The sequence below is a fragment of the Novosphingobium sp. SG919 genome, assembly GCF_012932495.1.
GTDB lineage: Bacteria > Pseudomonadota > Alphaproteobacteria > Sphingomonadales > Sphingomonadaceae > Novosphingobium > Novosphingobium rhizosphaerae.
Map to the genome: position 1 here is coordinate 55,731 of NZ_JABCNG010000006.1, position 56,577 is coordinate 112,307.

Sequence of the window (56,577 nt, forward strand, 5' to 3'; positions counted from 1 at the left end):
CGATATAGTGCGCGTGTTCCCAATCGCCGGTCAGGTTCCACAAGGACTGGCCATCACCGGGCAGGAACGCATCGACATAGACCAGCGTGTCGATCCGCGAGCCCAGCCGCGCGGCAAGGCCGGTGATCACCATGCCGCCATAGCTGTGCCCGACCAGCACGAAGCGATCGAACCCGGCACGCGCCACTTCGGCTTCGACATGGGCGATATGGTCGCTCAGGGTAATGCCGGGGTGCAAGTGCGCCGCATCGGCGCCCAGGCCGGGCAGATCGACCGCCACCACGCGATGGCCGGCAGCGCGCAATTCGCCCGCCAGTTGTTCGAAGCACCATGCGCCGCACCAGGCGCCATGGACCAGGACGTAATCAGCCATGTCAGGCTCCTTCAGGCAGGATGGCGACGGCGATAGTCCTCGATCCATTCCACGGTCTTCTTGAGCCCGCCGAACGGATAGAAATGCAGCCGCACGCGGCCATGCTGCGGCCCCAGGCCACGGGCAAAGGCATCGACCAGCTTGTCCGGCCCCGCACTGCCGATCAGGTTGCCCAGCGAAATGCCGTACTTCTTCATCACGCTGGCCGAAGCGCCCACGCCGCAGCGCGCGGCGAACGAGAGCAGGCGCTTGATCCCGGCCGGGCCAGGCACGCCGATCCGCACCGGCGCATCGATGCCGCGCGCGCGCAGCTTTTCCAGCCAGACGAGGAACGAATCCGCATCGAAACCGAACTGGGTGACGATCAGCGGGGCCATGCCGCGCGCGGTGATTTCCGCCACTTTCTTGTCCAGCACGGCCCAGCATTCCGCTTCGCTCATGTTGGGGTGGCCATCGGGGTGGCCGCCAATGCCGATCGCGGTAATCCCCGCGCGCTCGAACGCGCCGGTGGCGATCAGGGCAGAGCTATCGAAGAACGGGCCCTGCGGCTCGGGCGGATCGCCCGCCACGATGAAGCAGCGGCGCACGCCAGCCCGCTCCACCACGGCCTGAAGGTAAGCCTCGAATTCGGGCACGTCGATGATCCGCCGCGCCGAAAAGTGCGGCATCGGCTCGAAACCCAGCTCGCGCACGGCAATGGTGGCGGCAATGCGGGCCTCGGCTTCCTCGCCGGGCAGGAACGTGACGGCCACGGGCGTTTCGGGCGGGATCAGGGGGGCGGCTTCGCGCAAGGACTCGATGTCCTTCGCGGTCATTTCCAGCGAATAGCCGTCGGTGATGCCGGCCGGTTCCTTGTCCCAATTGGGATGAATCTGTGCGTATGCCATCCTCTGATCCCTCGCCCACGTGTGTTGTTATCGTTTGGGGTAGTGGCCCCTCCCCGCCCGGAGGCAGGGAGGGGAAAGGTCATCAACGACCGGTGCGCCAGCCTTCGGCGTAGGCTTCGCGGGCCACGCGGCTGTAGGGCACGGGCGAAACGATCGCGCGCACTTCCAGCTGCTTGTGCGGTTCCACGGTGGTCTTCTTGGTCCCGCCGTTTTCTTCGCCCCACACCACGCGCACTTCGGTGCCGACCGGAATTTCCGGATCGATCGTGGCGAGCGAAAGCGCCTGCTTTTCGTTGTACGAATAGCCGGTGAACATCGAGAGGCCCACGGTCTTGCCGCCGGCATCGACCACGCGGTCATAGTTCGACGAAGCATAGTTCGCGAGCGGGGTATCGAAGAACTTGTACTGGTCACCATCGGGGTTGAACAGCGAGGCCATTATCTTGGCCATGTCTTCGGGATGCCAGGCCAGCGTCACCTTCTTGCGCTGATCGGCCGGGTTGAGCGCTTGGAGCGCTTCACGGCCATGGAACTCGTGGTCGAACTTCACGAACGAGCCATAGCCCAGTTCCCACGGGTTGAGGTAGTAGTCCTCGATGTTGTCGGACACGAACGAACCGCCGATCGAGCCGGTCGCTTCATAGCTGTCGGCACCCAGCCACTCGCGGAAGCCCTTGAGCTTTTCGCCGGTGTAGATCGCCGGCAGCGGCGACGGAATCCAGCCCGATTCCAGCGTGTTGGACGGGTAGGCGCGGCTGCCGCAAGCGATCAGGCCGAATTCCTTGCCGGCTTCCAGAATGGCGGCGCGGATTTCTTCCTGCTCGGCATAGGGGCCCCAGATTTCCAGGCCCGGCGCACCCGACATGCCGTGGCGCAGCGTGCGCACGGTCTTGCCGGCAATGTTCATGGTGCTCATGTTGAAGAACTTGAGCTGTTCCAGCGGGCCGCCATGCAGCTTTTCGATCACCGCCCAGGCATTGGGGCCCTGGATCTGGAAGCGCCATTCCTTGCGGCTGACCGGCTTGCCCATCGGGCGCATCGGCGAACGGTCGTCCAGCTCGATTTCGCAATCATAGCCACCGGTGGCGGCGTGATAACGCAGCCAGTTGGAAGCCGGAGCGCGGCCGACGTACGTGAAGCTTTCCTCTTCTTCCCAGAAGATGATACCGTCGCCGATCACGTGGCCATAGGGGGTGGTGGGCACATACTGCTTGGCCTTGTTCACCGCCCAGCCCTTGGAGCTGTTGATCATGGTGTCGGACAGCAGCTTGAGCGCGTCCTTGCCGCGAATGTAGAGGTTCACCATGTGGTGCGATTGGTCGAACAGCACGGCGGAATGCTGCCAGGCCCACTGTTCGGAACGCCAGTTGGAAAATTCCGGTGCCACCACCGGATAGACATAGGCACCCAGCTGCGAGTTGCGCAGCATGCCGACGATATCGCCGTTTTGCTGCAGCAGCTGGTCAAGGTTGGTCGCGGCCATGCAATCTTCTCCCGACTAAAAATGCTTGGTTGAAATTTGTATGCAACACATACAATATCGAAACAGATTCGCAATGGCAAAATCGACAGGCCGGCGCGAGACAACGACGGGAGAGACACTGATCATGGCCGCACCGCTGATTCTCACCATTTCGTGCACCGATGTGCCCGGAATCGTCGCCCGCGTATCGGGCACGCTCTACGAACAGGGCGCCAACGTGCTGGAGGCGCAACAGTTCGACGATCAGGAATCCGGCCGCTTTTTCATGCGCGTGGTGTTCGATCCGGGCGAAAAGAGCGCAGAAATGCTGCACGCCGCGCTCGAACCGGTGGCGCAGCAATATGGCATGGCGTGGAACCTGCGCGATACCACCAAAAAGCGCCGCGTGGTGATGATGGTGAGCAAGTTCGACCACTGCCTGGGCGACCTGCTCTATCGCGCCCGCATCGGCGAACTGCCGATGGACGTGGTGGCGATTCTGGGCAACCACCCCAAGGAAGCGCTGTCGATCTCGTTGATCGGCGACATTCCCTATTACCACCTGCCAATCACCAAGGACACCAAGCCGCAGCAGGAAGCCGAAGTGAAGCGCATCGTCACCGAAACCGGCGCGGAACTGGTGGTGCTGGCGCGCTACATGCAGATCCTGTCAGACGATCTCGCCAAGTTCCTCTCGGGCCGCTGCATCAACATCCACCACTCGTTCCTGCCCAGCTTCAAGGGGGCCAAGCCCTATCACCAGGCGCACGCGCGCGGGGTGAAGATGATCGGCGCCACCGGGCACTATGTGACGGCAGACCTCGACGAAGGGCCGATCATCCATCAGGATGTGGAAACGGTGACTCATGCCGACCGGGCCGACGACCTGGTGCGCAAGGGCCGCGATATCGAACGCCGCGTGCTGGCCGAAGCGGTGCGCCTGCACCTGGAAGACCGCGCGCTGCTCAACGGCAACAAGACGGTCGTATTCAAGAGCTGACGGGAAAGGAAACGCCATGCAGGTCAATGCCCTCGATCACGTGAACATCATCACCGACCGACTGGGGGAAACCTGCGCGTTCTATGTCGCGCTGCTGGGCCTTGAGCAGCGCGACGCCCCGCCCCCGCTGACCCCGCAAAACGCGCAGTGGCTTTACGACAAGGGCGGCCGCGCGGTGCTGCACATCAACAGCACCGATTGCCCGCGCACCTATGACCGGCCGGTGGAGCCCGGCACCGTCACCGGCGCGATCCACCACGTGGCGCTCAATTGTTCGGGGCATGACATCGTGATGCAGCGGATCGCCGCCATGGGGCTTGATGCAAAGCACAACTTCGTCGCCGCGATCGGCTTGCGCCAGATCTTCGTGGCCGATCCCAACAACGTGCTGCTGGAATTGAACTTCTTTGCCGATTGATCCTCCCCCGAGGGGGAGGATCAGATTGCCGCTTCCAGGGCGTCAGCCAGGGCTTCTGGCATCGAGAGATAAGGGCTGTGGTCAGCCGCCAGCGTTATCACTTGCGCGCCGGGCGACATGGCGATCATCTTGCGCTGGCTGTCGATGGGGATCGTGCGGTCCTGGGTGCATTCCACATAGATGCGCGGTTTGCTGCCCCACCGTTCGGGCGTGACCACGATTCTTTGGCGGCGCGGTTCGCTGGGTTCGGCCAGCAAGCGCGGCAGCACGGCGGCCACGTCCTCGGGCGGGGAAAGCTGCGCAAACACCGCCCCGGCATCGTCAACCGGATCGATCACCGTGGCAATGCTGCCGTGCAACGGCTTGATGATCGCCTCGAACGGCGCATTGGGGCCGACGATTTCCTTGAACTCCGCGCGGGAAAGCCCCGCCGGCAGCATCATCGCACAGATATAGGCCAGGCTGTCCATCGCATCGGGATGGCGTTCTGCCGCCGTGCTGACCACCAGGCCACCCCGGCTGTGCCCGCCCAGCACCACCGGCGCGCCGCCCAGCTTCTGCTTGAGATCGCGGCAGTGCTGCGCAGCAAAATCCCCCCAGCTTTCCAGCGTGACGGCGGCCATCTCCTCGGCCGTGCCGCCCATGCCGGGCAAAGTGGGCGCCACCACGGTATGGCCGCGCGCCGTCAGGATCGCGGCCACTTTGTCAAAGCACCAGCCCCCGTGCCAAGACCCATGGATCAGAACGAAACCCGCCATTCCCTGCAATCCTCCGTTATCGCGCGTGCCCGGTCCAGGTGCGCAGGCCCGGCGCCGTGCGGTCCTCACCGGCAAGCGCGGCCGCCACGGCGGGCCGCGCGGTCATGCGGTCGCGCCAAGCCACCAGGCGCGGCGCGCGTGCGGCAATCTCCAGTTCGGGGAACATGCGCTCCACCATCATGCCGCAATGGGCATAAAAGTTGATATCGGCAAGGGTATAGCTGTCGCCAGCCAGCCATTCCGTTTCGCCCAGCTGGCGCTCCACTTTGTCCACGGCATAGGCGATCTTGTCCATCGCATTGGCCAGGTCGCTTTCCGAAAAGCCAGAGCGGGCCGTGGCCCATTTCTTGCGCTGATCGGGCAGGGGAATGTTTTCCAGCAGCTTCTCGAATTCGCCGTTCTCGATGTTGCGGGCGATAATCCCGATCATGCGATGCCAGCCGTGCATCGAGACATGGTTCATCACATGCTCGTCGACGAACTTGTTCCAATAGCGCATGCGCGCCGCGCCCACCGCGTCGCGCGGCCGCAGCGGCCCATCGGCGGGCTGGGCATCGGGAAAGGCATCTTCCAGGTATTCGTTGATCACCGTGGTGTGCGTGATGATCGTGCCATCGTGATCGAGCACGGGCACCTGGCCTTCGGGATTGATCGCCACGAACCACGGCTGGTGCTGTTCGAACTTGTGCAGGTCAACATAGCGGCTGGTGAAATCGAGCCCCTTTTCCTTCAAGGGAATCATCGATTTGAGCGAATTGGCGACGGGTTCGGCGTGGTAATAGGCAAGGGCCATGGCTGGTTCCTTCAAAGCGACAGCGTGCCGAGCAGGCCGCCATCGGCGGCCCAACTCTGCGCGGTAACGTGAGATGCCGCGTCCGACAGCAGGAACGCGGCCACTTGCGCCAGTTCAGCCGCGCTGCCGGTGCGCCCTTGCGGAACACGCGCGGCCATCGCCGTGGCGGCATCGGGCGGGAGGGCATCGAGCATTGGCGTTTCGATGAAGCCGGGCACCACGCAATTGCAGCGCACGCCAAAAGGCGCCAGTTCCAGCGCCACCCCCGGCGCCAGGCCCAGCACCGCATGCTTCGACGCGACATAGGCCGCGTTCATGGCCATGCCGCGCTCGCTGGCCAGGCTGCCCGTGACCAGGATCGCGCCGCGCCGCCGCACTTTCATCGCAGGCACCACATGGGCGATGGCGTGGAACACGGACGTGAGGTTGACCGCCAGCACCGCATCGAACGCTGCGTCGGCATAGTCTTCCACCGCCGCGAACGTGCCACCGATCCCGGCGTTGCAGAACAGGCCATCGATCGGCCCGCGCTCTGCAACCGCTCGGTCGAGTGCCGCCAGAAGTTGCGCCTTGTCGGCCACATCGGCCGCCCCCCAGCCGGCGCACGTACCCAGTTCGGCCACCGCCTGCTCCAGCAAGGCCGCGCGCCGCGCGATCAGCGTGACGGTGCCGCCGCCCGCCACCACCACATCGGCCGTGGCGCGGCCGATGCCGGTGGAAGCCCCGGTGATCACCACGTGGCGGCCGGCAAAATCGATCATGCGCCCTTGCCCGCGATGAAATCAGACCAGACCTGTGCTTCGGGCCGGTCGGAGCCTTCGGGCGTCCATTGCTGCGCCATGAGAGCGCGGGCCTGCGGTTCGGCCATGCCGGCCACATCGCGGTGCCAGCGATAGAAGAACGCGGCCACGCGCCAGTTCATGATGCAATGCACGTGCACCGGGCGCGGCCCCTGCTCCAGCGCCTGGCAAAACGCGGCGAAATGGGCGTTGGCGGGCGCATCAAACGGCACCGGGATATGGGTATAGGCCATGCCCGCCGCCGCCAGCCTTGCCCCTTCGTTGGCCAGGGCCTCGGGATGGGTTTCGAGCGCCAGGTTGATCACATGGCCCACGCCCAGTGCCGCCAGCCGCGCCACATCGCGCGGCTCCAGCCGGCCCGACGTGGTCACATCCGCGCCCAGCCGCTGCCAGGCGCGAATGTCTGCCGGGTCAGAAGGCGGATCGGCGATCACGCCAGGCCCAGCAGCTTGACCGCGTTATCCTTCATGATGCCGGGCAGCACGTCATCGCGGAAGCCCACCTGGCGCGCGGCATCCAGCCACTTGTCCGGACGGATCAGTGGGAAATCGCTGCCGAACAGCATCTTCTTCTTCAGCTGTGTGTTGGCGTACTGGATGATCTGCGGCTGGAAATACTTGGGGCTCCAGCCCGAAAGATCAATGTAGACGTTGTTCTTGTGCAGCGCCATCGACAGGCTTTCATCCACCCACGGCCACGAGGGGTGCGCCAGGATGATCTTCATGTCGGGGAAATCCACCGCCACATCATCGACCAGCATCGGCTGGCCATATTTCAGGTGGATGCCCCCACCGCCGCGCATGCCGGTGCCCATGCCTGAATGCCCGGTGTGAAAGATCGCCGGCAGCTTGTAGTGGTTGATCACTTCATAGATGGCGTAACCCACCTGCTCGGCCGGATGGATGTTCTGGCAGATGTGGTGGAACTTGAAGCCCTTGACGCCATGGTTCTCGATCAGGTCGCGCGCCTCGCGCGCACCATACTTGCCCTTGTGCGGATCGATCGAGGCAAAAGGGATGCATACGTCGTCGTTCTTCGCCGCGAATTCGGCGATTTCATAGTTCGACACGCGCTTGGCGCCGATGCCCGCCTCGCAATCCACCGTGAACAAGCAGAACGCGATATTCTGCTCGCGATAGATCTGCGCGATCTCGGGCATCTTGGGCCGCTCGCGCGGAGCCTTGAAATAGCTGGAAGCCGCATCGAAAAACTGCCCCATCACCGGATCTTCGGGATCGTGGCACGAAACTTCGGCATGCACGTGCACGTCGATGGCGGTGATTTTCGACAGGTCGATGGGCATTCCTAGGCACCTTTTAACAGCCCCTCTCCCCGACCCTCTCCCCTGACGGGGAGAGGGAGGAGGTTAGCCCTCTCCCCGTCAGGGGAGAGGGTTGGGAGAGGGGATGGACACAATCAAAGCTGGATGATCACGGTCTTGGTTTCGAGATAGGCTTCCACGCCCTGGTGGCCCTGTTCGCGGCCCAGGCCCGATTCCTTGTAGCCGCCAAAGGGCAGCGCGGTGTCAATCATGGCATGGCAATTGCCCCATACCGTGCCCGACTTGATGCGCGCGGCCAGCTTGTGCATCACCGCCACGTCCTTGGTCCAGATGCCGGCGCCCAGGCCAAAGCAGGTGTCGTTGGCCATGCGCGCCACTTCATCCAGGTCTTCGAAACGCTGCGCCACCACCACCGGGCCAAAGATTTCCTCGCGCACCACGCTCATCTGCGGGTTCACGTTGGCCAGGATCGTGGGGTTGACGTAATAGCCGCCATCGCTGGCCGGCACGTCGCCGCCCATCACCACGCTGGCGCCGTCGCGCTTGCCCGCCTCGATATAGCCCATCACGCGTTCGTGCTGTTCCTTGGAAACCAGCGGGCCCATGTGCGCATCGGGATCGAGGCTGGGGCGCGGGCTCCAGAACGGAGCGGTGGCGGCCATGCCTTCCAGCACCTGATCGAACACCGACTTGTGCGCGAACAGGCGCGAACCGGCCACGCAGACCTGGCCCGAATTGAAGAAGATCGCGCCCGCTGCGCCCGGTGCCGCCTGCGCAACGTCCACATCGGGCATGACCACCACCGGGCTCTTGCCGCCCAGTTCCAGGGTCACGCGCTTCATGCTGGCGGTGGCGTTGCGGTTGATCAGCTTGCCGATCTCGGTCGATCCGGTGAACGCCACTTTGTCCACATCGGGGTGCTTGACCATGCGATCGCCGGCGGTGTGGCCATTGCCGGTGATGATGTTGATGACGCCGGCGGGGAAGCCGGCTTCCACCACCAGGTCGGCCAGCTTGAGCGCGGTGAGCGAGGTCTGCTCAGCCGGCTTCAACACCAGGGTGCAGCCCGCCGCGAGCGCCGGGGCGATCTTGAGCGAGGCCATCAACAGCGGGAAGTTCCACGGCACGATCTGCGCGCAAACGCCCACCGGCTCGCGCACGGTATAGCTGAACACCTGGCCGCCGGGCATGGTGTAGGGCTGCGTGGTTTCGCCCGAAATCTTGCTGGCCCAGCCGGCCATGAAGCGCAACTGGCTGATCGCGCCGGGAATATCCACGGCGCCCGCCATGGTCATCGGCTTGCCGTTGTCGATCGCTTCCAGCTCGGCGAACAGCGCGGCGTTGGCTTCCAGCAGGTCCGCCAGGCGGTTCATCGTGCGGTCGCGCACCATCGGGGGCAGGCCCGACCAGCGCCCATCGTCGAAGGCCGCACGGGCCGCCGCCACGGCGCGGTCCACGTCCTTGTCCGACGCATCGACCACATGGCCCACGATCTTGCCGCTGGAGGGGTCTTCCACCTCGATCACGGCATCATGGCTGCTGTCCACCCATTCGTTGTTGATGAACAGCTGCGGCTTGCGCGCCAGGAAAGCGGCTGCTGCGGGCGAATAGGCGCGCTGCTGGCGCGAAATCGTCGTCATTTCGTTCATGGCCGACTCCTCTCCGTTATTTGTAATGTAACATAACAATTTTGGTGGACCAAGCGCGCATCAGTTGCGCGCCGTGCCCTTGCCGATGCGCTTGCCCGTCTTGGCGTCCAGCGCCTTGTCTTCGTTGGCGCGGGAAATCAGGTATTGGCGGATGGCTTCGGCATCGTCGGCGCTCAGCACGCTCTTGAACGAAACCATGCCGGCTTCGTGCAGCGCGCCATCGAGCACGACCATCTTCATCCCCTCGGCCGAACCGATCGCACCCGAGTGGCGCAGGTCCGGGTTCACCCCGCCGGCCACCGCCGCATCGCCGTGGCAGACATTGCAATAGCGGCCATAGAGCTGCCCGCCATGGGCCACCTGCTGCGGCGTTCCGGTCAGCGGCGGCGGATCGAGCGGCCCGGCGTTGCTGGGCGGCGGCGCGGGCAACTGGCCCTTGGCGCCCAGCTTGAACACCAGCAGGCGGCTGATATTGCGCGAGGCGCCACCCTTGTGCGCCAGGATGCCGGTGGCCACGTCCCACACCCCGCCCCAGCCGACCATCACGGCGACGTATTGCTCGCCACCGATGGCATACGTCATCGGCGCAGCCACGATCCCGCTTTGCGCCGGGAACGACCACAGTTTTTCGCCCTTGTCGGCGCTATAGGCCACGAACTGCCCCTGGGCATTGCCCTGGAACACCAGGTTGCCGGCGGTGGACAGGATGCCGCCGTTCCACGGGGAAACCTGGTCCACCCGCCAGGCCACCTTGCGATTGGCCACGTCCCAGGCGATCAGCGCGCCGGTGGTGCCGGCCAGGGCGCCGGCCTGCACTTTGGGATCGGCCGGCATCGAAGTGGTATAGCCATCGATCGCGGTCTGGAAGCCAAGCCCGCTCGGTTTCCAGTCCTTGGCGGCGAAATAGGGGAAGCCCGCCACATTGGCCGGGATATAGAGCAGGTTGGTCTTGGGGCTGAAACTTTGCGGCTGCCAGGAATGCGCCCCACCCGCGCCGGGCAGGCCGATGAACGGCTTGCCGGTCTTTTCATAGCGCGCCTCGGGGTTGATCGTGGGGCGGCCGGTCTTGGGATCGATGCCGGTGTTCCAGTTCACCGGCACGAAGGGCGTGGCCGACAGGAACTGGCCCGTGGTGGCATCAAGCACATAGACATGGCCGTTCTTGGGCGCGTGCAGCGCTACGTGGCGCTGCTTGCCGTCGATCGTCATATCGGCGAGCGTGATCTGGGCATCGGAATCGAAGTCCCAGCGATCCTCGGGCGTTTCCTGGTAATGCCAGGCATAGGCACCGGTATCGGCATTCACCGCCACGATCGACGAGGTGTAGAGCGCGTCGCCGCTGCGCCCTGCCGGCGCCGGGTTCCACGGTTCGGCATTGCCGGTGCCGAACAGGATCAGGTTGGTCTTGGGATCAAATGTGATCCCGTCCCACACCGTGCCGCCGCCACCCAGCGTCCACCAGTCCCCGGTCCAGGTCTTGGCGGCTGCCTCCATCGCCTGGTTTTCAAAACCGTCCTTGGGATTGCCCGGCACGGTATTGAATTTCCACACTTGCGCGCCGGTCTGCGCGTCATAGGCGGCGATATAGCCGCGTGCGCGGTATTCCCCGCCGCCAGCGCCGATCACGATCCGCCCTTTCACCACGCGCGGCGCGCCGGTGATCGCATAGTTCTTCTGGTCGGGCACGACTTGCCTGTCGAACACCACCTTGCCGGTCTTCTGGTCCAGCGCGATCAGCCGTCCATCCAGCGTGCCGACATAGATCTTGTCGCCATAGAGCGCCGCCCCGCGGTTCACCGCGTCGCAGCAGGCCGAAACCAGTTGCTCGCGCGGCACCTTGGGATCGTATTCCCAGATCACCTTGCCGGTGCGCGCGTCATAGGCCTTGACCATCGACCAGGCGGTGGTGGTGTAGAGCACGCCATCGTGCATCAGGGGCGTTGCTTCCTGCCCGCGCGCCGTGTCGAAATCGACCGACCAGGCAAGGCCCAGTTGCCCGACATTGCCGGCGTTGATTGCATCGAGCGGCGAGAAACGCTGCTCGGCATAGTCGCGGCCATAGCTGAGCCACTCGCCATCGGGCGCCTGGGCGATCAGTGCATCGGTCACCCCGCTGTTGGCCGGCGCCGCCTTTGGCGCCGCATCACCCTTGGTGCACGCAGCAAGCACCAGGGCCAGCGACAGCGACACCCCACCCAGACATGCCACGCCCCAAGCGGCCGTGAACCTTTTTTGCATCACCCGTTTCCTCTCCACCACCGCTTGTTTTTCGCGCCTGCTTTTTTGCAGGTCAGTTTACCATGCGCTGGGCATTGCCCCAGTATTTCGTGCGCAGGGCTTTCTTGTCCATCTTGCCCGCCGCGGTGCGCGGAATGGCATCGACGAATTCCACCGACTTGGGCGCTTTCACCCCGCCCAACCGCGCCTTGGCAAAGCTGATGATCTCGGCCTCGCTCACCCCTTGCGCCACGACCACGGCGTGCACCTGTTCACCCCACTTTTCGTGCGGGATGCCAAAGACGCAGGCTTCGCGCACCTGGGGAAGTTCGGTCACCGCCGCTTCCACTTCGGCGGTGAACACGTTGAACCCGCCCGAGACGACCATGTCCTTCTTGCGGTCGACGATATAGAGATAGCCCTCGGCGTCGAGCTTGCCCACGTCACCGGTGTGGTGCCAGCCGAACTTGCGGATTTCGGCAGTTTCCTCGGGCTTTTCGAAATAGCTGTGGGTGACAAGGGCCCCGCGCGCGCAGATCTCGCCCGCCTCGCCCGCAGGCACGGGCTGGCCATCGTCGTCGAGCAGCGCCACCTTGATCGAGCGGGTCGGCTTGCCGCAGGCAGCCAGCTTGTCGGGCGCCTCTCGGGCAAAGCGGGCCACATCCTCGGGCGGGAACCACGCCACGATCATCGGGCATTCCACCTGGCCATAGGCCTGGCACATGCAGGGCCCGAAGATTTCCACCGCCTGGCGCAGCTTTTCGGGCGAGCAGGGCGAGCCGACCAGGATGAAGATCCTGAGGCTGGAATAATCGTGCGCGCCGATCTGGGGAGAGGCCAGCAACTGGTACAGCGCCGTGGGCGGCAGGTACATGTGCGTGACCTTGTATTCTTCGATCGCGGCCAGCACGGCTTCCGCGTCGAAGCCCGGCAGGATCACCTGCGTGGCACCCAGGCTCATCGTGGAAAGCGAAATCGGCCCGGCGGCGTGGGTGATCGGGGCGGAAACCAGCGCCACGGGATCATCGGTGCGCCCGCCCATGGCATCGGCCGCCGTCTCGATCATCGTGCCCCAGCCCAGGTTGGTGACGTTGGCGCCCTTGGAGGGGCCGGTGGTGCCGCCGGTGGGAAAGATGCCGACCATGTCGAACAGGTTGCCGAAGGCGTCGATTTCCGGCTCGACGAAATCGGCGGCGTCCACCCCGGCCATGAACTCTTCCAGGCTGGGGTCATCGCCCATCCGCCGGTCGAGGCAGACGAAATGCTGCATCACCGGGCACAGCGCCTTGAGCTGGGCCACTTCGTCGGCCTTGCTGGAATGATAGACCAGCCACTTGCAGCGCACGTAGTTGATATAGGCGGCGTTGGCATCGATGGCGTTGCGGGTGTTGACCGGGATCCATTTGCCATTGGCCCGCCACATCGCCAGCAGAACCACCAGCAGCATGCCATCGTTGGGGCCATAAAGGCCCAGCAGGTCCTGGTTCTCGAAGCCGTTGCGTTGCAGGGCTGCAGCGATCCGTTCGCTGAGCGCCTTGGTCTGCGCAAACGTCAGCTTTAGATCGGTTTGCGTATCGACAATCGCCAGCCGCGCGGGATCGCGGTCATGGCCACGGTCGAAATAGTCAATGGCACGCATGGCTTCTCCTCATCCGCATCTTGGCAGAACCGGGAGCGCGCCGACGTGCAGGCAAAAACCAAATGCGCACAAGCCGCTATGGCATCGACTCTCCCGATTCCGGTTACCCCGGTATTTGTTAGTGTTGCATACTAATTGCGGATCATCGGCGGTCAAGCCGCCACGTGCGTGCGTTTCACGTTTGCTGCCCAAAAAGGCAATTGGGGAGTGCTCCCCCCCGTCACCCCGGGCCTGACGTGGGATGACGGGGGATAGAGAGCCGATGCTGCGGCTAAACCCGCTCTGCCATGCTCCAGCGGAACAGGTTGCGCTTGCCCGAAACCGGGGCGGGCACGGCATTTTCCGCCGTGGGGCGCAGGCCCTGCCCGCGCGCAGCGCCGCGCAGGGTGACCCAATCGCTCCACCCGGTCAGCCCTTCGACGCGGCCGGGCGCCAAGCCGGCGAGGCGGCGGCGCAGCGCCAGAGGACCGTGCATCACGTCATGACGCGCGGCGAGCGGAAAGCTGGCGGCAAAGGCCCGGCTTTCCGCGACGCGGCTGTCGAACACCACCAGCGCGGGTGGTGCCACGGCCTGGACGCCGGCGGGAAGCGCCGTGCCGGCCGCCACCAGCGTGCCGGTGCGCAACAGCGTGCGCCGATCAAGAGCGCCGCGCATCAACCGGCCTTCCCCAGGTATTTGGCCACGGCGTCAAGCTCGGCATCGGTGATGTCCACGCGGGTTTGCGTGGGCATGGCGCCCTTGCCATTGCGCACCACGGCCTTGACGTAATCGGCGGTCAGATCGGTGCGGTTGGCCAGGAGGCCTTGGTCAGGCGTGCGTCCGATCATGATCTGCTGCTTGGTCACCAGGTTGGTACCCATGCCACCGGTCAGATGGCAATAGCCGCAATGCGCCTCGAACAGCACTTTGCCATCGCCGCCGGCGGCGTTGCGATCCCCGGCGGGATAGGCCGGGCGGAGTTGATAGGGCGGCGGTGGCCCCGGCGGTGGCCCCATCGGGGCATGGGGTGCATTGCCTTGCGCCAACGCGACCGACGCGCCGAGCACCACGGCCGCCCCTGCCAGAACTGCGCGCTTCATGGCCTTCCTCCCTTGGCGGCGACGCTGCCTTTGGTTACGGCACCCTGCGGCGCGGAATTGCGCTGCGCGGCATAGGCAGCGGGCCACACCCCCTGCTTGCCCGGCGCAATGATGCCATTGGGATCGAGCGCGGATTTCACCTTCTCGTCGAACCGGCGCAGCGCGTGGTTGTTGAAATCGAACGTGTCCATCACCGGGTCCATCCAGCCCAGGTGCGTGCGGTATTCGCCGTAGCCGGCCTTGGCCGTTTCGCTGATCAGCGCATTGAACAGCGCCTTCATGTTCTCGACCATCGGCGCATCGTCGCGATCATACATCAACATGTTGATGTTGTTGGCAAAGCGCCCGCCGATGGTGAAGCTGGCATAGAAATCCACGTCATGATCGGCGATGATCTTGCGGCTGCGCTTCAACTGGCCCAGCACATGCTCGCTGCTGGCCGGCACCACGGGGGAAAAGCCCATGTGCGCGCCGCGCCCGCCGATCCAGTCCGACATCTGCAGCGGCACGGCCGAGGGCACGCCCATGGTGATCTCGTACTGGCCGATAGCGTCGCCCTGGCGCCACCAGTTCTCCTGCGGCGGGGCAGCCAAGTGCCGCTTCATTGCCGCCTTCACGATCTCGGCCTTGGCCTTGATCACGCTTTCCTCGCCATAGAGGCGCAGCGCCACCTGCCAATAGCCCAGCTTGTATTGCTTGAGCAGCTCTGCCACGCGCCACTCGGGAATGGCGCCCGGCTTGTCCCAGAAATCGTGACGCTGCCCTTTGAGCACCATCTTGCCCAGCCAGCTGGGGATGAACACGTTCTGTTCGATCAGCCCGGAAATCTTCATCGGGGCAATGGTATCGACCACCCAGCCGATATCGCCCTCTTCGGGAATGTCGAAGATCAGTTCGAGCGAGGCTTCGGGCGCGGGCTGCAGCCACAGCCCTGCCTTGGTCACCACGCCCAGGTTCGATTGGGTGAACGCCAGATCGAACGTGGGGCCATAGCTGAACGGGAAATGGTGCCAGGCCGGGTTGTTGTTCATCGCGCCCATGCCGGTGCGCAGCAGATCGCCATCGGGCAGCACCACTTCCAACCCGCACAAGTTGCGCGCGTGCAGGCCATAGGGTGTATAGCCGATCCCGTGATCGAGCGCGTTGCCGATCACCGAGCCCCAGCCATTGCCCGGCACGCTCATCCACAAGGGATGGTTGCCGCGCAGGATCGCATCGTGGAGGTCAAAGAACCCGACCCCCGGTTCCACCACGCAGGTGGCCAGCTTGGGATCAATGTCGATGATCTTGTTCATCCGCCCCAGGTCGAGCACGATCGACCCGGCCATGCGCGGCGCGGCCGTGCCATAGCCCAGGTTCTTGCCCCGCGCGACGGGCCAGAGCGGCGTCTTGTGCTCGTTGGCCAGGCGCACAATCGCGCGCACTTCCTCCACATTGGCAGGTGCCACGGCGGCAGAGGCCGCCCATTGCTCGGCGTCTCCCGGGGCATAGATATCGGAATAGGCGTCACGGTCGCTTTCGCTGGCCATGACCCAGTCCTTGCCCACCACGCCGGCATAGGCCTTGAGCGCGGTGGCAAAGCCCTGGGGGCTGACGCGGGGCGGCAGGTGCAGTTTCACCGGCAGATTTCTCCCATCACGGTCCCTCATGCGGGGACTCGTTTTCTGACTGGCATTTTCTAACAATTGTTATCGTTGTGCCGCGTGATCGGCTGCGCGTCAAGGCCGCACCTGCATTTCCTGTCGCGCCGCGCGCGCCGCTGCGCTATCACCCCGGCGGGGACCAGGACTTTCAAGCAAGCAAGACCCTGGCATGACGAAACACCGATGGGCGCAAGCCGCCTTTTCCCTGGCGATCCTGGCCGGGACCGCCGCCTGCGACAAACTGACTCCGGGCGCCGATGGTGCCGTTGCCGCCACCGGCGCGGCCGGATCGCTCGATGCCGATCCCAGCGACGGCGCCACGCCCGATGTCTTTACCACAGGCACGCCCGATGATCCGGTGACCTTCCTCAAGGCGATGTTCGCCGACGATGGCATTGCCGGATCGGTTTCCACCGTGGGCGACCTGCGCCATCGCTATTTCTCCGAAGAGCTTTCGGGCATGCTGTCCGACACGCTGCGCGGCGGCGATACCGTGGCTCTCACCGCCAACCCGCTGTGCCTGTGCAACAACCCCAGCAAGCTGCGCCAGGCGATCATCCTGCAACACGCCGATGCCCGCCACGCCGTCGCCCGCGTGACCGTGACCCGTTATGGCGTGAGCGACGGCCCCACCGCGCATCTGGTCATCACCATGACCAAGGACGTGGAAGGCTGGAAGGTAACCGACGTGCTGTATCCCGATGAAAAGGAAAGCCTGCGCAGCATCCTGGCCAAGGCCAACGCGCCGCAACTCGATGAAAACGCGGCGGTGTGAGAGGCCGGGCCTGGGGCTTCGACAAGCTCAGCCCGAACGGGGTTTTGGGGACAATCTTGCCCCCTTCCGTTCGCCCTGAGCTTGTCGAAGGGCTCCGGCGCTGCCCGCTGCTCAGGTCAGCGCGTAATACTTCACATGGTTGCCGTCTGGCCGCCGCTCGCCCACGCCGATGAACACGTGGCGCGTCAGCCAGTCGTGCGGCCCCTTGCTCGTCTCGAACGTGGGCTGGGCGCGCAAGTAGTATTCGGCATGGGGCACCGGGGCGCCGCCGGCAAAGGCCCAGGCCCGCAGGCGATCCATCGTGCCGGGTTCGCGCCCCCACAGGAAGCCCTTGTTCTGCATGTAGATCAACGTGCCATCGTCCACTTCCAAGACGTAGCGCGCATCGAACGCGGCGGTGTCATCCGGGCGAAAGAACGCATAGTCGCCGCCCGAATTGGGCACCGCGCGGCCCTTCAGGCGCGGCCCCTCAAACACGCCTTCGTCCACATAGACCGCGCTGCGCATGCCGCCGCTGGGCAGATCGGGGACCATCTGCACGCGCGTGAATTTGAGCGTGCAGGCAAAGGCGAACTCCAGGCGGGGATTGTCGAGCGTGGAAAAGTCCATGAAACAAGGCCCAATCAATAGTTGGATAGGATGGTCAGGCTCGGCCCGTCGATCGGCTTGCCGGCCTTCTGCTTGGCCAGTTCGTCGGCGCGGGTCTTGCCTTGCAGGTCGATCAGATAGGCGTGGATCGCATCGGCATCGCCAGGCTTGAGCACATCGTCCCAGCGCGGCATGCCAGCCGGCAGCAGCGCCCCTTCCAGCACGATCTGCTTGAACGCCTCGTGCGTGGCGGGCTGCATCCGGCGCAAGTCCGGCGCCATGGAGCGGTGGATATTCGCGTGGCAGATCGCGCAATTGGCAAAGAACAGTCCCTGCCCGCGCGCGATCGTCTCGGCGGTGACCCCGGCCGCTTGCGCCGGTGGCGGCGGCGCCACTTCCAGCGGCGGCAAGACCGGCGGCAACGGCACTTTGCGGCCATCGAGGCGGAAGACCAGCAGGCGGTTCTGGTTGCCGCGTGCGTAAGCCGCCGAATAGCGCGGGGTAAACGCCCAGCCACCCCCGCCCCAGCCAGCCTGGACCGCGATAAATTGCACGCCCTTGACCGTATAGGTGATCGGCGCGGCCATGATCGGGCTGCCCGTCTCGATGGATTTCAGCACCGCACCATTGCGCGCATCGCGCACCACCAGCTTGCCCGAAAGCGTACCCTGCACGATCAGCCCCGATGCCGTAGCCAGCACACCGCCCCGGTCCTGCCAGCCTTCGCTGTCCACCGCCCACACCGTCTTGCCGGTCAGCGGATCGATCGCGCGCAACTGGCTCTTGCCCGGATTGGCCTTGGCTTGCGCAAAGGCGGGCAAGGCTTTCACCGCCTGCGCCATGGGCGGCGGCAAGGTTTCCACCGCTGCTGCCACATCGGGGGTAAAGATCAGCGCGGCATCGTTGTTGAGCGCGCGGGCGCGATAGGGCTTGGCCCCCGGCGTCATGAAGATGAGGTTGCCGATATCGGCCACCGATCCGTAATAGAGGCCCGTCTGCGGGCTATAGGCCGCCGGAAACCAGTTGCGCGCGCCCACCGTGGAGGGAAACACGATCTTGGGCCCGTCGGTATAGTCCGAGGCTTCCGGGTTCAGGATCGGGCGCATCGTGCCCGGCTCGAACCCCTTGGCCCAATTGACCCGCGCAATGGCATTGGCGCGCAGCACCTGCCCGGTCTTGCGGTCGATCACATAGAGAAAGCCGTTCTTGGGCGCGTGCAGGATTACGCCCCGGTCCTGCCCGTCCACCGCCATATGCGTGAGGATCATTGGCTGGGTGGAGGTGAAATCCCAATTGTCGCTGGGCGTTTCCTGGTAATTCCACACCATCCGCCCGGTCTTGGGATCGAGCGCGACCAGCGAGCCGAGATAGAGATTGTCGCCGCCCGAGGGCGACCGCTTGGACCGGGCATAAGGCCCGCCATTTCCGGTGCCGACCAGGACGTAACCGGTTTCAGGATCGAAATTGATCGCATCCCACGGCGCGCCGCCGCCGCCCACGTCCCAGCGGCTCTTGGGGTCCCAGGTCTTGAGCGCCGCTTCCAGCTCGGGCGTTTCCTGCGGCCCTAGCGCGGGATCATGCGGCACCACGTGCCAGCGCCAGCGGATCGCGCCTGTCTTCACGTCGAGCGCGGTGACATAGCCGCGCACGTCATACTCCGCGCCGCCCATGCCGATCACCACCACGTCTCCCGCCACTTCGGGCGCGCCGGTGGAATTGTCGCCGCGCTTGCGGTCTTCGATGAAATCGGTCTTCCACACCACGGCGCCGGTCTTGGCGTCGAGCGCGTACATCCACCCGTCCAGGGCCGCGATGAACACGCGGCCGTTTGAAACGGCAAGCCCGCGGTTGACCATGTCGCAGCACGCGGTGCGATTGCGCTGCATGTCCACCTCCGGCTCGAACCGCCAGAGTTCGCGGCCCGACGCGGCATCATAGGCATAAGCGCGCCCGGCATTGCCGGCGACATAGAGCACGCCATCGACCATCACCGGGCTGGCCTCCTGCCCGCGCGCGGTGCCCAGGTCCGCTTCCCACGCCAGGCCGAGGCGCGCCACGTTGGCCGGATTGATGCCGGTGAGCGTGGACCAATGCGTCTTGCCCGCGTCTCCCCCCGGTGCCGGCCACTGGCTGCCGGCCCCCTGGGTGAGCGGCGCGGCGGCGGCCAGCGCCAGGCTGGCGGTGGCGAGAATGGCCAGGTTGCGAACGGGGATGGCATTCTTCTCCCCCTCCTCTTCAGAGGAGGGGGTCGGGGGGTGGTGGATGCCTTGCGCCAGGTGCCTACCACCCCCGGCGCCTCCTCTGAAGAGGAGGGGAGAACATGGCGAATCTTGCCCCTCCCCGTTCAGGCTGAGCTTGTCGAAGCCTTCATCGGTCGAGCGCCGCGCAGGGCCCTTCGACAGGCTCAGGGCGAACAGATTCATGGACCTGAACCCCGTTCGAGCTGAGCCTGTCGAAGCCCCCCGCAGCCACGCACACACCCCCCGCATCACAGCGCATCCCATGGGCTGGGCATGCGATAGGGCACGGTGATGAAATTCGCCTCGATCTGCTCGATCATGCCGTGGTCGATCTTGAACAGTTCTGAGATGTAGAAGCTGTGCGGGCGACGCACCGGGCTTTTCACCGTGCGCCCGTCGGTCAGTTGATAGGTGTCGATCCGGCCCGAATGATCGATGAAGCCGAACGCCAGCACAAGGCCGCGTTCCTCGTCCACCAAGGGAAAGCGGCGCGCGCGCAGTTCGTCGTCATAGCGATAGTTGCCCATGCGGAACTGCTCTTCGCAGCCCAGCGCAGAGACCGGCACGATCTTGGCAAATTCGGGATTGCGGGTGGTCTGCACGCCGTTTTCCACGCGCTGGCAATCGGGGTGAAACCGCGTGTGGATCGTGCCGTCGTTGCGCTGAAGCGTGTCGAAATAGCCGTTGGACAGGCGCACCATCTCGGCCCGCTCCACCGGGCTTTCGGGCGCGCGGTGCAGGATCGGCTTGTCCCAATAGCGCGGGTTTTCAAACTTGATGCCGCTGTCGGACTGGCGCACGATCAGCAGCTCCGCTTCCGCCACCTCGCCCGCCTCGTTGAGAGCGAGCCGCACGGTCAGCGCCGATTCCTCGATCGCCTCGATCAGGGTGCCGAAATAGCCGACCTGGCGCGTGCGCGTATCGGCAAAGCGCAGTTGATAGCTGCCCAGCCCCTGCACCGTGCCCCACACCCCGTCATCGGTGGCCAGCATCACGTTGTTTTCGGAAAAGAGCGCGTCGGCTGCCCAATTCACGCGGGCACTGTCGCCCTTGTCCAGCGCCGCCAGAAACGCATCGAGTGCGGCATAAAGGGCCTCGCGGTCCATCATCTCTCCCTTTTCGCGCTCTATTGGCAACAAGCCTTTGACGCGGGTTTAGCCATAGCATATCCTACCAATTGTTAGAATAAAAGGGGAGAGTTGCGGATGTCTCGAACGCCGGCCGAACAGGCCCTGCTGGCGCGCGTGCTGGCCATGTACCAGGATGTGCTGATCGCCATGGATAGCGGTGCGGTCGATCGTTACATCGCCCCGGAATACATCCAGCACAGCTCGCTGGCCGAACCCGGCGTGCCCGCGCTCAAGGCCTTTCTCGATCGCGTGAAAGCCGAATCGCCCGATGCCCGGCAGACAATCCACCGCAGCTTCGTGGATGGCGATCACGTGGTGGTACACACCCATGTGGAACGCTGGCCGGGCGACCCCGGCCTTGCCGTGGTCGATATCTTTCGCTGCCAGGGCGACATGATCGTGGAGCACTGGGACGTGATCCAGGACGTGCCGACCGCGCCGGTCAACCCTCTCCCTCTGTTTTGAAAGGCGCTCGCTTCATGCGCTTTACCGACAAATGCGTGGTCATTCTGGGCGGCAACGCCGGCATCGGCCTGGCTGCTGCGCGCCAGTTCGCTGCCGAAGGCGCCCGGCTTGCGCTTACGGGCCGCAACGAACAGACCCTGCATGCTGCGGCACAGGAATGTGGCGCGCTCGCCGTCCGTGCCGACATGGGCAACGTGGCGCAAACGCGCGCGGCGCTGGCCGAGATCGAGCAGGCGCTGGGCGGGATCGATGTCTTGTTCGTCAACGCCGGCGTCGGCGGCTTTGCCATGGTGCCGGAAGTGACCGAGGACTTCTGGGACCAGATTCACACCGTCAACCTGCGCGGCGCATTCTTTGCCATCCAGCATGCCCTGCCGCTGCTGCGCGATGGCGGGGCCATCGTGATCACCGGCTCGATCGGTTCGGTGGCGGCCGTGCCCGGCAATGTTGCCTATGCCGCCGCCAAGGCCGGCCTGCGCGCCATGGCCCGGATCGTGGCCAAGGAACTGCTGCCCCGCCGCATCCGCGTGAACCTGATCAGCCCCGGCCCCACCGACACCGAAATCTTCAAGCGCGACGCCAGCGCCGAAGAGATCGCCGGCATGCGCGACATGCTGTCATCGGTCGTGCCCATCGGCCGCATGGGCACCGCCGAAGAAGTGGCCAGCGCCGCCTTGTTCCTGGCCAGCAACGAAGCCAGCTTCATCAACGGCGTCGATCTCTATGTGGACGGCGGGTGCTTGGAATTGGGGTAATTGGCAGTCGCGGCAGCGTAGAGACATTTAAGTTTATCATGGAAATGATGACGAACAATCTCGTCTTGTTGCAGCAGCATCTTGGCGATATTCCCGCGCACATGCATTTCGCATAGGGGGATTAACAGGGTGAAATCAGGATTCTTGACGGCCGCAGCGGTTATGCTGTGCGCCACCACGTCGCTTGGCCTGGGCATGCCGGCTGCGCTTGCGCAAACCGCTCCGGCGGCCAAGGCGCTGCCGGCCAACACGCTTATTCAGCTCACGCCGGAATCGGAAATCTCTTCCAAGAAGGTCAACCTGGGCGACAAGGTCGGTTTTGCCGTGGTCAACGACGTGTTGGATGGCGGCAATGTCGTGATCCCGCGCGGCAGCCATGTCGAAGGGACGATCAGCTTCAAAACCGGCAAGGCGATTGGCGGCAAATCGGGCAAGTTCGAAGTGACCTTTGAAAAGATCACCGTCGGCGGCAAGACTTACGCGATGAAGGGGACGCATCGCCAGGAGGGCAAGGGCAACACGGTTGCTGCCGTGTTCGGCAGCATGCTCGTCAGCGGTCGGTCGGCGGTCATGTTGCCCGGCGACTTCGCGAACGCGTTCACCAACGAAGCCATTCCCTACTGATCGGGCGCAGAGGGGCCGAACCGTCGGCCCCTCTGCCTACACATGCGGCCGCGGTTCCCGGCCTGCCGAGTGAGCGTCACAGCCCTTCCGGCAGCGCATCCAGCAGCATCGTCTTGGTTTCCACGTAAGGCATCAGGCCTTCCGGCCCGCCTTCGCGGCCCACGCCCGATTGCTTGAAGCCGCCGAACGGCAGGCCGAAATCCATGCGCAGCCCGTTCTGGCCAAAGCCGCCGGTGCGGATGCGACGGCCGATGGCCCAAGCGGCCTGGGCGTCGTGGGTCAGCACCGAACCGTTGAGGCCATAGGCGCTGGCATTGGCCACGGCCACGGCCTCCTCCTCGTTGTCCACCGGGATGAGCGACAGCACCGGGCCGAAAATCTCTTCCTGGGCGATCGCGTCGGCGTTGTTGACGTTGGCAAACAGCGTCGGCTCGATGAAATAGCCGCGGTTCAAGTGGCTGGGCCGGTTGCCGCCGGTCACCAGGTCGGCACTTGCCTTGCCTTGGGCGATATAGCCCTCGATCCGCTCCAACTGGCGCTGCATGGCCACCGGGCCAAGCTGGGCGGCCGGGTCGTCGCTGTGGCCGATGACCACGGCCCGCATTTCGCGCGCGATGGCATCGGCCAGTTCGTCGTGCCGGGCGCGCGGCACGATCACGCGGCTTAGCATCGCGCAAACCTGCCCGCTCATCATCGTGATCGTGCCGGTCAGCAGCTTGGCGGCATGGTCGATGGCGAAATCGTCGCGCACAATGGCAGCAGACTTGCCGCCCAGTTCCAGCGTGCAGCGCGCCACGCGGCCGGCGCAGACCTGGCCGATGCGCTTGCCCGCCAGGGTCGATCCGGTGAAGCTGACCTTGTCCACGCCCGGGTTGCTGACCAGGTGATCGGCCGCCTCGCGATGGCTGGGCACCAGGTTGACCACGCCGGGCGGCAGGCCCGCCGCCTGCGCCGCTTCGGCAATGATATAGGCTTCGAGCGGCGTTTCGGGCGATGGCTTCATCACCACGCAGCATCCGGTCAGCAGGGCATAGGCCACCTTGTTGGCCATGATGCCGAACGGCCCGTTCCACGGCGCGATGGCGGCCACTACGCCCACCGGTTCCTGCACGATCAGTGCGGCGGCGGCGGCATGGCTGGGGCGCTGTTCCACGAAGGGGAAGTTTTCAACAAAGCCGGCAATGCCATCGAGCGCGAACAGCGCGCCCTGGTGCATCGGCCCGGCAAAACTGGCCAGCCCACCGATCTGCGCGGTCCAGGCGCGCGCCAGTTCCTCGGCACGCGGGCGCATGTGGTCGATCATCGCCCGGAATGCCGCAATCCGCGCGGCCGGCGGCGTGGTCGGCCAGGGGCCATGGTCGAACGCGGCGCGGGCGGCGGCCACGGCGGCGTCCATGTCCACCTCGTCCGCCTCGGCCACGCGAGCCACGACCTGCTCGCTATCGGGCGAGACCACCTCGATCAGCCGGCCGCTGTGGGCCGGCACCCACGCTCCGCCGATGAAAAGGCGCTCGGGATGGGCGATGTGCACGCCCTGGGGAAGCAGCATGGGACTTTCCTTACCTTGCATGGATCAGGCCGCGAGGGGCGGGGGCAGCGCGCATTCCACTTTCTCGATGCGGCCATCGCGCGTGGTGTAGAAAATGAACTGGCGGATTTCCTGCACCTGGCCCGCCTGGATGGGGAAGAAGCCGGTTGCCCCCTTGGCATCCAGTTCTTCGCGCGTCAGGTCGCGCAGCGCCTCGATCCGCACGATCGCATCCACGGCAGTGGCCGTATCGCTTGCGGCAAAGTTATGGATCGAAACGCTTTCCTTCACGCAGGAATGCAGCCAGCCATAGAACGCCTTCAATTCTTCGCGGCTGGTGATGACAATGCCGAAGAATTCCATGTGCGGCGGATCGACATAAAAGTCGGCCACGCCGTCATAGTCCTTGGCGTTGAACGCGGCCAGGTAGCGTTCGTAGCCGGCTCGATCGAGCATTGGCCCTTCTCCCGTTGGTCCGGCCGGATTCGGCCCTGCCTCAACGCTAACAAATGATACGGTTATGGCAAGCCCGAACCATGCCCTGAAACGAAAAGGGGCAGCCCTTGCAGGCTACCCCTTTCCCCTCATGACTGGAAAATCAGTTCAGAACTTCTTGGCCACACTCAGGGCCCATTCGCGCGGGCGTCCCACGTTGCTGTAGACCGTGCCGGCCGAGGCATAGAGCGCCTGGAAGCGCAGCGGCAGGTAATAGTACTTGTCGAACAGGTTCTGCACTTCAAAGGCGACGGTCAGGTCTTCCTTCTCGTTGCGCCAGGTCAGCCGCGCATTGCCCACGGCAAAGGCCGGGTTGTAGTCCAGCGGGCGGGTGCCACTCAGGCGGCCCACGCTTTGCTTGCCGGTATAGGCAAGGTCAAAGCGCGGAGTAAGCGAGCCGTGGCCTTCCACCGGGATGCGATACTGGATGCCGAAGCTGCCGCGCCAGTGCGGCGTGACGATCGGATCCTGCAATTGGATCGATTTACCCACCGTGGCGCCGATCCGGTTCCATTCGCCGTCGATCCAGCTGAGCGTGGCGTCGATATCCAGCCCTTCGACCGGGTGCGCGGTCAATTCCGCTTCAGCGCCCCACATCTTGCCATCGCCGGCATTGCCGATCGCCGCGCAGGGGAACGGATCGGTGCCCACGGCAAAGCCGTCAAGGATCGAGCAGTCCGCCAGCGGGAGTTGGATATTCTTGTAATCGTTGACGAAGCCCGAAAGGTTGAAGCGCACCCTGCGATCGAACAGGTCAGACTTGATGCCCACTTCATAGGCGGTGAGCGTTTCGGGTGTGAAGGTGCCGTTGACGGCCTGGTTCTTGGTGAACGGCCGCGCGGTAACGCCGCCGCCCTTGAACCCGGTGCTGACCGTGGCATAGGCCAGCAGTTCGGGGCTGAAGCGATAATCCACCGACAGGCGCCAGTCGAGCTTGCTGCCGTTGTAGTTCGCCACCGTGCCATCGAGCGCGCCCACGCCGAAGATGTCGGTCAGCGTGCCGCCCGACCAGTTCTTGCGCACGAAGGTATAGTCCTTGTGCTCCTTGGTATAGCGCAACCCGCCCGTGATGTTGAGGCCGGGCGTGGGATGCAGGATCACGGTGCCGAATGCGGCCTTGCTGTTGGCGTTGACCGGGTCATTGCCCAGGAACTGCAGGAACAGGAACGGCGCGCCGTGGCCGATGTAGCGGATGTCCTGCCGCGTGAAATAGACCGAGGTCTGGTCGTTGTAGAACCCGCCGATCGTCCAGTCGGCCAGATCGCCGATCTTGCCGTTGAGGCGCAGTTCCTGGCTGAAGAAGTGGAAGCGCAGATCGTTGTAGCCGGCCCCGGCAATGTTCGGATCGGGCGTGAAATCGTCGTCGGTGCCGAACGTCTGCTTGTACTTGCGATAGGCGGTGATCGAAACCAGCTTGAGATCGTCGGTCAGGCCCAAGGTCAGGTTGCTGGAAACGCCCCAGCCGGAAAACACCGTGTTGCGCGGCATGGAATAGCTTTGCGCGGCTTGGCCACCTGCATCCATGTACCAGTTGGCATACGTGCAGCGCGGGCCGCAGATGAAATTGATGCCGTCGGTCTTGGTGGTATCGTCGACCGTCAGCACGCTCGCCGCGTTGGAGCGGTTTTCATAGGTATAGTCGCCGGTCACGACCCAATCGATCTTGTCGTTGGGATTGTAGCGCAGCGAGCCACGCAGGCCGGAATAGTTCTTCTCGCCCAGCTTGCCGGTCACGCAGTTGGCCGGCACGTTGGCGCCCGCCGTCAGCCCCAGCGAGTTGCCCGGCTTGGCACAGCCATAGTCGACGATGTCGATATAGCCGTCCTGGCGCTTGTACACGCCCGAGACGCGGGCATAGAGCCCGTCGGCCAGCTGGAAATTCAGGCTGCCGCGCAGATCGACGCGGTTGCGCGCGCCATAGACTGCTTCGATCTGGCCGGAATCGCCCGGCTGCGGCTTGACCGAAAACATCTTGATGGCCCCGCCGATCGAGTTACGCCCGGTCAGCGTGCCCTGCGGCCCGCGCAGCACTTCCACCCGATCGAGATCGAGCAGGTCCATCACCGAGCCGGTCAGCGTGGCATAGTAGACATCGTCGACGTACATGCCCACGCCCGGTTCATAGGCCGGGTTGAAATCGTACTGGCCGATACCGCGGATGTAGGCGGCCATCGACGATCCGAACGCCCCGCCCATCTGGGTAAGCTGCACGTTGGGCGCCTGCGCCGCGATCTGCGAAATGTCGGTCTGGTTGCGCGCGGCCAGCAGCCCGGCATCCACCGCGGTGATCGAAAGCGGCGTGTCCTGCAGGCGCTGGTTGCGGAACTGCGCGGTCACCACGATCTCGCGAATGCCCTGGTCTTCGCTCGCCGCCTGCGCATCGCCCTGGGGCGTGGTGGCCTGCGGTGCGGGCGCCTGCTGCGGCGCTGCATCGGCAGCCTGCGCGGCCGTGCTCAGCGCCAATGCCATGGCGGCCGCGCTGCCTGCGGCAAAAAGACGCAACGATAGCGTGTTGGGAATCATGCTGGCCATAAGCCCCTCTCCTGGATCGGCCCGTTATCGAGCCTCGTTCTGTTTGTTAGTTAGACATACTAATTAGCAGAGCGCAAGAGGGCGTTTGCAGCCGCCTTCGGATAATAACAACTGATGCAATCCAACAACAAGCCCGAATGCGCACGATGCCGCCAAAATCGGCGGAATTCTGCGCCGTTCACCATGCAGCGCAGCAAAGCATGCGGCCTCTTGCCGCGCTTGCCATGGTTGTCATACTAAGCGGCATGATCAGCCGCACGAACTCGGGCCGCACCGCCGCCGAACCACCCCGCAATGCCATGGATGGCGTGGACGAGGACGCCGCGCTGCTGGTCGATCTGTTGAAACTGGCCACCTTTGTGGCCAACCCGATGCGCATCGGCGTGGCCGAGCCGCTGGACCTGGCGCCGACCGACTTGCGCATCATCCTGGCGCTGGGCGGCGAAGGCGAACTGGCCGGCCACGAACTTTCGGAAATCATGGGCGTCCCTCCCATGAATGTCAGCCGCGCGCTGGTTGCACTGCATCATAAAGGCCTGGTGGAACCGGGCGAAGACTTGCGCAATCGCCGGCGCAAACCCTTCCGTTTGAGCGAGGCCGGACAGGCCATGTTCGACCGCAGCGTGCCCGCCATGGCCGAAGTGAGTCGCCAGCTCTTTGCCGATTTCAGCAGCCGTGACCGCGGCACGTTCCGCCGCGCCGCCAGCCGGCTGCTGGCGCGGATGACCCAGTGGGACCACCAGCTGGATCAACCGCGCGAAAGCCAGGACGTGGCCTAGGCGCGCCCGATCAGGGCCAGCGCTTTTGCAAGGGGGTGAAATCGCCCACCGCAAAGGCCGCCGCCAGCACTGGATGGGCAAAGCTCATCGGCACTTCCTGGCGATGCGGCCAGGTTTCGCGCACTTGCGTTTCGGGCAAGATCACATCGGGGCCGATGGGATTTTCGGGGTAGCATTGCACCGCCGGCTGCAGGTGTGCGGTGGTCTTGGCCCAGCCGGTTTCATAGTCGGCCTGCCACTGCATCATGTAGTCCAGGCGCCTGATCTTCCAGACGCCGTCTTCCTTCACATAGTCGTTTTCATAGATGCCCGATTCCCAGAATTGCTGCGGCATCCCTTCGGGCTTGGCATCGAGGATCGCATCGTGCCAGCCTCCGGCCAGGATGCCGCGAAACCGGCCCTTGGCGGTCTGGCCATCGGGCGCCAGCGTGATCACGTCCTGCAACTGGAAATGGTCGAGCAGCAGGCCCTTGACCGGCCCACGGCGCCCGCCGGTAAACAGGTTCTGGAACCAGGTGCCATAAAGGCGCATGATCCCTTCGTAGCCGCGATATTCGCCCGACAGGAACACCACGGCGCCATCCTTGGCAAACAGGCCGGCCACTTCCTCGGGCCGGTTGTAGTCGATGTAATAGCCATAGGCCCACTGCAGGCGGCGGATGGCGTTGACATCCTCGATCTGCGTCACGCGCGCTTCCAGGTCGGCAAGGCGCTGCTCCAGCTCGCTCATTTTAGGCTCTCCCATTCTCTTTGTTAGTATGCAACACTAACGATTATAGAAAAGATGGCGAGAGGAAATCATCGATGCACGCGCAAGAAAACCACGCGCCCTGGGCCGGCCAGGTGGCGCTCGTCACCGGCGGTGGAACCGGCATCGGCCTGGGCGTGGCCCGTGCTTTCAGCGATGCGGGCATGGCCCTTGCCCTGACCTATCGCGACACGCGGCAACGCGATGCCGTCGCCGCGCAGTTTGCCGCAGAAGGGCGCCCCGCGCCGCTGTTCCTCGCGCTTGACGTTACCGACCGTGCCCGCTGGGCCGAAGTGGTGGCACAGACGGTGGCGCATTTCGGTGCGCTGCACGTGCTGGTGAACAACGCCGGGGTCAGCGTGTTCGGCGATACCGACGAGGCGAGCTTTGCCGATTACGACTGGATCATGGGCGTCAATTTCGGCGGCGTGGTCAATGGCCTGGTCAGTGCCCTGCCAGCGATCAAGGCCGCCAGCGGCCCCCGCGCCGTGGTCAACGTGGCCAGCATGGCCGCTTTCCTGCCCGGCCCCCAGGCGGGCATCTACACCGCCAGCAAGTTTGCCGTGCGTGGGTTGACCGAATCGCTGCGCTATAACCTGGCGCCCCATGGCATCGGCTGCGCCCTGTGCTGCCCTGCCCTGACCCGCACCAATGCCTGGGACAGCGCGCTCAAGCGGCCCGAGGCCTTTGGCGAAAGCGGCTTTGCCCCGGTGAGCGCGGCGGAATTGCAGCAGTTCGGCACCGCGTTCGAAGCGGGCATGGACCCGTATGAGGTCGGGCAGAAGATCTTTGCCGGCATGGCGCGCGGCGATGGTCTGATCCTGACGCACCCCGAATTCGCCGAGGATTTCCGCGAAATCTATGAAGCCAGCCTGGCTGCCCTGCCGCAGGAAGAAGCCCCGCCGGCCCGGCTGGAAATCGAACGCCTGCGCCGCGCTGCCATGGCCCAGGCGCAGGCCGGCATCAAGGTGGGCCTGGCAGACCTCACCTGAAACCGCTTGCCCCAAAAACCGATTCCCGTTGGCCGCCCGCCTGCGCTAAGCCTGTGGGCGGACGGGGAACAGGTTCTGGAGAGACGCGCCATGTGCGACAGCTTGACCGAAGACGACAACACGCAGTGGCTGGCGGTAAACCGTCGCCAGTTCGCCGCCATGGGTGCTGGCGCCGCCACCCTGGCCATTGCGCCTGGTTGCGTGGCCGCCACTCCGGCCGGTTTGGCAACGCAATCGCGCCCGATTACCATCGAGACGGCCGATGGCACGGCGGATGGCTTTTTCGTTTATCCCGCCAAAGGCAAGCATCCCGCTGTGCTGCTCTGGCCCGACATCGCCGGCCTGCGCGATGCGTATCAGACCATGGCCACGCGCCTGGCCGCAGCCGGCTTTGCCGTGCTGGCGATCAACCATTATTACCGCAACAGCCCGGCCCCGGTGCTGCCTGATTTTGCCGCCTGGCGCACGCCCGAAGGCCAGCAGAAACTGCAACCGATGATCCAGGCGCTGAGCCCGGAAAAGATCCAGGCCGATGCCGGCAGCTATATCGACTGGCTCGACCGGCAGCCGCAGGTGGATACGGCGCACAAGATCGGCACCCAGGGCTATTGCATGGGCGGCCCCTATACCGTGTTCGCGGCCTATGCCCGGCCCGCGCGGGTTGGCGCGGCGGTGTCGTGCCACGGCGCGAACCTGGTGAACGACACTGCCAACAGCCCGCACAAACTGCTGGGCCAGACGCAAGCCTCGTTCATCTTTGCCATCGCGCAAAACGACGATGCCCGCGCGCCGGGTGACAAGACCGCACTGAAGGATGCCGCCGCGGCCGCCGAGCGCCCGGCCGATGTGGCCGTCTATCCCGCGCAGCACGGCTGGTGCACGATCGACGCGCCGGTCTATGACAAGGTCCAGGCCGAAAAGGTCTGGAGCAAGCTGCTCGCGCTCTACGCCAAGGCTTTGTGATTTTGGTTTAGCAGGCCCCTCCACCAGCCCGCGCAGCGGGTGGTGGAGGGGCCTGCCTCCTACCGCCCCGCCGCGGCGCGCAGCATCGCCACGTTGGCTTCCACCATCGCCCGCGTGGATCGCGCCGGGCGGCCGGTCAGGCGCTCCACATCGTCGGTGCAGATTTCCAGGAAGCCCTCGCGAATGGCACGGCCGAACGTGACCATGTCGTCGCTGTTCCACGGCACGCCGGCCACGGTCTGGTCGTCCACCGGGCGGCGCGGGATGCCCAGGCCGTCAAACAGCGCATATTGCGCGTCGTCGTCCAGGTCCACGTAGTCCACCGGGCAGCCGGTCACTTCGGCCATGATCGCGGCCACTTCGGCAAAGGTCTGCAATTCCGGCCCGGTGATGTTGTAGATGCGGTTTTCGTGGCCGGGCGTGGTCAGCACGGCCACGGCGCTGGCGATGCAATCGTCCCGCCAGACCATCGCCTCGCGCCCCTGCCCGGCATTGGCAAACCACTTGCCGCTCTGCATCACTTGCGGCCCGGCCATCAGCAGCATGGCATCGGCATAGTGCGCGTCGCGCAGCATGGTGAAGGCCAGGCCCGAGGCGCGGATCAGGCGCTCGGTTTCGATATGGTCGTGCCGCACTTCGGCGGGGTTGGCCGGATCGTCGATGCCGATGAAGCTGGTATAGACGATATGCCGCAACCCGGCCGCCACGGCGGCATCGATCGCGGCCTTGTGCTGGACCACGCGCGCACCCACGCGGGTGCCCGAGATCAGAAGCAACACATCACCGCCGGCCATCGCCTGGGGCAGCGTGGCAGGGTGATCGAAATCGCCCCGCCGCACGGTGCAGCCCTGGTCCGCCCGCTCGGCCAGCTTTTCCGGCTTGCGCGTGATCAGGATCAGGTCTGCCGCCCGGCCCATGGCCACCAGCGCATCGGCCACGCCCCGCCCATAGTTGCCCGAAGCCCCGGTAATGACGATGCGCGTCATGCCCCAGCCTCATCGAGCACCGCGTCCAGCTGGTGTTGAGGCACCCACCAGCCGTGCACCTGCGGACGCAGCCGGGTGGGGATTTTCACCGTCGCCACCGGCCCTGCCCCCAGGTTGCCGGCGTCGATCACCCAGGCGAAATGCTCGAAATCATTTTCGCCGATCTGGTGGTCCACCATGGTCACCAGGTAACCGTCGTGTCCCGGGGTGGCGCTGGGCACGTGGACCGGCTCGTTATAACACCAGCCCGGCTGCATCGGCAGCGCCTGGGTGACCTGCGGGGCGGCGGTGTCCATCCCGTCGAGCCGCACCAGCAGATCGAACATGCCCAGCACAGGGCCGCCCATGACCGGCGGCCCCTGCCGATCGGGATTCATCGTCAGCATCCATCCCGTCTGATAGGGGCGCCCCTGCCGCGCGGCGGGAATGATCGGAAAATCGCCCGGCGGGCCGATCACGGTTTCGGTCACTTCGCCGGCCGGGCCATTGGGATCGACGGTCCAGCGCGTGAGCCCGCCGGTAATCTCCCAGGGCTGGAGGAACAGGCCCGCCGGCTCGCGGATGAAGGAAAACGCGTTGCTGCTCGACAGGCACTGGTCGAAATGCAGCAGGCCCGCCTCATCCTCCCAGGCGTTCATCATGTGATAGCAATAGACGCCCTTGGGGCCCTTGAACCACTTGATGTCCTTCACATCGCCATCGCGTGGCATCACGCCCAGCCAGGAATCGAGGCCCTGCTGGTGATGCCAGTGCTCGCCGCCCGCTTTCATCCGATCGAGATCGGCGGTGGTGGGGTAGATCGGGAACAGCGCCCAGTTCCTGGTTATCGTGAAATCATGCATCATCGCGCAATAGGGCGCGTCGAACCACTGTTCCGATTTCAGCTCGCCATCGGCGCCCACTCGCGCATAGGCGATCGTGGTCGACGCCAGGCCATCGGCCTCATAGCCGTAGAAATAGAGATCGCCGCTGTCAGGATCGATCCGCACATGCGCGGTCATCGTTTCCGACTTGAGCAGGCCATCGAAATCGAACGATCCCAGCGTGTCGAGCGTGTGGGGATCGATGCGATAGGGCCGCCCGTCCTCCTTGGTCATCAACAGGCGCCCTGCGTGCCACACCGGCGTGGTGTTGGCCACGGTGCGATCCACCCCGGCCACTTCGGGATCGTCGGTAAAGGGGTTGCGGTATCGGCCAAAGCGCGCTTGGCCCGCTTCTTTTTCCGCCTTGTGCCGCGCGGTTTCGACAAAGCGGATGGCATAATCGGCGGTGCCATCGGCGTTGAAGCGCACCCGGCTGATCATGCCATCGCCCGACAGCGTGTGATCGTCGGCAAACTTGGGCGGAAAGGCCGGATCGGGCACCGCGCGAAAGAATGCGCCACGCACTTCGGGCGGCAGGGTGCCTTCCACGCGCAAGCCCTCCAGCGTGAGTTCGGTGCGCACCGGGGCGTTGAGCCCGATGAAATAGGGGGTTGGCGGATAGTCGCCCATGGCATCCTCACCTTATCAATTGTTAGGATCGTTGTACCACCGGACGCCCACGGATCAAGGGGATTCGGCCAAGAAAAAGGCCCCCTTCCGCCAAGGGAAGGAGGCCCATTTCATCGGCGCACGGGCAATGCCTGCTCAGAAATTGCGCTTCACCGTCACCGCCCAGGTGCGCGGCAGGCCCGGCGCGCCCGCGCTGGTGCCGATCGGGCCATAGTTGGCGGTCATCGAGGTGAAGTAATACTTGTTGGTCAGGTTGCGCACTTCGGCGCTGACCGACCAGGTATCGGCATCGCTTTTCCAGGTCACGCGCGCGTTGGCCAGGAAGTAGTCGTCGATGCGGTTGGTCGCCGTCTGATAGGCCAGGGGGCTGGCCGTGGCGGCGGGCACGTTGACCGCGTCGACGTTGGTGGGATCGACATAGATGTGCGATTGGTAGCTGCCATCCAGGCGCACTGTGACCAGGCCCTTGAGCACGTCGGGAATGTCATAGGACAAGCCCGCGTTCCATTTCCATTCGGGCGTGTAGGGCGGCACCATGTTCGCCGAAACCCCGGTGTTGGCGGTATCGACCGTGGTATATTTGAACTTGAGCCACGAGAGCGACCCGTCGAGCGTGAGGTGCTCGATCGGGCGGATGGTGGTTTCCACTTCGATGCCCTTCACATGGGCAGAGCCCACGTTCTTGGGCTGGAGGCAAGGCGTGGTGGGGAACCCGGCGGTGTTCGGGCAATTGAGCACCGTCAGGATGATGTTCTTGTAATCGTTGAAGAATGCCGAAACGTTGAAACGCACGCGGCGATCGAACAGGTCAGACTTGAAGCCCGCTTCGTAAGCCGTGATCGTCTCGGGCCGGAAATCCTCCACCTGGCTGGGATAGAACGGGCGCGGGTTGACGCCACCCGAACGGTAGCCGGTAGAAACCTGGCCATAGACCATCAGCGCGGGCGAGAAGCGATAGTCGGCCGCCACGCGCCAATCGAGGCGCGAGGCATCGAACGTCTTGTAGAGCCCGTTGAGTGCGGCCAGCGCGCAGTTGGGCGGCTGGTTCACGCCAAAGGGATAGCCGGTGCAGGGCTGGATCGTGCTGCCATCCGGGTTGTGGCGCACATAGCCATATTCCTTGTGGTCCCACGATTCGCGCAGGCCGCCGGTCAGCGTGAAAGCCTCGAACGGCTTCCAGCTGGCATTGGCGAACAATGCCTTGTTGGTGGCTGGCGTCGGATCGGGGCCGTGGAGGAAATCGATCCCGGCATAGTTGAGGTCGATGCGCCCGGTGAACAGGCCCTTGGCGTGGAAATAGAACCCGCCCAGCACGAAATCGAGCGTGTTGTTGAGCGCCTTGCCGGTAAGGCGCAGTTCCTGGCTCCACTGCGAATTGCTCTGCGCCTGGTTGAGCATCGATGGCACGACCGGGGCGCTTTCGGCAAACGACCAGTCGGAATCGTAATGGCGATAGGCGGTGATCGATTTCAGCGCGAGGCTCGGCCCCAGCGTCCAGTCGATCGTGCCGGCAAAACCATAGTTGTCGAGGTTGGAATGGCGGTTGAGCGCCAGCGGCTTGTACGGCACCTGGTGATCGGGGCGCGCCGCGTCATAGAACGTGGCATAGCTGACATAGCGCTTGTCATAGCCCTTGAGCGTATCGCAGCTGTTGCGCCCGCTGGGCACGAAGCGGCAATCGAGCGGGATCGGCGCGCCGTCGGTGCCATAGAGCCAGGCGCGGTTGGGGTCCTTGGTGACCGGCGATCCGGCGAACTGGGCAATGTTGTTGCCATAGATCAGCACCGAGGCGCCGGGCTCGTCGCGCTCGCGCGTGTAGTCGGCCGAAACATTGACTTCCACGTTGGCATCGGGCGTCCAGCGGAAAGCCACCTTGCCGGCGGCAAAGCTGGTGCCGCCCAGCGTGCCCACTTGCGGATTGGCACCGGTCGCCATCGTCGGCACCGTGCTGCCCGGATGGGTCAGCGCATAGTCCAGGATCTTGACATAGCCATCGCGGTTCTTGCTCACGCCCGAAACGCGCATCGCCAGGGTATCGGTCAGCTTGAGATCGAAATGGCCGCGCAGGTCGACGCGGTGATAGCTGCCATAGGTCGCTTCGAACGAACCGGAATTGTCGCCCTTGGGCTTGACGCCATAAAGCTTGATCGAGCCGCCCAGCGAGTTGCGCCCGGCCAGCGTGCCCTGCGGCCCGCGCAACACTTCCACCCGATCCAGGTCCATCAGGTCGAGCAGCGATCCGGTCAGCGTGGGCAGGTAGACATCGTCCACATACATGCCCACGCCCGGTTCCAGCGCAAAGTTCGGGTCGGACTGGCCCACGCCGCGGATGAACGCGATGATGCCGGGGCCCAGGTATTGGTTCTGCGGGGCCAGCGTCACGTTGGGCGTCTGTGCGGCCACTTCGGAAATGTTGGTCTGCCCGCGCGCCGCCAGGGCCGCGCCGTTGATGGCGGTGATCGCCAGCGGCGTATCCTGCAGCTTCTGGGTGCGGAACTGGGCGGTCACCACGATTTCAGGCGTGGTGGTCGGTGTGCTTTCAGGCGCGGATTGGGCTTGGGCCGGCGCGGCGGCGAGCGAAAGCAGAACGGCTGCAGAGCACAGCAGATCGGAGCGTGAAAACGCCATTTCGGTATCCTCCCAAGGATAGCAGCCGGATGGTTCCGGTCTGGGACCCTTGGTATCACATATGCGAAACTTTCAGCAATGCGAAAAAATGGGCCGAAATGTATAATTCATAACTGTTGCACAACTGCGCCGGTTCAGAGCCGGTTGGAAATCCGGCTTTGCCGGATTTGCGGCACCGGCCCGCTCCCCCACCCGACCTCCCATAGGGTACTATCGTTGGGAGGTCGGGTGGGGGAGCGGGCCGGTGCCGCAACGAAAATGCCCCCCTTGGGCATTTTCCAAACAGACCCTCACGCCTCCCAGAAGGCGGTGGCGCGCATCTCGATGCTGACGCGCGGGGGCGCATCGGCCGGGCAGCCGGGCATGTCGAACGCCACGTGCGGAACGTGGGTGGCACGGCGCGAATCGCTGTCGAATGTCTTGAACACGATCGCCTCGTCCGCCGTCAGGTCGGAAAACCAGTGCCAGCGATGCGCGGGATTGGCAGCAATCACATAGCTTTCGAACGACCATTCCGGCGCGCCGCCGGGGGGATCGAAAATCGCGTCGGCAGCGATGCAATCCTCTGCGGCCAGGCTGCGCGCATCGCACAGCGCCAGGGGCACGTCCTGCGGCGGCGCGGACAGCGCACGCCAGATATTGTACTGCGCCACGCGGGTGTGCGGCCGCCCGGCGGCCAGGCGCTGGCTCATCGTCAGGGCCGTTGCCGGTGACACGTCGATATGGGCAAAGCGCGCCGGCATCGAATTGTCGAGGCTACCCGCCCGGCCCGACCGTTCGGAAAAGCGCAGCAGGCCCGCGCCCGTCACTTCCACGCGGGAGGCGCCAGTCAGGTCCTTGATCAGCGCGGCGATTTCGGGAACGTGGACGGCCATGACCTGCGCGCGATCGGCAAAATCGGTCACGGCGCTGGGATCGCGCACCAGCTCGAAGCCTTCCACGTCAAGGCTGGTGCCGCGCCCCCGCGCATCGCGGATCGGCATGGCGACAGGGGCGATTTCGACCGCGTCCTTGTCATGGGCATTGGCATAATAGCGCGGGCGCACCAGGCTGCGCCCGGAATAGGCGATCAGGACTTCCATCATCGACATCCTCTTCCTGGGCCTGTGGCTTTTGCTGCCCCATGGCCCGATACGAAAAGGCCCGCCGTGGCAGGCGGGCCTTCCCTTTTTGCAGCTTACCCGGCGGCGAGCTGTTTTTCCAGTTCGCCCAGCACGCGATAGCAATCGAGCACTTTGCCCACCGAGCTGTTGGGCTCGCGCCCTTCGCGGATCGCGGCGATGAATTCGCGGTCCTGCAACTCGATGCCGTTCATCGACACGTCGACATGGCTCACGTCGATCGGCTCTTCCTTGCCGTTCACCAGATCGTCGTAACGGGCGATATAGGTGGCGGTGTCACCGATATAGCGGAAGAACGTGCCGAGCGGGCCGTCGTTGTTGAACGAGAGCGAGAGCGTGCAGATCGCGCCGCTTTCGCTCTTGAGCTGGATCGACATGTCCATGGCGATGCCCAATTCCGGGTGGATCGGCCCTTCGACGGCATTGGCCTTGACGATCTTGCCGGCCTGGTAGGCGAACAAGTCCACCGTGTGGGCGGCGTGGTGCCACAGCAGATGGTCGGTCCACGAGCGCGCTTCGCCCTTGGCGTTGATGTTCCTGCGGCGGAAGAAATAGGTCTGCACGTCCATCTGCTGGACGTTGAATTCCCCTGCCTTGATCTTGTTGTGCACATACTGGTGCGACGGGTTGAAGCGGCGGGTGTGGCCCACCATGCAGACCAGCCCGGTTTCCTTCTGCTTGGCCACCACGGCTTGCGCATCGGCCCAGCTATCGGCCAGGGGGATTTCCACCTGCACGTGCTTGCCCGCGTTCATGCAGGCGATCGCCTGCTCGGCGTGCATCTGGGTGGGCGTGCACAGGATCACGGCATCCACGTCGGGCAGGGCCAGCGCTTCTTCCAGCTCGGTGCCGGAGTGGCGGGCGCCATACTTGGCGGCAACCGCAGCGGCCTGATCGGCGCGGCGGCTGATCACCGAAACGATTTCGACGCCGTCGACATTCTTGAGACCATCAAGGTGCTTTTCGCCAAAGGCGCCGGCACCGACCAGGGCAATACGCATGGGGTAACTCCTGTAAGGCTCCCGTCCCGCTGGCGGGAGGGATTGGGAAGGGTTTGTTGACCCTTCCCGGACGCGAATTGAGGGAGCGCACCTTGCCATGCCCTCCCCCGGCCCCTCCCGCAGGCGGGAGGGGGATAAGAGTGTGCCTTGGCTTACGCCGGCACGGTTTCCTCTTCCACCGGTTCGAGCACGATGTGCCCGATCGCGGTGTTGGAGCAGGGGATATGGTAATGCCGGTGCAGCAGGCGGGTCTTGTCACCCAGCGCACCGCGCATGATCAGCCACATGACCATCTCGATCCCTTCCGAGCCGGTCTCGCGCAAGTATTCGATGTGCGGAATCCAGCGCGCTTCGTCGGTTTCGCCGATCAGAAGGTCGAGGAACTTGTTGTCCCACTCGCGGTTGAGCAGGCCGGCACGCTTGCCTTGGAGCTGGTGGCTCATGCCGCCGGTGCCCCAGATCTGCACGTTGAGGTCTTCGGGGAAGCTTTCCACCGCACGCTTGATCGCTTCGCCCAGCGCCCAGCAGCGGTTGCCCGAGGGCACCGGATAAGTCACGACATTGACGGCGAGCGGGATGACCTTGGCAGGCCAGGCATCTGGCTGGCCGAACATCATCGACAGCGGCACGGTCAGCCCGTGGTCCACGTCCATCTCGTTGATGATGGTCATGTCGAATTCGTCGAGGATCAGGCTTTGCGCGATGTGCCAGGCGAGGTCGGGATGGCCTTCCACGTCGGGCACCTGGCGCGGGCCCCAGCCTTCGTCGGCCGGCTTGTAGCTTTCGCCGCAGCCGATCGCGAAGGTGGGGACGATCTTCATGTCAAAGGCCGATGCGTGGTCGTTGTAGACCAGGATGATCACATCGGGCTTCTGTTCCTTTTCCCACTGACGGGTCCATTCATATCCGGCAAAGATCGGGCCGAAATAGTCGTCGTTGGATTTGCCCTGGTCCACCGCCACGCCCAGCAGGGGCACGTGGCTGGAACCGACGCCTGCGGTAATCCGCGCCATGGTCAGTTGTCCTTCCCGGTTTCCTGCGCGCGCGCGGCGGCGGCCAGGTTTTCCTTGATCGAGCGATTGCCTTCGGGCGAGCGGCCGCCATCGAGCATCATCTGGCGATATTCGGGCCAGGTCATGTCCGTCATGGTCGAGACCGCCTCGGCAAAGGGCAGGCCATCGGACGAGAACAGCTTGGACAGGAAATAGACATTCCCGCCCATGTCGAGCAGCGTGTTGTAGTCGCGTGCCAGCAGTGCCTGCTTGGCCTCTTCGCTGATCTTCCATTCGTCCAGATAGGCGCGTTCATCCGCCTTGAACCGGGCGCGGTTTTCCGCCTTCATCAGGCTCATCGCGAACTGGTTGATGTGATAGCCCTTGCGAGCACGCGCGGCGGTATAGACGCGGGTGCCGGGGATATCGTCGAATTCGGCCAGATATTCGTGGATGTCGCGCGGCTTGCTGTCCGGCGCTCCCTTGTCGATGCTCACAGGCCTCTCTCCTTCAGCTTTTCGTCAAGGCGCGGGAACACGCGGCGGGCATTGCCTTCGAAGATCGCATGGCGCTGCGCGTCGGAGATGTTCAGCGCATCGACATAGCGCTTGGTATCGTCGAAATAGTGGCCGGTCGTCGGGTCGATGCCGCGCACGGCCCCGACCATTTCCGAGCCGAACAGGATGTTCTTGGTTTCGATCACTTCGGCCAGCAGGTTCACGCCGGGCTGGTGATAGACGCAAGTATCGAAGAACACGTTGTTCATCAGGTGCCCGTCGAGCGCCGGCTTTTTCAGCATGTCGGCCAGGCCGCGATAGCGCCCCCAGTGATAGGGCACCGCGCCGCCGCCATGCGGGATGATGAAACGCAACGTGGGGAAGCGGCTGAACAGATCGCCTTCGAGCAACTGCATGAACGCGATCGAGTCGGCCGCGATGTAATAGGCGCCGGTGGCGTGCATCGCCGGGTTGCAGCTGCCCGAAACGTGGATCATCGCCGGCACATCGAGTTCCACCATCTTTTCATAGAAGGGGAACCAGAATTCGTCCGTCAGCGGCGGATGCTTGAAATGGCCGCCGCCCGGATCGGGATTGAGATTGCAGCCGATGAAGCCCAGCTCGGTCACGCAGCGCTCCAGCTCCGCAATCGAGCTGGTCATGTCGGCCTCGGGCGACTGGGGCAGCATGCACACCCCGGCGAACACGTCGGGATAGAGCGCCACGACGCGCGCGATCAGGTTGTTGCAGGCCTGGGCCCAAGGCACGGCCACGCTCTGGTCACCCACGTGCGGGGCCATGGCGCTGGCGCGGGGCGAGAAGATCGTCATGTCGGCGCCGCGTTCCTTGATCAGGCGCAGCTGGTTGGCCTCGATCGTCTCGCGGATCTCGTCATCGGAAATATCGGGGTAGGGCGGTGCCGCCTCGCCCGCCTTGAACGCGGCCTTCTGCGCTTCGCGCCAGGCATCATGCGCCTTGGGCAGCACGGTGTAATGGCCGTGGCAGTCGATAATCATGGTCATTCGGCCGGTTCCTTGGTGGTCTTTGCTGGTGTTTCGAAGGCGATGGTGTGGCCGGCCTGGCTGCGCTGGCGCGCCACGGTGCCGGTGGTCATCAACGGTTCCACGCCCAGGCCGATGAGAGTCTTGGCCGACTCCTCCATCTCGGCGGCGCGGCGCAGGCCGTGCGTCGTCATCCGCTCGATGTTGTAGGCGGCGCGGGTGAACCAGCTTTCGCTCTTCTCGCTCGCATCGAGCGAGGCCAGCACTTCTTGCACCACGCCCGCCTTGGTGGCGGCCAGCATCATTTCGGCGGTCAGCGCTTCCACGCCCTTGACCATGATCGAGCGGATCATCTTGATCGCACTGGCCCGGCCCACATCGGCGCCGACCACGCGAACGTTGGTAAAGCCGACCGCGCGCAGGGCAGCCGCCGCATCATCGGCCGCAGGGCCGGATACCAGCAGCGGCACCTTGAGCCGCGCGGGGTTGACCGGGGCCAGCACCGCCACATCGACATAGCGCGCGCCCGCCGCTTCCACTGCCAGCGCGGCCGCCCGCTTGGTATCGGGCGCCACCGAATTCATGTCGCAGAACAGGGTGCCCGGTTCGAGCACGGGGGCCACATCCCGCGCCACGGGCAGCGCGGCATCGGCAGTGACCAGGCTGAGCACGAGGCCGGCACCAGACAGCGCGCTGTCGGCCGTGGCCGCAGAGAGCACCCCGGCCTCTTCCATGGCCGCATGGCGCGCAGGATTGATGTCAAACGCCTGTGCCGACGCTTCCCAGCCAGCCGCCTTGGCAAAGGTCGATCCGGCTTCGCCGAACCCGATCAGGGCAAGTGTTCTCTCCATGGCGCACCTGTTGCGACCCTTACGCTACGCATACAAATGCAAAGAGCGCGCAAGGTATAAATTTATGCGAGGCCTTTGTCGGCCACCTCGCGCAGCAGGGCAAGGAATGCGGCCTGCGGCGCGGTGGGCCGCCACAGCGTGCGGTGCGTCATCCCGATGGTGCGCCGCACCGGCACCGGGGTGGGCCGCGCAGCCAGCAGCCCGACATCGAGTTCCACCGCCAGTTGCGCCGGGCTGAGCAGCGTAAGCGCATCGGAACCCACCAGCAATTGCCGCACCGTGAGCACCGAACCGCATTCGATGCCCACGTGGGGCGGCGCCTGGCCGGTGGCAGCCTGCATCATCGCTTCCCAATAGTGCCGCAGCGGCGTGTCGCCGCCAGGCAATATCCACGGATAGTGCCGCAATGCCGCCGGATCGAGCGGCACGGCCGGATCGGCCAGCGGATGCCCCGCGCGCATGACCAGCGCGGGGCGATCCTCGAACGCAGCTTCCTGCACCAGATCGTCAAGCGCGGTGGTTTCGCGCAGGGCGCCCAGCATGAAGTCGATTTCCCCGTCGCGCAGCGGGCCGACGAGTTCGGCATGGCTGCCTTCGACCACGGCCACGTCCACGCCGGGATAGCCTTGCGCAAAGCGCAGCAAGGTTTCGGGCAGCCAGCGCGCCCGCGACAGCGGCATGGCGCCGATGACCACGCGGCCCGCCGCCTTGCCCTGCCACGCCGCCACTTCGGCAAGGCCACTGCGCAATTCGGCCATGGCCAAGCCGAAGCCGCGCGCGCGGCGCGCACCGGCCGGGGTGAGCAGCACGGTGCGCCCGCGCCGATCGATCAGCCGCTGGCCCAGCGCCACGCCCAGATCGGCCACGGCGCGGTGGAGCGAGGCCGCCGAAAGCCCGGTATCCTGCGCGGCCCCGGCATAAGAACCGGCCCGTGCCAGGGCCAGGAACGCGCGCATCTGCGTGCCCGTCACGCGCGGCGAGCCGATGTGCTCGATCGCTGCCTCGGCGCGCGGGGCCAAGAGGCGCGCCGGTTCGGTGGCGGTCATGCCGGCCGCGCCGCGTTCGAACAGCAGGCAGCCCAGGTCCGCCTCCAGCCTGGCGATCGCCTGGGTCAGGGCGGGCTGGGTCAGATTGATGGCGCGGGCCGCGCGCGTCACGCTGCCGTGGCGCACGGTGGCGGCAAAGGCCGCAAAGTGGCGGATGTTGAGCGCGGAATCGGAGCGGTTCATCCATCCAGACTTAGCATTTCCTTATGACACACGCCAAACATTGCATTTGGCGCTGCCCGCCCCCGGTTCCAAATGCAGCCATCCGTGCCGAACCGGCTCAGCTATCAAGGGAGACAAGCGCCATGTCGGGTATCGTCGTGCAGAACATCGAACGGGCCGATCCGGCCGTGATCGACGGCCTGGCCGCCTGTGGCGTCGCCACCGTTCACGAAGCGCAGGGCCGTACCGGCCTGCTCGCCAGCTATATGCGCCCGATCTATCGCGGCGCGCGCATTGCCGGCTCTGCCGTGACGATCAGCGCTCCTCCGGGCGACAACTGGATGGTCCACGTTGCCATCGAACAGCTCAAGGAAGGCGACATCCTGCTGCTCGCCCCCACCTCGCCTTGCGAAGACGGCTATTTCGGCGACCTGCTCGCCACTTCGGCCCAGGCGCGCGGCTGCCGTGGCCTGGTGATCGACGCCGGCGTGCGCGATGTGAAGGACCTGACCGAGATGCAGTTCCCGGTGTGGTCCAAGGCGATCTATGCGCAAGGGACGGTGAAGAACACGCTGGGCAGCGTCAACGTGCCGGTGGTCTGCGCCAATTGCGCGGTGAACCCCGGTGACGTGATCGTGGCCGATGACGATGGCGTGGTGGTGGTGCCGCGCGAAAAGGCCGCCGAGGTGCTGAAAGCCGCGCAGGCGCGCGAAGCCAACGAAGGCGAAAAGCGCGAGAAGCTGGCCAATGGCGTGCTGGGCCTCGACATGTACAAGATGCGCGAGCGACTGGAGAAGGAAGGCCTGAAGTACGTTTGAGGCCAAAACATTAGCCCCCTCCTCTTCAGAGGAGGGGGAGATAGGCTCGCCCCTCCCCCGCAACCAAGGAGCAAGACCCATGACCACCGGAATTTCCGCGCCCTGCATGTGGATGCGCGGCGGCACGTCGAAGGGCGGCTATTTCCTGAAAGACGATCTGCCCGCCGACGTGGCGACGCGCGATGCCTTTCTGCTGGGCGTGATGGGTTCGCCTGATCCGCGCCAGATCGACGGGCTGGGCGGCGCCGATCCCTTGACCAGCAAAGTGGCGGTGGTCAGCAAGTCTGCGCGCGAGGGGATCGATGTCGATTACCTGTTCCTGCAGGTCTTCGTCGACCAGGCGATTGTCACAGACGCGCAGAACTGCGGCAATATCCTGGCGGGCGTGGGCCCCTTTGCGATCGAGCGCGGCCTTGTGGCGGCGACGGGCGATGAAACCCGCGTGGCGATCTTCATGGAGAACACCGGGCAAGTGGCCGTGGCCACGGTGCGGACGCCGGGCGGCGTGCCGACTTATGCCGGGGAAGCCGCCATCGACGGCGTGCCGGGCACCCATGCCCCGGTGCCGCTGGAATTCCGCGACACCGCCGGCTCCTCGTGCGGGGCGCTGCTGCCCACCGGCAACGCGGTGGACACCATCCAGGGCGTGGCGGTGACGCTGATCGACAACGGCATGCCCTGCGTGGTGATGAAGGCCGAAGACGTGGGCGTGACGGGCTATGAAGACCGCGACTGGCTGGACAATGCCACTGACCTGAAAGCGCGGATCGAGGCGATCCGGCTGGAAGTGGGCCCGCTGATGAACCTGGGCGACGTGAAGGACAAGTCCGTGCCCAAGATGATGCTGGTGGCCCCGCCGCGCAACGGCGGCGCGGTGACGGTACGCAGCTTCATCCCGCACCGTGCCCACGCCACGATCGGCGTGCTCGGCGCGGTTTCGGTGGCGACGGCCTGCCTGCTGGACGGATCTCCTGCGGCCGACGTCGCCCAAGTGAGCGATGGGCCGCGCAAGACGCTCTCGGTGGAGCACCCGACCGGCGAGATGAGCTGCGTGCTGGAAGTGGACGAGGCCGGCGCAGTGAAGACCGCTGCCCTGCTGCGCACCGCGCGCAAGCTGATGGATGGGGTGGTTTTCGGGTGACGTTGCGCTTCTTGCCCTTCGACAGGCTCAGGGCGAACGGAGCGCAAGAATTCAAATAGGATGCCGTTCGGGCTGAGCCTGTCGAAGCCCGGCTTTCAAGGACAAGACCATGACCGACCGTATCGTTTCCTGGCACGGCAATCCGTCGAAGCCGCGCTATACCCCGCCGGCCGGCGCGATCGATGCGCATTGCCATGTGTTCGGCCCGATGGCGCAATTCCCGTTCAGCGCCAAGGCCAAGTACCTGCCCGAAGATGCCGGGCCAGACATGCTGTTTGCCCTGCGCGACCATCTGGGCTTCGACAAGAACGTGATCGTGCAGGCGAGCTGCCACGGCACCGACAATGCCGCCACGCTTGATGCCATTGCCAAGTCGAACGGAAAAGCACGCGGCGTGGCCGTGGTCGATCCGGCGATTTCCGAAGCCGAGCTGGCCGCGCTGCATGACGGCGGCATCCGCGGCATCCGCTTCAATTTCCTCAAGCGCCTGGTGGACGACGCGCCCAAGGACAAGTTCCTCGACGTGGCCAAGCGCCTGCCCAAGGGCTGGCACGTGGTGATCTATTTCGAGGCCGACATCCTTGAGGAACTGCGCCCGTTCATGGACGCGATCCCCATGCCGCTGGTGATCGACCACATGGGCCGCCCCGACGTGACCCAGGGGCCGGACGGGGCCGACATGAAAGCCTTCCGCGCATTCCTCGATTCGCGGCCCGACATCTGGTTCAAGGCCACCTGCCCTGACCGGCTGGACAGCGCCGGCAGCCCGTGGAACGCCTTTGCCGATGCGGTGGCGCCGCTGGTGGCGGACTATCAGGACCGCGTGCTGTGGGGTACCGATTGGCCGCACCCCAACATGCAGGACGCCATCCCCGATGACGGGCACCTCGTCGACATGATCCCGCGCATCGCACCCACGCCGGAATTGCAGCGCAAGCTGCTGATCGACAATCCGACCAGGCTTTACTGGGCGGATTGACCGCCATGCCCCGGCCCGCTCGATCGGCCCGGGGCATGCCAATTCGGCAGCATATGGGCATTGACGCGGCAGTCTGATCGGGCATCCCTGGGCATTACGTAACGCAGCGCGATGGGGCGCCTGCGCCGGGCCAAGGGGGGAAATGGGGATGCAGTCAGGCAGTGGGCAACGCGGCGATGAGGATCTCAAATACGATCCTGTCCGCGACGGGAAGGATTGGACGATAGGGGCCACGGCAGTTGCATGGGGCGTTGGCTCCGGGGCGTTCGTGGGCGGCGGGGGCGATGCGGATGACAGCACGCCAACGGACCCGCTTGTCGTGGATGAGACACCGGTCGATCCGCTGGCCGCGCCCTCTACCGAACAGCCCGCAGTGCCCGAAACCGCCCATGCCACCTTGCACCTGGCCGACCTGCCGCTGGCGTGGTCGTTCGACATTTGCGGGTTGAACAGTGGCGGGCTGGCGGTGGCCTGGGGCACCGATAGCAACGCACCCGCGCAGACCGGGGATGTGCTGGTGCGCCTGCTGGATGCGACACTGGCGCCGATGGGCAACGGCCAACCGATCACGGTCAACACCGATCCGGCCTGCACCGTCTATGGTATTGGCCTGGCACCGCTGAGCAACGGTGGCTTTGCCGTGTGCTGGACTGGCTATCCCGCCGCCACGCCGGGCCGCGCCGCCCTGATGGTGCGCCGTTTCGATGCTGCCGGCGCGCCGTTGGGCACGACATACACGATCGCCAGCGCGGCCGGGCCTGTGCTTGGTGCGCTGATCCCGCTGGACGACAGCGGCGAAGGCAGTGTGGCAGTGCTGAGCGCTTTTACCGGGCAGGCCTGGATCCTCAACGCCCACAACGGCACGCTGTCCGCCCCCTTTGCCATCGATAGCGGGCACGACGGCTTTGCCCCGATCAAGGCGGCGCCGCGACCGGGCGGCTTTACCGTGCTGTTTGGCGAGCGCAGCGTACCGATGTCTCCCGCGGTGCCGAGCCGGTTGGTGGCGCGCGACTATTCCGTGCGGATCGGGCGGCAGCAGATCGCGCCCGTGGCGGTCGCCCATGATGTCAACAGCCCGCGCACCCCGGTCAACGACCTTTCCGACAGCAATTACCAACCCGACTTATGGGTGCGCGAAACCGGCGAAACGCTGGTGACGTGGATCTCCAACGGCACGGACGATGCCGCCGCCGGCCAAGTGCTGATCGCGCGGTCGGAGGCGAACGGGGCGTTTTCGCAGCCTGCCTTGGCCAGCCAGGGCGCAACCACGCCCTATTCGTTCTCCTCGGCGCTGGCCGGCACCGCCGATGGGCGCTTTGCCGTGGCATGGGACAGCCGCGACGGGGTGCGCTATCCGGTGGCGACGACCATCGCGTTCCAGCGCTTTGACAGTGCCTGGATGGCGGTGGGCGGGGTGGTTTCCTGCCTGGCAGGCGGGATGGCGCCGCTGGTGCGCACCCTTGCCGACGGGCGGCTGGTAGTGGCCGCCGTGGTCAGCACGGGCACGACCAATACTCTCAACGCCGCAGTGTTTGCCGCCTGACTGTGCTCTCTCCCGCCCCGCGCGGGGCGGGAGAGACGCCGTTCAGAACGTGTAGCCCAGCGTGAGCACGGCCGAGCGCCCCTCGCCCGGCACGGCCCAGCCATTGTTGCGGATGGAAGTGTAGTACTTCTTGTTCGTCAGGTTCTGCACGTTGACTTGCGCCGACAGGCCATTGTCGAGCTTGTAGCCCAGCGAGATGCGGTGGGTGAGGTAGGACGGCGCCTTGTACATCGTCGCACCGGTGGAGTTGGTGAGGTACCAGCTGCCCTGGTACGTCACACCATAGCCGGCTTCCAACCCGAACGGCAGGTGATAGCTGGTGTAGAGGCTGCCCGACCACGCCGGCGTGTTGGTCAGCGGGTTGCCGGCCTGCACGTCGCTGGTCGGGCAAGTCACCGTGCCGCCCGTGGGCAGCGTCTGCGTGGCGCCAAGGTGGCCCTTGCAATAGTTCGAGATCGACTGCTTGACCACGCCGTCGAGGTACATGCCGTTGGCAAAGATCGTCCAGGCTGGGGTGATCTTGCCCGAGAGGCCCAGCGACACGCCATCGACCTGGCTGCGCCCGTCGAGCACGTTGGTGGTGCCGACCAGCGGATCGTTGGCCGCCACGGGATAGTTCGTGCGTTCGTTGCGGAACACCGAGGCGGTCAGTTGCAACTTGCCCTGCGCCAGATCGACCTTGCCGCCCAGTTCGAAGTTGGTGGCGGTTTGCGGGGCAACGTTGCAGGGATCGCCCAGCAGGGTGGTGCTGGTCACGCCGCAGCCGCTGCGCACCGTGGACGAGGCCGGCGTCTTGCTGTTGCCATAGGCGACATAGAGGCTGGCATTGGCGGCCGGCTTGTAGACCAGGCCCACGCGATAGCTGAACAGATCGTCGGTGTTGTTCTGCTGGGCACCGGTGGTCACCGCGCCGCTCACCGCCACGGTATCGCTGCGATAGCGGGCGCGGTTGTTTTCCCACCGGATGCCGCCATTGACTTCGAATCCGCCGCCCAGCTTGACCGCATCGAACGCATAGAGCGCGATGTTGCGGGTCGAGCCATGGGCAATGGCCGTGGTGATAGTGTTGATCGGGCCGGTATAGACCGCGTTGGGGTTGGCGATGCTGATCGGCGTCATCGTGGGCGTGGTGCCATCGGCATTGCGCAGGCCATTGCCGGACGTGACATCATAGTCTTCCTGCGAATAGGCCGCGCCCAGCGCCAGGGTATGTTCCAGCCCGAAAGTGGAAACCGTGGCAGAGAGATCCACCTGATCGTACCAGATCGACGTATCGGTCAGGCGGAAGGTGCCGCGCGGGCCACTGGGATAGAACGTGCCGGCCGCCTGGGTGGACGAACAAGCCGTGGCCGCGCCAGTGGAATTGGCGACCGTGCCGTTGGCAAGGCACCAGGTCCCCTGCGGCGGATCGACGAAGGTATCCTGCTTGACCTTCTGATAGCGCGCCAGATTGCGGATCGAGACCGTGTCGGAAAAGCGGTGATCGAGGATCGCGGTGGCCTGGTCGACCGTCTGTTCCTGGCGGTCATAGTTCTTGTAGCCGTAGTAGCCGGCATAGCTGGCGCCGGGCAGCAGCCCGCCATAGACCGCGTAGTAGGGCACGCCATACTGCGGGATGTTCTTGTCGCGCTGGTGCAGGTACATCAGGGTCAGGCTGGTATCGCCGGTCAGCCCGAATTTCACCGAAGGCGCCACGCCCCAGCGGCGGTTGTATTCGAAATCGCGGCCCGGCACATCGGCGCTGTGGCCCATGGCGTTAAGCCGCACAGCCACTTCATCGCCCAGCTTCCAGTTGCTGTCCAACGTGCCGCGCCAGTAGTTGGCGGTGCCCACGCCGCCCTGCACCGTGGTGCTGGTTTCGTCCTTGGGCCGCTTGGTCACCAGGTTGATCGTGCCGCTGATCGAACCCGATCCGCCGAACACGGAATTGGCGCCGTTGGTCACTTCGACCTGTTCGATGTTGAACAAGTCGCTGCGCGAATATTGCGCGCTGTCGCGCACGCCGTCGATCTGGATATCGGTGTTGGCGCTTTGCCCGCGCAAATTGATGCTGTCGCCATAGCCGCCGCCGCCTTCGCCAGCGCCCAGGGTGATGCCAGGCAGGATCGAGAGCGCATCCTTCAGCGAAAGCAGGTTCTGCGCCTCGATCACGGCGCGGCCCACCACGGTGACGGTCTGCGGCGTGTCGAGCAATGTCCGGGTGTACTTGGGCGATTCGGCCCGCTCCACCTTGATCGGCGCATCGGCAATCGCGGTGTCCGTCACCGTCACGCCGCCCAGCACGGTCGGCTGCGTTTCCTGTGCCTGGGCAGGCATGGCTGCAAGCACGCCGATGCAACCAACGGCGAGGAACGCGGGCACGGCCGCCGAGCGTGAATTTCCGCTGCGGGCAGGCCGGCGATTGCCTGCCTTGCGAGCAGACGCGGGCTGGGTCGGGCTGGTCATGGTTGGATTTTCCCCTTTGCTCTGAACGGACTGTTGCGCCCTGGTTCGGATAGCCGCGCCTTTATTGCGACTGATTTGCATAATCAACCATGTTGCTAATGATTCGCAGTTATTTCTTTTTGATGGCGATTGGCGGGTGACAGGAACGCGCGGCCGTGTCAGGCTGAGCGCGCCATGAGCACTGCCCCGATCCGATCCGCCACCGTGCCGTCATCCGCCCTGCGCCAGGCCAACACCGAGCTGACGCTGCACACGCCCGGCCCCGGCCTGCACGAATTCACCCGCGAGGCAGCGCAGTGGGTTGCAGAGCAGGGCATGGACAGCGGGCTGCTCACGGCGTTTTGCCGGCACACTTCTGCCTCGCTGTGCATCCAGGAAAACGCCGCGCGCGAAGTGCGCGCAGACGTGTTGCGCTGGCTCGACCGCCTGGCCCCCGAAAACGCGGCCTATGCCCATGATGACGAAGGGCCCGACGACATGCCGGCCCACCTCAAGAGCATCCTGACCGGTGTAAGCCTGTCGATCCCGCTCATCGGCGGGCGCCTGGCGCTGGGCACGTGGCAGGGGCTTTATCTGTGCGAGCATCGCCGCATCGCGCACCGGCGCCACGTGGTGCTGCATCTGCTGGGTGCATGACGATGGCGACGCCCTTTTCACTGACATTCACCGCGCTGCCCGACCACATCGATGAAATGGGCCATGTGAACAACGCCGTGTGGGTGCAGTGGATGGAACAGATCGCCACGCGCCATTGGGAGACTGTGGCATCCCCCGATGTTCAAGCCGCTTACATCTGGCTCGTAACCCGGCACGAGGTGGATTATCGCGGCAATATCACCGTGGGGCAAAGCGTGACGGCCACGACCTTCATTCCCGATCCACCCCAAGGCGCGCGGTTCGACAGGCGAGTGGATTTCACCAATGCCGAAGGCAAAGTCATCGTAAGCGCACGCACGACTTGGGCCTTGCTCGATAAGGACAGCGGCCGCCTTCTGCGCGTGCGGCCCGATTTAGCGGCGCTCTTTTACGCAACGCCTTGAAGTTCGACTCGCCTTATACGCAATAACCCGTATCATTACGCCAAAATGGATGTTCCCGGTTTTGTCCTGAAGGACCATGACCATGGCGCGCATGATTATCAGGACGTTGGGCCGAGCCGCCAAATGGTCGCCCGCTGCACTTGCTTTTGCACTGGCCGCCTGCGGCGATGGCGGAGGCGTCGCCAGCAGCAACCTTCCCAACACGCCGCCCTCACCCCCGCCCAAGCCGACCAACGCCGACTTGGTTGGCAGCCTGATCAGCGAGTCGTTCGTCAACGACGCACGCACCGAGACGGCCTATATGCCGATCACCTCGGCCCGGCCCAACACGGTGACGAGCAGCCCGCTGACCATCGCGTACAACGCGTCGACCCAGACCTACACCGTTACCACCCAGGGCCGCACGCAGGACTTTGGGCCCGCGCAAAAGGACGCGACGCTCACCAACGCAGATGCCACAGTTTACAAGCGCACCGACGGCACGCTGACGGAAACGCTGTCGCTGTCAAAGAATAGCTCCACTCCAGGCACGCCGGACGCCCCACGCTTCCGTTATGTCGGGGCTGGCCTGTGGCAGCGCACGCAGACCGATGCGTCCAACAGCACCACGACCATGGACTATTTCACTTATGGCGTACCCACGCCCGCATCGGCGATGCCAAATTCGGGCACGGCCACCTTTGCGGTGCGCGTCGATGGTGAGGCAGGCTATAGCAAGTATATCCTGGTATTGCAGGGTAGCGGACGATTCTCGGTCGATTTCGCCAGTGGCAAGCTCTCCGGCAGCGGCAATATCGACGGCTACGTCGATGGCCGCATTACGCTCAGCAACCTCGCCTGGTCCTCGCAGGCAAGCCTTGCGGCGGGCGGCACCACATTCTCCGGCAGCTTCAAGACCGGGGACCGGCAGGGCGGGCTCAGCGGCCGGTTCTACGGCCCAAATCACGAGGAGTTGGGCGCCGTCTGGGACAGCAAGCTGCTCGACAATGTGGTGGCGAGCGGCACGATCCTGGGGCGCGACACAGCGACCATGCCATCCAACACGAGCCTTGCGGACCTGTTGATCAACGAGGATCTGGGCGGCCTGGCAAGGTCTGTGCAGTATTCGAAAAGCGCAGCCACCAACACTTACGTGGCGCTGAATCTGAACCGGGTGGATGGCGATACACTGGACATCGACTATTCCGAGACACAGCACGCGCTCGTGCTCGGTGGCGAAAGGACCGGACTTAACGGCCTCCGGGGACCGCTCACCTCCGCCATCAAGGACAACGCCGCCAGCGATGCCACCTACGATGTCTACAGCGCCCGCGACCTGACCAACCAGAACCGCGACGGCACGTTTCGCATATCGCGGCCCGGCCCCGGCAACCAGCTGATCGCGCTGACTTATACCGGGTTCGGCAACTACGAATCGGCAGAAGTAAAGCCCAGCGCCAGTTCCCCGCAATATGTCGACACGGCCTTTGGATTCGGGCTGTCTACGCCCGCATCGGCCATGCCGCGCACCGGCAGTGCCAATTATACCGGGATCATCGTGGGCTATTCCGGCCTGCCTTCCGGTGATGCCATGCGCCCCTATGCCATCAGTGGCGATGTGCAGATGGCCTATGATTTCGGTGGTGCCAAGCTGGCGGGTACGCTCAACCCGGTGGCGACCGACCGCGATACGGGCACCGCTTATGCCTTGGGCGCCTATACGTTCAGCGGCCAGGGTGATGCAGGCAAATCCACCTTTGCCGGTACGTTCGACAAAGTGCTCAACGTGCCGGGGACGGGCAACACCAACGGCGCCGTCACCGGGCAATTCACCGGTCCGCATGCCGAGGAATTCTACGCCTCGTGGCATGCCGGCATGATAGATCCCAAGGGCGGCAGCAATATCGATATGGGCGGTGTGATCGTGGGCAAGCAGAGTAACTGACGCGCTGCCTTTCCTGGCCAGGCAATCGTCGCTAAGGCGCGGCCATGACCACCGATCTTGCCCTGGCCCGTCTTGGCCGCCTGGTTGCCGCCAGCCATTCCTGGGAAACCGCCCGCACGTTCAAGGCTTATGTGCCGAGCGAAGATGACAAGGCCGTGATGGCCGCGCGCGCGCAGGACGTGCTCAAGGTCATGGCCGGCAAGGACGTGACCGCGCCAATGCTCAATGCCGCCTATGCCGTGCATCTGGCGCGGGCCCTGCAGGCGCCCATCGTGGTGGCCGAAGGGGTGTTGAGCGTGGCCGGCACGCCGGTTGCCGAAGACCATGGCTGGGTCATGATCGGCCCATGGCTGGCCGACATGGCGCTGTTCTCGCGCGCCTATGCCCCCGATGCCCCGCCGCGCCTGGCCGCCCACGTGCTGCGCGCGTTCGGCCCGAACAAGGGCCTGTTCTGCGAAGCCTGGCGCCGCACCCCGCGCCTGGGCCTGGGCTATGACCCCCGTCGCGTGCTGGCCGAGGCGGACGTGACCGCGCTGGTGGGCGAGGCGACCGAGGTCTTGCGCGGGGTGGCTTAAGCCCCTCCACCACCACGCTTCGTGGGCGGTCCCCCTCCCCGTCGTGCGGAGGGGCAGGCCGTAGACCTGACGGAGGGGCTAGACGCCCGTCCTCACAGCGGATTGCCATCCTTGTCGCGATAGATCTCGCGCCGGCCCACATGGTTGGCCGGGCCCACCAGGCCATCCTGCTCCATCCGCTCGATCCATTTCGACGCGGTGTTGTAGCCCACGCCCATCTGGCGCTGGATCCAGCTCGCCGAGGCTTTCTGGCTTTCGAACACGAGCTGGCAGACCTGGCGATACTTGCGATCTTCCGGATTGTCGGAGGTATCGAGTTCGTCGAAGCCGAACGAGCCTTCCTCGGGCTCTTCGGTGACCGAATCGACGTATTCCGGCTTGCCCTGGCCGCGCCAGTGATCGGCCACGCGCTCCACTTCCTCGTCGCTGACGAAGGGGCCGTGGACGCGCTTGATCGGGTCGGTGTTGGGCTTGTAGAGCATGTCGCCCTTGCCCAGCAGCTGTTCGGCGCCTTGTTCGCCCAGGATGGTGCGGCTGTCGATGCGGCTGGTGACGGCGAACGAGATGCGCGTGGGCAGGTTGGCCTTGATCACCCCGGTGATCACGTCCACCGACGGGCGCTGCGTGGCCATGATCAGGTGAATGCCGGCCGCGCGGCTCTTTTGCGAGAGGCGCTGGATCAGGACTTCCACTTCCTTGCCCACCGTGACCATGAGGTCGGCCAGCTCGTCCACGATCACCACGATCTGCGGCAGGACCTGGTATTCGAGCTGCTGTTCCTCGAACAGTTCCTCACCCGTTTCGGGATCGAAGCCCACCTGGATGCGGCGGCCGAGCGGCTTGCCCTTGGCCTGCGCGGCGCGCACCTTTTCGTTGAAGCCCGACAGGTTGCGCACCCCGATCGAGGACATCTGGCGATAGCGCCGCTCCATTTCCTCCACCGCCCATTTCAGCGCGCGCACCGCCTTGGCCGGCTCGGTCACCACGGGCGAAAGCAAGTGGGGAATGTCGTCGTAAGACTTCAATTCCAGCACCTTGGGATCGACCAGGATCATGCGGCACTGCGCCGGGGTGAGCCGGTAGAGCAGCGAGAGCAGGATGCAGTTCAAACCCACCGACTTGCCCGAACCGGTGGTGCCGGCCACCAGCAAGTGGGGCATGGTCGCAAGGTCTGCCACGATCGGTTCGCCGGCAATGTCCTTGCCCAGGATGATCGGCAAGAGGCCCTTGGCGTTGACGAACTTGTCGCAGGCAACCAGTTCGCGGAACGAGACCATGTCGCGAATCTGGTTGGGCAATTCGATGCCCATCACGGTGCGCCCGGGAATGGCCGAGACGCGCGCGGAAACCGCGCTCATGTTGCGGGCGATATCGTCGGCCAGGCCGATCACGCGGCTGGCCTTGATGCCCGGTGCCGGTTCCAGTTCGTACATCGTCACGACCGGGCCGGTGCGCACGGCGGTGACTTCACCCTTCACGTTGAAATCATCGAGCACGTTTTCGAGCAGGCGCGCGTTGCGCTCCAGCGCCAGCTTGTCGATCTTGGGCTGGGCGCTGGCGGGAATTTCCTCGAGAATGTCTATCGAGGGCAGCGCGAACTTGTCGAACAGGTCGCTTTGCCGGGCCTGCGCCTTGGCGGCGGGCGCGGGCGTGCGCTGTGGATCGCTGATTTCGGTGGGGCGGCGCGGCGCGGCGGCATCGGCCGGAATGACCGGCGCGCGCGTGTCGAACGGCGGCTCGTCGTCATCGGCCTCGTCGTCATCGGCCAGCAGCGCTTCGCCGGGGGCGGCCGCCTTGGCCTTGGGCGCGCGGCGCTGGCGGGTGGGGGCAGGGTCGGCAGCGCCGTCTTCACGCTGGCCCCGGCGCAGGAACGCGGGGACCGACAGCAGCCGCGCCCAATTGAGCGCAAAGACCCGGCCGGTGAGGAACAGGCCACCGCCCAGTGCCAGCAGGGCCAGCGCCAGGATGATCCAGCCCTGCGCCACCGGCACCAAGCCAGCCAGCGCACGCACGCCGGCCGCCCCCAGCAGGCCGGAAACGCCACCAAAACCCGCCGGCAGGCTGCCACCCGGCCCGGTGAAAGCCAGCGCCAGCGCGGTGCCCGACAGCATCATGGCGAGCGCGAGGCCGATCGCCAGGCGCCACCACGACGGATCGGGAAGCGCTTCTTCCTCTTCCTCGTCCACGTCGATCAGATCGCCGGCGGCGTCCCACAGGCGGCGGGCAAACACGAACAGCAGCGGCACGAGCAAACCGCCAGGCAGGCCGAACAGCACCAGCACCCGCTCTGCCGCCCAGGCGCCGGGCAGGCCCATCCAGTTGTCCACCGGGCTGCCCGAGGCGGTGCTGCCCGAAGGATCGGTCTGGGTATAGCTGGCCAGCGCGAGCGCCAAAAACACCATGGCGCCAAACAGCGTGGCCCCGCCGATCAGTTCGAAACTGCGCCGGAAGCTACGCCGCAGGACGGCGCGCCAATTGGGGCTGCCGCGGCCAACGCCGCTGTTCAACCGGTTGGGCGCGTTGGAACGGTTGGGGGTGAGTGCCCGCGAAGCCATGATGCTGTGTATTCCCTTCTGGCCCCATCATCGCCCCAACCGCCGGGCCGGTCAAGAATCCGCCGTGAAAACCCCCGGATTACCGCGATTTTTGCGACAGGCCGTCGATCGCTGCCCAACCGGCCACGCGCCCGCGAGCCGGCAGGCGCCGCGCCGCGCCGCGGGTCATCCCGCCCAGCGCCAAGACCGGCAGCGGGCTTTGCCGCGCCAGCAGCAGGAACCGCACCATGCCCAGCACCGGGGCGCCGGGATGGCTGCGCGTGGGCAGCACGGGCGACAGCAGCACGGCATGGGCCCGCGCCCGCGCAGCCTGCCCGATCTCGGCCAGGGAATGGGCCGTGGCCAGGCGCATGCCCCGTTCCCGCCCCAGCGTGGCCGGCGCGCCATAACGGCCCTGGGCACCCCCGCCGCACGGCAGGCCGGCCGCGATCAGCAGGACGCCATGCGCCAGCGCCAGGCGGCGCAGCTTGGCCCAGCGGCGGCGGCGTTCTGCCGGTGCCAGGTGATAGTGGCGGAATACCAAGGCACTGCCCGCGGGCAGCCGCGCCAGCGCGCGCGCCAGCACCGCATCGTTGCGCGCATCACTGAGCAGGACCAATCGCGGCACGGGGTAGCGCTTTGCCATGACCGCGCTATAGCACCGCGCCATGACCGGACCAGAGCATCCCCACCCAGAGCATCTCGCGCTTGCCGACATTCGCGCCCGCATCGCCCAAGCGGCGCGCATCGCCCGCCGCGCCGCCGCAGACGTGACGCTGGTGGCGGTATCCAAGACGCACCCGGCCGAAGCGATCGCCCCGTTGATCGCCGCAGGGCAGACCGTGTTCGGCGAAAACCGCGTGCAGGAAGCGCAGAGCAAGTGGGCGCCGCTGCGCGAGCAGCACCCCGGCGTGGAATTGCACCTGGTGGGCCAGCTGCAATCGAACAAGGCCGAAGACGCGGTGGCGCTGTTCGATTGCATCCATTCGCTCGATCGGCCCTCGCTGCTGACGGCGCTGGCCCGCGCGATGGACAAGACCGGGCGGCGCGTGCCGCTGTTCGTCCAGGTCAATATCGGCGCGGAAGACCAGAAGGGCGGCTGCGCCATTGCCGACTTGCCCGGCCTGTTGGCCCAGGCGCGGGATGCTGACCTGCCGGTGACCGGCCTGATGTGCGTACCCCCGG

At 65.2% G+C, this 56,577-nt stretch carries 52 protein-coding genes (2 of these 52 running past the window's edge); 18 read left to right on the forward strand and 34 right to left on the reverse strand.

Features of this window, described 5'->3' with window-relative positions:
- The 3 genes from FHT19_RS20380 to FHT19_RS20390 form a co-directional block, all read right to left on the reverse strand.
- A protein-coding gene (locus tag FHT19_RS20380; RefSeq protein WP_169476579.1) for an alpha/beta fold hydrolase crosses the window boundary here: on the reverse strand, positions 1-373 show its 5' portion. It extends 302 nt beyond the left edge of the window; 373 of the gene's 675 nt are visible here — the first part of the coding sequence; its start codon is at positions 371-373; its stop codon lies off the left edge, out of view.
- Between the two features lie 11 nt (positions 374-384).
- Entirely contained in the window at positions 385-1,260 is an 876-nt protein-coding gene (locus tag FHT19_RS20385; RefSeq protein ID WP_169476580.1) for a methylenetetrahydrofolate reductase, read from the reverse strand.
- 82 nt (positions 1,261-1,342) lie between these two features.
- Positions 1,343-2,743: an aminomethyl transferase family protein gene (locus FHT19_RS20390; RefSeq protein WP_169476581.1), complete on the reverse strand. Its 1,401-nt coding sequence runs from the start codon at positions 2,741-2,743 to the stop codon at positions 1,343-1,345.
- Positions 2,744-2,867: 124 nt separating this feature from the next.
- Here FHT19_RS20390 and purU point away from each other — a divergent pair, with 124 nt between their 5' ends.
- Positions 2,868-3,722, forward strand: a complete 855-nt coding sequence (gene purU / locus FHT19_RS20395; protein WP_169476582.1) for a formyltetrahydrofolate deformylase — start codon at positions 2,868-2,870, stop codon at positions 3,720-3,722.
- A gap of 16 nt (positions 3,723-3,738) precedes the next feature.
- The gene (locus FHT19_RS20400) at positions 3,739-4,140 is read left to right on the forward strand and encodes a VOC family protein (RefSeq protein WP_169476583.1); all 402 of its coding nucleotides are present in this window, start codon (positions 3,739-3,741) and stop codon (positions 4,138-4,140) included.
- A gap of 20 nt (positions 4,141-4,160) precedes the next feature.
- Here the strand turns inward: FHT19_RS20400 and FHT19_RS20405 are convergent, their stop codons facing one another.
- From FHT19_RS20405 to FHT19_RS20455, 11 genes are all read right to left on the reverse strand, one after another.
- Positions 4,161-4,898 (reverse strand): alpha/beta fold hydrolase, encoded by a 738-nt coding sequence (locus FHT19_RS20405; RefSeq protein ID WP_169476584.1) that lies wholly within the window; start codon positions 4,896-4,898, stop codon positions 4,161-4,163.
- A 16-nt stretch (positions 4,899-4,914) separates the two neighbouring features.
- On the reverse strand, positions 4,915-5,691 hold the full coding sequence (locus FHT19_RS20410) for a glutathione S-transferase family protein (RefSeq protein WP_169476585.1): 777 nt from the start codon (positions 5,689-5,691) through the stop codon (positions 4,915-4,917).
- Positions 5,692-5,702: 11 nt separating this feature from the next.
- The gene (locus FHT19_RS20415; RefSeq protein WP_169476586.1) at positions 5,703-6,452 is read right to left on the reverse strand and encodes an SDR family NAD(P)-dependent oxidoreductase; all 750 of its coding nucleotides are present in this window, start codon (positions 6,450-6,452) and stop codon (positions 5,703-5,705) included.
- Complete coding sequence (locus tag FHT19_RS20420; RefSeq protein ID WP_248290580.1) at positions 6,449-6,925, reverse strand: sulfur transferase domain-containing protein; 477 nt, start codon at positions 6,923-6,925, stop codon at positions 6,449-6,451. The genes FHT19_RS20415 and FHT19_RS20420 overlap by 4 nt, the downstream gene beginning before the upstream one ends.
- The gene (locus FHT19_RS20425) at positions 6,922-7,794 is read right to left on the reverse strand and encodes an amidohydrolase family protein (RefSeq protein WP_211185019.1); all 873 of its coding nucleotides are present in this window, start codon (positions 7,792-7,794) and stop codon (positions 6,922-6,924) included. The genes FHT19_RS20420 and FHT19_RS20425 overlap by 4 nt, the downstream gene beginning before the upstream one ends.
- Before the next feature lie 113 nt (positions 7,795-7,907).
- Positions 7,908-9,422, reverse strand: coding sequence for an aldehyde dehydrogenase family protein (locus FHT19_RS20430; protein ID WP_248290581.1), 1,515 nt, complete (start codon positions 9,420-9,422; stop codon positions 7,908-7,910).
- Between the two features lie 60 nt (positions 9,423-9,482).
- Complete coding sequence (locus FHT19_RS20435; protein WP_169476587.1) at positions 9,483-11,660, reverse strand: PQQ-dependent dehydrogenase, methanol/ethanol family; 2,178 nt, start codon at positions 11,658-11,660, stop codon at positions 9,483-9,485.
- Positions 11,661-11,712: 52 nt separating this feature from the next.
- Positions 11,713-13,278, reverse strand: coding sequence for an AMP-binding protein (locus FHT19_RS20440; RefSeq protein WP_169476588.1), 1,566 nt, complete (start codon positions 13,276-13,278; stop codon positions 11,713-11,715).
- Positions 13,279-13,549: 271 nt separating this feature from the next.
- A complete protein-coding gene (locus FHT19_RS20445; RefSeq protein WP_169476589.1) occupies positions 13,550-13,933 on the reverse strand; it encodes a hypothetical protein in 384 nt (127 codons plus the stop codon).
- Complete coding sequence (locus tag FHT19_RS20450) at positions 13,933-14,358, reverse strand: cytochrome c (protein ID WP_169476590.1); 426 nt, start codon at positions 14,356-14,358, stop codon at positions 13,933-13,935. The genes FHT19_RS20445 and FHT19_RS20450 overlap by 1 nt, the downstream gene beginning before the upstream one ends.
- On the reverse strand, positions 14,355-16,007 hold the full coding sequence (locus FHT19_RS20455) for an FAD-dependent oxidoreductase (protein WP_211185020.1): 1,653 nt from the start codon (positions 16,005-16,007) through the stop codon (positions 14,355-14,357). Before FHT19_RS20455 ends, FHT19_RS20450 begins: the two co-directional genes overlap by 4 nt.
- A 163-nt stretch (positions 16,008-16,170) precedes the next feature.
- On the opposite strand from FHT19_RS20455, the gene FHT19_RS20460 reads away from it, so the two are divergent.
- Positions 16,171-16,776: a hypothetical protein gene (locus FHT19_RS20460; protein WP_169476591.1), complete on the forward strand. Its 606-nt coding sequence runs from the start codon at positions 16,171-16,173 to the stop codon at positions 16,774-16,776.
- Positions 16,777-16,887: 111 nt separating this feature from the next.
- Here FHT19_RS20460 and FHT19_RS20465 read toward each other — a convergent pair whose 3' ends face one another.
- The 3 genes from FHT19_RS20465 to FHT19_RS20475 form a co-directional block, all read right to left on the reverse strand.
- On the reverse strand, positions 16,888-17,385 hold the full coding sequence (locus FHT19_RS20465) for a DUF3237 domain-containing protein (RefSeq protein ID WP_168556470.1): 498 nt from the start codon (positions 17,383-17,385) through the stop codon (positions 16,888-16,890).
- Positions 17,386-17,399: 14 nt separating this feature from the next.
- Positions 17,400-19,787 carry a PQQ-dependent dehydrogenase, methanol/ethanol family gene (locus FHT19_RS20470; protein ID WP_169476592.1) on the reverse strand — a complete coding sequence of 796 codons (2,388 nt, stop codon included), beginning with the start codon at positions 19,785-19,787 and terminating at the stop codon, positions 17,400-17,402.
- Between the two features lie 65 nt (positions 19,788-19,852).
- Positions 19,853-20,713, reverse strand: a complete 861-nt coding sequence (locus FHT19_RS20475) for a hypothetical protein (protein WP_248290582.1) — start codon at positions 20,711-20,713, stop codon at positions 19,853-19,855.
- 96 nt (positions 20,714-20,809) lie between these two features.
- Here FHT19_RS20475 and FHT19_RS20480 point away from each other — a divergent pair, with 96 nt between their 5' ends.
- From FHT19_RS20480 to FHT19_RS20490, 3 genes are all read left to right on the forward strand, one after another.
- On the forward strand, positions 20,810-21,199 hold the full coding sequence (locus tag FHT19_RS20480) for a nuclear transport factor 2 family protein (protein WP_169476593.1): 390 nt from the start codon (positions 20,810-20,812) through the stop codon (positions 21,197-21,199).
- A gap of 14 nt (positions 21,200-21,213) precedes the next feature.
- Complete coding sequence (locus FHT19_RS20485) at positions 21,214-21,954, forward strand: SDR family oxidoreductase (protein WP_168556466.1); 741 nt, start codon at positions 21,214-21,216, stop codon at positions 21,952-21,954.
- 81 nt (positions 21,955-22,035) lie between these two features.
- Positions 22,036-22,578 carry a hypothetical protein gene (locus tag FHT19_RS20490; protein ID WP_169476594.1) on the forward strand — a complete coding sequence of 181 codons (543 nt, stop codon included), beginning with the start codon at positions 22,036-22,038 and terminating at the stop codon, positions 22,576-22,578.
- 76 nt (positions 22,579-22,654) lie between these two features.
- Here the strand turns inward: FHT19_RS20490 and FHT19_RS20495 are convergent, their stop codons facing one another.
- The 3 genes from FHT19_RS20495 to FHT19_RS20505 form a co-directional block, all read right to left on the reverse strand.
- Positions 22,655-24,124 (reverse strand): aldehyde dehydrogenase, encoded by a 1,470-nt coding sequence (locus tag FHT19_RS20495; protein WP_211185038.1) that lies wholly within the window; start codon positions 24,122-24,124, stop codon positions 22,655-22,657.
- Positions 24,125-24,151: 27 nt separating this feature from the next.
- Positions 24,152-24,562: a nuclear transport factor 2 family protein gene (locus FHT19_RS20500; RefSeq protein ID WP_169476596.1), complete on the reverse strand. Its 411-nt coding sequence runs from the start codon at positions 24,560-24,562 to the stop codon at positions 24,152-24,154.
- A gap of 147 nt (positions 24,563-24,709) precedes the next feature.
- Positions 24,710-27,133 (reverse strand): TonB-dependent receptor, encoded by a 2,424-nt coding sequence (locus FHT19_RS20505; protein ID WP_169476597.1) that lies wholly within the window; start codon positions 27,131-27,133, stop codon positions 24,710-24,712.
- Between the two features lie 245 nt (positions 27,134-27,378).
- Between FHT19_RS20505 and FHT19_RS20510 the strand changes: the two genes are divergently transcribed.
- Positions 27,379-27,912 (forward strand): MarR family transcriptional regulator, encoded by a 534-nt coding sequence (locus FHT19_RS20510; protein WP_169476598.1) that lies wholly within the window; start codon positions 27,379-27,381, stop codon positions 27,910-27,912.
- A gap of 10 nt (positions 27,913-27,922) precedes the next feature.
- Here FHT19_RS20510 and FHT19_RS20515 read toward each other — a convergent pair whose 3' ends face one another.
- Positions 27,923-28,642, reverse strand: coding sequence for a nuclear transport factor 2 family protein (locus tag FHT19_RS20515; RefSeq protein ID WP_169476599.1), 720 nt, complete (start codon positions 28,640-28,642; stop codon positions 27,923-27,925).
- A gap of 74 nt (positions 28,643-28,716) precedes the next feature.
- Here FHT19_RS20515 and FHT19_RS20520 point away from each other — a divergent pair, with 74 nt between their 5' ends.
- Entirely contained in the window at positions 28,717-29,652 is a 936-nt protein-coding gene (locus FHT19_RS20520; protein WP_168556460.1) for an SDR family oxidoreductase, read from the forward strand.
- A 90-nt stretch (positions 29,653-29,742) separates the two neighbouring features.
- Positions 29,743-30,615 (forward strand): dienelactone hydrolase family protein, encoded by an 873-nt coding sequence (locus tag FHT19_RS20525; protein WP_169476600.1) that lies wholly within the window; start codon positions 29,743-29,745, stop codon positions 30,613-30,615.
- Positions 30,616-30,674: 59 nt separating this feature from the next.
- Here the strand turns inward: FHT19_RS20525 and FHT19_RS20530 are convergent, their stop codons facing one another.
- The 10 genes from FHT19_RS20530 to FHT19_RS20575 form a co-directional block, all read right to left on the reverse strand.
- Complete coding sequence (locus FHT19_RS20530; RefSeq protein WP_169476601.1) at positions 30,675-31,601, reverse strand: SDR family oxidoreductase; 927 nt, start codon at positions 31,599-31,601, stop codon at positions 30,675-30,677.
- Positions 31,598-33,094, reverse strand: a complete 1,497-nt coding sequence (locus FHT19_RS20535; protein ID WP_169476602.1) for a carotenoid oxygenase family protein — start codon at positions 33,092-33,094, stop codon at positions 31,598-31,600. Before FHT19_RS20535 ends, FHT19_RS20530 begins: the two co-directional genes overlap by 4 nt.
- 135 nt (positions 33,095-33,229) lie before the next feature.
- Complete coding sequence (locus tag FHT19_RS20540) at positions 33,230-35,722, reverse strand: TonB-dependent receptor (RefSeq protein ID WP_169476603.1); 2,493 nt, start codon at positions 35,720-35,722, stop codon at positions 33,230-33,232.
- Positions 35,723-36,012: 290 nt separating this feature from the next.
- The gene (locus tag FHT19_RS20545) at positions 36,013-36,807 is read right to left on the reverse strand and encodes a CmcJ/NvfI family oxidoreductase (RefSeq protein WP_248290583.1); all 795 of its coding nucleotides are present in this window, start codon (positions 36,805-36,807) and stop codon (positions 36,013-36,015) included.
- A 92-nt stretch (positions 36,808-36,899) separates the two neighbouring features.
- Positions 36,900-37,844, reverse strand: a complete 945-nt coding sequence (locus FHT19_RS20550; protein ID WP_168556455.1) for a Gfo/Idh/MocA family oxidoreductase — start codon at positions 37,842-37,844, stop codon at positions 36,900-36,902.
- Between the two features lie 152 nt (positions 37,845-37,996).
- The gene (locus FHT19_RS20555; protein ID WP_169476604.1) at positions 37,997-38,857 is read right to left on the reverse strand and encodes a class III extradiol dioxygenase subunit beta; all 861 of its coding nucleotides are present in this window, start codon (positions 38,855-38,857) and stop codon (positions 37,997-37,999) included.
- 2 nt (positions 38,858-38,859) lie between these two features.
- Positions 38,860-39,333: a protocatechuate 4,5-dioxygenase subunit alpha gene (gene ligA / locus FHT19_RS20560; RefSeq protein ID WP_248290584.1), complete on the reverse strand. Its 474-nt coding sequence runs from the start codon at positions 39,331-39,333 to the stop codon at positions 38,860-38,862.
- Positions 39,330-40,355: an amidohydrolase family protein gene (locus FHT19_RS20565; protein WP_169476605.1), complete on the reverse strand. Its 1,026-nt coding sequence runs from the start codon at positions 40,353-40,355 to the stop codon at positions 39,330-39,332. Before FHT19_RS20565 ends, ligA begins: the two co-directional genes overlap by 4 nt.
- On the reverse strand, positions 40,352-41,185 hold the full coding sequence (locus FHT19_RS20570; RefSeq protein ID WP_168556452.1) for an NAD(P)-dependent oxidoreductase: 834 nt from the start codon (positions 41,183-41,185) through the stop codon (positions 40,352-40,354). The genes FHT19_RS20565 and FHT19_RS20570 overlap by 4 nt, the downstream gene beginning before the upstream one ends.
- Positions 41,186-41,247: 62 nt before the next feature.
- Positions 41,248-42,414: a LysR family transcriptional regulator gene (locus FHT19_RS20575; protein WP_169476606.1), complete on the reverse strand. Its 1,167-nt coding sequence runs from the start codon at positions 42,412-42,414 to the stop codon at positions 41,248-41,250.
- A gap of 122 nt (positions 42,415-42,536) precedes the next feature.
- Between FHT19_RS20575 and ligK the strand changes: the two genes are divergently transcribed.
- The 4 genes from ligK (at position 42,537) to FHT19_RS20595 (ending at position 46,874) form a co-directional block, all read left to right on the forward strand.
- Positions 42,537-43,211, forward strand: coding sequence for a 4-carboxy-4-hydroxy-2-oxoadipate aldolase/oxaloacetate decarboxylase (gene ligK, locus FHT19_RS20580; protein WP_169476607.1), 675 nt, complete (start codon positions 42,537-42,539; stop codon positions 43,209-43,211).
- 79 nt (positions 43,212-43,290) lie between these two features.
- Complete coding sequence (locus FHT19_RS20585) at positions 43,291-44,352, forward strand: 4-oxalomesaconate tautomerase (protein WP_169476608.1); 1,062 nt, start codon at positions 43,291-43,293, stop codon at positions 44,350-44,352.
- Between the two features lie 109 nt (positions 44,353-44,461).
- Complete coding sequence (locus tag FHT19_RS20590) at positions 44,462-45,331, forward strand: amidohydrolase family protein (RefSeq protein ID WP_169476609.1); 870 nt, start codon at positions 44,462-44,464, stop codon at positions 45,329-45,331.
- A 319-nt stretch (positions 45,332-45,650) separates the two neighbouring features.
- The gene (locus FHT19_RS20595; RefSeq protein ID WP_169476610.1) at positions 45,651-46,874 is read left to right on the forward strand and encodes a hypothetical protein; all 1,224 of its coding nucleotides are present in this window, start codon (positions 45,651-45,653) and stop codon (positions 46,872-46,874) included.
- 42 nt (positions 46,875-46,916) lie between these two features.
- Here the strand turns inward: FHT19_RS20595 and FHT19_RS20600 are convergent, their stop codons facing one another.
- Positions 46,917-49,190 carry a TonB-dependent receptor gene (locus tag FHT19_RS20600; protein WP_248290610.1) on the reverse strand — a complete coding sequence of 758 codons (2,274 nt, stop codon included), beginning with the start codon at positions 49,188-49,190 and terminating at the stop codon, positions 46,917-46,919.
- Positions 49,191-49,538: 348 nt separating this feature from the next.
- On the opposite strand from FHT19_RS20600, the gene FHT19_RS20605 reads away from it, so the two are divergent.
- From FHT19_RS20605 to FHT19_RS20620, 4 genes are all read left to right on the forward strand, one after another.
- Positions 49,539-49,955 (forward strand): secondary thiamine-phosphate synthase enzyme YjbQ, encoded by a 417-nt coding sequence (locus FHT19_RS20605; protein ID WP_169476844.1) that lies wholly within the window; start codon positions 49,539-49,541, stop codon positions 49,953-49,955.
- A 2-nt stretch (positions 49,956-49,957) separates the two neighbouring features.
- Positions 49,958-50,359, forward strand: coding sequence for an acyl-CoA thioesterase (locus tag FHT19_RS20610; RefSeq protein WP_168556572.1), 402 nt, complete (start codon positions 49,958-49,960; stop codon positions 50,357-50,359).
- Between the two features lie 82 nt (positions 50,360-50,441).
- Positions 50,442-52,283, forward strand: a complete 1,842-nt coding sequence (locus FHT19_RS20615; protein WP_169476613.1) for a hypothetical protein — start codon at positions 50,442-50,444, stop codon at positions 52,281-52,283.
- A 44-nt stretch (positions 52,284-52,327) separates the two neighbouring features.
- Entirely contained in the window at positions 52,328-52,858 is a 531-nt protein-coding gene (locus FHT19_RS20620) for a hypothetical protein (RefSeq protein ID WP_169476614.1), read from the forward strand.
- A 92-nt stretch (positions 52,859-52,950) separates the two neighbouring features.
- Here FHT19_RS20620 and FHT19_RS20625 read toward each other — a convergent pair whose 3' ends face one another.
- Together FHT19_RS20625 and FHT19_RS20630 are read right to left on the reverse strand one after the other, a co-directional pair.
- The gene (locus FHT19_RS20625; protein WP_169476615.1) at positions 52,951-55,413 is read right to left on the reverse strand and encodes a DNA translocase FtsK 4TM domain-containing protein; all 2,463 of its coding nucleotides are present in this window, start codon (positions 55,411-55,413) and stop codon (positions 52,951-52,953) included.
- 79 nt (positions 55,414-55,492) lie between these two features.
- Complete coding sequence (locus FHT19_RS20630; protein WP_168556442.1) at positions 55,493-56,038, reverse strand: thiamine phosphate synthase; 546 nt, start codon at positions 56,036-56,038, stop codon at positions 55,493-55,495.
- A 22-nt stretch (positions 56,039-56,060) separates the two neighbouring features.
- Here FHT19_RS20630 and FHT19_RS20635 point away from each other — a divergent pair, with 22 nt between their 5' ends.
- Positions 56,061-56,577, forward strand: partial view of a YggS family pyridoxal phosphate-dependent enzyme gene (locus FHT19_RS20635; RefSeq protein ID WP_169476617.1) — the 5' portion only. 164 nt of this gene lie beyond the right edge of the window; 517 of the gene's 681 nt are visible here — the first part of the coding sequence; its start codon is at positions 56,061-56,063; its stop codon lies off the right edge, out of view.

What these genes read in the sequence shown, in the direction of transcription:
- FHT19_RS20385 (WP_169476580.1), bottom strand. Translation starts at nt 1,260, where the DNA reads ATGGCATACGCACAGATTCATCCCAATTGGGACAAGGAACCGGCCGGC.
- FHT19_RS20540 (WP_169476603.1), bottom strand. Translation starts at nt 35,722, where the DNA reads ATGGCGTTTTCACGCTCCGATCTGCTGTGCTCTGCAGCCGTTCTGCTT.
- FHT19_RS20435 (WP_169476587.1), bottom strand. Translation starts at nt 11,660, where the DNA reads ATGCAAAAAAGGTTCACGGCCGCTTGGGGCGTGGCATGTCTGGGTGGG.
- FHT19_RS20470 (WP_169476592.1), bottom strand. Translation starts at nt 19,787, where the DNA reads ATGAATCTGTTCGCCCTGAGCCTGTCGAAGGGCCCTGCGCGGCGCTCG.
- FHT19_RS20620 (WP_169476614.1), top strand. Translation starts at nt 52,328, where the DNA reads ATGACCACCGATCTTGCCCTGGCCCGTCTTGGCCGCCTGGTTGCCGCC.
- FHT19_RS20505 (WP_169476597.1), bottom strand. Translation starts at nt 27,133, where the DNA reads ATGGCCAGCATGATTCCCAACACGCTATCGTTGCGTCTTTTTGCCGCA.
- FHT19_RS20565 (WP_169476605.1), bottom strand. Translation starts at nt 40,355, where the DNA reads ATGACCATGATTATCGACTGCCACGGCCATTACACCGTGCTGCCCAAG.
- FHT19_RS20555 (WP_169476604.1), bottom strand. Translation starts at nt 38,857, where the DNA reads ATGGCGCGGATTACCGCAGGCGTCGGTTCCAGCCACGTGCCCCTGCTG.
- FHT19_RS20485 (WP_168556466.1), top strand. Translation starts at nt 21,214, where the DNA reads ATGCGCTTTACCGACAAATGCGTGGTCATTCTGGGCGGCAACGCCGGC.
- FHT19_RS20585 (WP_169476608.1), top strand. Translation starts at nt 43,291, where the DNA reads ATGACCACCGGAATTTCCGCGCCCTGCATGTGGATGCGCGGCGGCACG.
- FHT19_RS20615 (WP_169476613.1), top strand. Translation starts at nt 50,442, where the DNA reads ATGGCGCGCATGATTATCAGGACGTTGGGCCGAGCCGCCAAATGGTCG.
- FHT19_RS20480 (WP_169476593.1), top strand. Translation starts at nt 20,810, where the DNA reads ATGTCTCGAACGCCGGCCGAACAGGCCCTGCTGGCGCGCGTGCTGGCC.
- FHT19_RS20430 (WP_248290581.1), bottom strand. Translation starts at nt 9,422, where the DNA reads ATGAACGAAATGACGACGATTTCGCGCCAGCAGCGCGCCTATTCGCCC.
- purU (WP_169476582.1), top strand. Translation starts at nt 2,868, where the DNA reads ATGGCCGCACCGCTGATTCTCACCATTTCGTGCACCGATGTGCCCGGA.
- FHT19_RS20465 (WP_168556470.1), bottom strand. Translation starts at nt 17,385, where the DNA reads ATGGACTTTTCCACGCTCGACAATCCCCGCCTGGAGTTCGCCTTTGCC.
- FHT19_RS20600 (WP_248290610.1), bottom strand. Translation starts at nt 49,190, where the DNA reads ATGCCTGCCCAGGCACAGGAAACGCAGCCGACCGTGCTGGGCGGCGTG.
- FHT19_RS20530 (WP_169476601.1), bottom strand. Translation starts at nt 31,601, where the DNA reads ATGACGCGCATCGTCATTACCGGGGCTTCGGGCAACTATGGGCGGGGC.
- FHT19_RS20500 (WP_169476596.1), bottom strand. Translation starts at nt 24,562, where the DNA reads ATGCTCGATCGAGCCGGCTACGAACGCTACCTGGCCGCGTTCAACGCC.
- FHT19_RS20545 (WP_248290583.1), bottom strand. Translation starts at nt 36,807, where the DNA reads ATGATGGAAGTCCTGATCGCCTATTCCGGGCGCAGCCTGGTGCGCCCG.
- FHT19_RS20525 (WP_169476600.1), top strand. Translation starts at nt 29,743, where the DNA reads ATGTGCGACAGCTTGACCGAAGACGACAACACGCAGTGGCTGGCGGTA.
- FHT19_RS20440 (WP_169476588.1), bottom strand. Translation starts at nt 13,278, where the DNA reads ATGCGTGCCATTGACTATTTCGACCGTGGCCATGACCGCGATCCCGCG.
- FHT19_RS20535 (WP_169476602.1), bottom strand. Translation starts at nt 33,094, where the DNA reads ATGGGCGACTATCCGCCAACCCCCTATTTCATCGGGCTCAACGCCCCG.
- FHT19_RS20460 (WP_169476591.1), top strand. Translation starts at nt 16,171, where the DNA reads ATGACGAAACACCGATGGGCGCAAGCCGCCTTTTCCCTGGCGATCCTG.
- FHT19_RS20450 (WP_169476590.1), bottom strand. Translation starts at nt 14,358, where the DNA reads ATGAAGCGCGCAGTTCTGGCAGGGGCGGCCGTGGTGCTCGGCGCGTCG.
- FHT19_RS20400 (WP_169476583.1), top strand. Translation starts at nt 3,739, where the DNA reads ATGCAGGTCAATGCCCTCGATCACGTGAACATCATCACCGACCGACTG.
- FHT19_RS20550 (WP_168556455.1), bottom strand. Translation starts at nt 37,844, where the DNA reads ATGCGTATTGCCCTGGTCGGTGCCGGCGCCTTTGGCGAAAAGCACCTT.
- FHT19_RS20415 (WP_169476586.1), bottom strand. Translation starts at nt 6,452, where the DNA reads ATGATCGATTTTGCCGGCCGCCACGTGGTGATCACCGGGGCTTCCACC.
- FHT19_RS20570 (WP_168556452.1), bottom strand. Translation starts at nt 41,185, where the DNA reads ATGGAGAGAACACTTGCCCTGATCGGGTTCGGCGAAGCCGGATCGACC.
- FHT19_RS20575 (WP_169476606.1), bottom strand. Translation starts at nt 42,414, where the DNA reads ATGAACCGCTCCGATTCCGCGCTCAACATCCGCCACTTTGCGGCCTTT.
- FHT19_RS20475 (WP_248290582.1), bottom strand. Translation starts at nt 20,713, where the DNA reads ATGATGGACCGCGAGGCCCTTTATGCCGCACTCGATGCGTTTCTGGCG.
- FHT19_RS20590 (WP_169476609.1), top strand. Translation starts at nt 44,462, where the DNA reads ATGACCGACCGTATCGTTTCCTGGCACGGCAATCCGTCGAAGCCGCGC.
- FHT19_RS20425 (WP_211185019.1), bottom strand. Translation starts at nt 7,794, where the DNA reads ATGCCCATCGACCTGTCGAAAATCACCGCCATCGACGTGCACGTGCAT.
- ligK (WP_169476607.1), top strand. Translation starts at nt 42,537, where the DNA reads ATGTCGGGTATCGTCGTGCAGAACATCGAACGGGCCGATCCGGCCGTG.
- FHT19_RS20510 (WP_169476598.1), top strand. Translation starts at nt 27,379, where the DNA reads ATGATCAGCCGCACGAACTCGGGCCGCACCGCCGCCGAACCACCCCGC.
- FHT19_RS20390 (WP_169476581.1), bottom strand. Translation starts at nt 2,743, where the DNA reads ATGGCCGCGACCAACCTTGACCAGCTGCTGCAGCAAAACGGCGATATC.
- FHT19_RS20405 (WP_169476584.1), bottom strand. Translation starts at nt 4,898, where the DNA reads ATGGCGGGTTTCGTTCTGATCCATGGGTCTTGGCACGGGGGCTGGTGC.
- FHT19_RS20625 (WP_169476615.1), bottom strand. Translation starts at nt 55,413, where the DNA reads ATGGCTTCGCGGGCACTCACCCCCAACCGTTCCAACGCGCCCAACCGG.
- FHT19_RS20520 (WP_168556460.1), top strand. Translation starts at nt 28,717, where the DNA reads ATGCACGCGCAAGAAAACCACGCGCCCTGGGCCGGCCAGGTGGCGCTC.
- FHT19_RS20455 (WP_211185020.1), bottom strand. Translation starts at nt 16,007, where the DNA reads ATGAGGGACCGTGATGGGAGAAATCTGCCGGTGAAACTGCACCTGCCG.
- FHT19_RS20445 (WP_169476589.1), bottom strand. Translation starts at nt 13,933, where the DNA reads ATGCGCGGCGCTCTTGATCGGCGCACGCTGTTGCGCACCGGCACGCTG.
- FHT19_RS20410 (WP_169476585.1), bottom strand. Translation starts at nt 5,691, where the DNA reads ATGGCCCTTGCCTATTACCACGCCGAACCCGTCGCCAATTCGCTCAAA.
- FHT19_RS20610 (WP_168556572.1), top strand. Translation starts at nt 49,958, where the DNA reads ATGGCGACGCCCTTTTCACTGACATTCACCGCGCTGCCCGACCACATC.
- FHT19_RS20515 (WP_169476599.1), bottom strand. Translation starts at nt 28,642, where the DNA reads ATGAGCGAGCTGGAGCAGCGCCTTGCCGACCTGGAAGCGCGCGTGACG.
- FHT19_RS20630 (WP_168556442.1), bottom strand. Translation starts at nt 56,038, where the DNA reads ATGGCAAAGCGCTACCCCGTGCCGCGATTGGTCCTGCTCAGTGATGCG.